General features: G+C 70.6%; 29 protein-coding genes and 4 pseudogenes (1 of these 33 running past the window's edge). 21 read left to right on the plus strand and 12 right to left on the minus strand.

Features of this window, described 5'->3' with window-relative positions; translation table 11 throughout:
• Nucleotides 1-164: 164 nt before the first annotated feature.
• Nucleotides 165-497 carry a hypothetical protein gene (locus E7V67_010125; protein ID WUR15434.1) on the minus strand — a complete coding sequence of 111 codons (333 nt, stop codon included), beginning with the start codon at nt 495-497 and terminating at the stop codon, nt 165-167.
• 49 nt (nt 498-546) lie between these two features.
• Between E7V67_010125 and E7V67_010130 the strand changes: the two genes are divergently transcribed.
• From E7V67_010130 to modA, 10 genes and pseudogenes are all read left to right on the plus strand, one after another.
• Entirely contained in the window at nt 547-1,968 is a 1,422-nt protein-coding gene (locus E7V67_010130; protein WUR15435.1) for an MFS transporter, read from the plus strand.
• A gap of 76 nt (nt 1,969-2,044) precedes the next feature.
• A pseudogene (locus E7V67_010135) lies at nt 2,045-12,202 on the plus strand (amino acid adenylation domain-containing protein).
• A 40-nt stretch (nt 12,203-12,242) separates the two neighbouring features.
• Nucleotides 12,243-18,014 carry an amino acid adenylation domain-containing protein gene (locus E7V67_010140; GenBank protein ID WUR15436.1) on the plus strand — a complete coding sequence of 1,924 codons (5,772 nt, stop codon included), beginning with the start codon at nt 12,243-12,245 and terminating at the stop codon, nt 18,012-18,014.
• Complete coding sequence (locus E7V67_010145) at nt 18,011-21,493, plus strand: amino acid adenylation domain-containing protein (GenBank protein ID WUR15437.1); 3,483 nt, start codon at nt 18,011-18,013, stop codon at nt 21,491-21,493. Before E7V67_010140 ends, E7V67_010145 begins: the two co-directional genes overlap by 4 nt.
• A complete protein-coding gene (locus E7V67_010150) occupies nt 21,490-29,745 on the plus strand; it encodes an amino acid adenylation domain-containing protein (GenBank protein WUR15438.1) in 8,256 nt (2,751 codons plus the stop codon). Before E7V67_010145 ends, E7V67_010150 begins: the two co-directional genes overlap by 4 nt.
• A 26-nt stretch (nt 29,746-29,771) precedes the next feature.
• A complete protein-coding gene (locus E7V67_010155; protein ID WUR15439.1) occupies nt 29,772-30,725 on the plus strand; it encodes a TauD/TfdA family dioxygenase in 954 nt (317 codons plus the stop codon).
• Between the two features lie 41 nt (nt 30,726-30,766).
• On the plus strand, nt 30,767-31,684 hold the full coding sequence (locus E7V67_010160) for a TauD/TfdA family dioxygenase (GenBank protein ID WUR15440.1): 918 nt from the start codon (nt 30,767-30,769) through the stop codon (nt 31,682-31,684).
• A gap of 47 nt (nt 31,685-31,731) precedes the next feature.
• Nucleotides 31,732-32,913 carry a hypothetical protein gene (locus E7V67_010165; protein WUR15441.1) on the plus strand — a complete coding sequence of 394 codons (1,182 nt, stop codon included), beginning with the start codon at nt 31,732-31,734 and terminating at the stop codon, nt 32,911-32,913.
• A 9-nt stretch (nt 32,914-32,922) separates the two neighbouring features.
• Complete coding sequence (locus E7V67_010170) at nt 32,923-34,317, plus strand: hypothetical protein (GenBank protein ID WUR15442.1); 1,395 nt, start codon at nt 32,923-32,925, stop codon at nt 34,315-34,317.
• A gap of 102 nt (nt 34,318-34,419) precedes the next feature.
• A complete protein-coding gene (gene modA, locus E7V67_010175; GenBank protein WUR15443.1) occupies nt 34,420-35,151 on the plus strand; it encodes a molybdate ABC transporter substrate-binding protein in 732 nt (243 codons plus the stop codon).
• Here modA and E7V67_010180 read toward each other — a convergent pair.
• Nucleotides 35,084-35,746, minus strand: coding sequence for a CDP-alcohol phosphatidyltransferase family protein (locus E7V67_010180; protein WUR15444.1), 663 nt, complete (start codon nt 35,744-35,746; stop codon nt 35,084-35,086). The two genes, modA and E7V67_010180, sit on opposite strands and share 68 nt — an antisense overlap.
• A gap of 175 nt (nt 35,747-35,921) precedes the next feature.
• Between E7V67_010180 and E7V67_010185 the strand changes: the two genes are divergently transcribed.
• Nucleotides 35,922-36,425 (plus strand): hypothetical protein, encoded by a 504-nt coding sequence (locus E7V67_010185; protein ID WUR15445.1) that lies wholly within the window; start codon nt 35,922-35,924, stop codon nt 36,423-36,425.
• 99 nt (nt 36,426-36,524) lie between these two features.
• Nucleotides 36,525-38,339 (plus strand): AI-2E family transporter, encoded by a 1,815-nt coding sequence (locus tag E7V67_010190; protein WUR15446.1) that lies wholly within the window; start codon nt 36,525-36,527, stop codon nt 38,337-38,339.
• Here the strand turns inward: E7V67_010190 and E7V67_010195 are convergent.
• On the minus strand, nt 38,336-39,526 hold the full coding sequence (locus E7V67_010195) for a hypothetical protein (protein WUR15447.1): 1,191 nt from the start codon (nt 39,524-39,526) through the stop codon (nt 38,336-38,338). The genes E7V67_010190 and E7V67_010195 overlap by 4 nt on opposite strands.
• Before the next feature lie 58 nt (nt 39,527-39,584).
• Nucleotides 39,585-39,881 carry a hypothetical protein gene (locus E7V67_010200; protein WUR15448.1) on the minus strand — a complete coding sequence of 99 codons (297 nt, stop codon included), beginning with the start codon at nt 39,879-39,881 and terminating at the stop codon, nt 39,585-39,587.
• Nucleotides 39,882-40,138: 257 nt separating this feature from the next.
• Here E7V67_010200 and E7V67_010205 point away from each other — a divergent pair, with 257 nt between their 5' ends.
• From E7V67_010205 to E7V67_010220, 4 genes are all read left to right on the plus strand, one after another.
• The gene (locus E7V67_010205) at nt 40,139-40,516 is read left to right on the plus strand and encodes a cupin domain-containing protein (GenBank protein ID WUR15449.1); all 378 of its coding nucleotides are present in this window, start codon (nt 40,139-40,141) and stop codon (nt 40,514-40,516) included.
• A 168-nt stretch (nt 40,517-40,684) separates the two neighbouring features.
• Nucleotides 40,685-41,692: an alpha/beta fold hydrolase gene (locus E7V67_010210; protein WUR15450.1), complete on the plus strand. Its 1,008-nt coding sequence runs from the start codon at nt 40,685-40,687 to the stop codon at nt 41,690-41,692.
• 33 nt (nt 41,693-41,725) lie between these two features.
• Nucleotides 41,726-42,262, plus strand: a complete 537-nt coding sequence (locus E7V67_010215; GenBank protein ID WUR15451.1) for a hypothetical protein — start codon at nt 41,726-41,728, stop codon at nt 42,260-42,262.
• 59 nt (nt 42,263-42,321) lie between these two features.
• The gene (locus E7V67_010220; protein WUR15452.1) at nt 42,322-42,936 is read left to right on the plus strand and encodes a hypothetical protein; all 615 of its coding nucleotides are present in this window, start codon (nt 42,322-42,324) and stop codon (nt 42,934-42,936) included.
• Nucleotides 42,937-43,091: 155 nt separating this feature from the next.
• Here E7V67_010220 and E7V67_010225 read toward each other — a convergent pair whose 3' ends face one another.
• The 3 genes and pseudogenes from E7V67_010225 to E7V67_010235 all read right to left on the minus strand — a co-directional run bounded on the left by E7V67_010225 (nt 43,092) and on the right by E7V67_010235 (nt 45,863).
• Nucleotides 43,092-43,340 (minus strand): DUF3297 family protein, encoded by a 249-nt coding sequence (locus E7V67_010225; GenBank protein WUR15453.1) that lies wholly within the window; start codon nt 43,338-43,340, stop codon nt 43,092-43,094.
• A gap of 58 nt (nt 43,341-43,398) precedes the next feature.
• Nucleotides 43,399-43,521 (minus strand): annotated as a pseudogene (locus tag E7V67_010230) (DUF5710 domain-containing protein).
• 233 nt (nt 43,522-43,754) lie between these two features.
• On the minus strand, nt 43,755-45,863 hold the full coding sequence (locus E7V67_010235; protein ID WUR15454.1) for an ATP-binding protein: 2,109 nt from the start codon (nt 45,861-45,863) through the stop codon (nt 43,755-43,757).
• A gap of 224 nt (nt 45,864-46,087) precedes the next feature.
• Here E7V67_010235 and E7V67_010240 point away from each other — a divergent pair, with 224 nt between their 5' ends.
• Genes E7V67_010240 through E7V67_010250 form a run of 3 tightly spaced genes read left to right on the plus strand, consistent with a single transcriptional unit; the run spans nt 46,088 to nt 48,726 of the window.
• Entirely contained in the window at nt 46,088-46,696 is a 609-nt protein-coding gene (locus E7V67_010240; protein ID WUR15455.1) for an SGNH/GDSL hydrolase family protein, read from the plus strand.
• A 6-nt stretch (nt 46,697-46,702) separates the two neighbouring features.
• Entirely contained in the window at nt 46,703-47,674 is a 972-nt protein-coding gene (locus tag E7V67_010245) for an MBL fold metallo-hydrolase (GenBank protein ID WUR15456.1), read from the plus strand.
• Nucleotides 47,675-47,712: 38 nt separating this feature from the next.
• Nucleotides 47,713-48,726, plus strand: coding sequence for an AI-2E family transporter (locus E7V67_010250; protein ID WUR15457.1), 1,014 nt, complete (start codon nt 47,713-47,715; stop codon nt 48,724-48,726).
• Nucleotides 48,727-48,829: 103 nt separating this feature from the next.
• Here the strand turns inward: E7V67_010250 and E7V67_010255 are convergent, their stop codons facing one another.
• The 5 genes and pseudogenes from E7V67_010255 to E7V67_010275 all read right to left on the minus strand — a co-directional run bounded on the left by E7V67_010255 (nt 48,830) and on the right by E7V67_010275 (nt 55,051).
• The gene (locus tag E7V67_010255) at nt 48,830-50,323 is read right to left on the minus strand and encodes a DUF6250 domain-containing protein (GenBank protein ID WUR15458.1); all 1,494 of its coding nucleotides are present in this window, start codon (nt 50,321-50,323) and stop codon (nt 48,830-48,832) included.
• A 76-nt stretch (nt 50,324-50,399) separates the two neighbouring features.
• Nucleotides 50,400-50,831 (minus strand): annotated as a pseudogene (locus tag E7V67_010260) (hypothetical protein).
• Nucleotides 50,740-52,149, minus strand: a pseudogene (locus E7V67_010265) (Tat pathway signal sequence domain protein). Before E7V67_010265 ends, E7V67_010260 begins: the two co-directional pseudogenes overlap by 92 nt.
• An 8-nt stretch (nt 52,150-52,157) precedes the next feature.
• Nucleotides 52,158-54,434: a TonB-dependent receptor plug domain-containing protein gene (locus tag E7V67_010270; protein WUR15459.1), complete on the minus strand. Its 2,277-nt coding sequence runs from the start codon at nt 54,432-54,434 to the stop codon at nt 52,158-52,160.
• Between the two features lie 113 nt (nt 54,435-54,547).
• Nucleotides 54,548-55,051 (minus strand): sigma-70 family RNA polymerase sigma factor, encoded by a 504-nt coding sequence (locus E7V67_010275; GenBank protein WUR15460.1) that lies wholly within the window; start codon nt 55,049-55,051, stop codon nt 54,548-54,550.
• A gap of 353 nt (nt 55,052-55,404) precedes the next feature.
• On the opposite strand from E7V67_010275, the gene E7V67_010280 reads away from it, so the two are divergent.
• A complete protein-coding gene (locus tag E7V67_010280; protein WUR15461.1) occupies nt 55,405-57,411 on the plus strand; it encodes a TonB-dependent receptor in 2,007 nt (668 codons plus the stop codon).
• A gap of 2 nt (nt 57,412-57,413) precedes the next feature.
• Nucleotides 57,414-57,671, plus strand: the 5' portion of a protein-coding gene (locus E7V67_010285) for a YfiR family protein (protein WUR15462.1). 249 nt of this gene lie beyond the right edge of the window; the window shows 258 of its 507 coding nt (coding positions 1-258); it begins with the start codon at nt 57,414-57,416; its stop codon lies off the right edge, out of view.

The raw sequence follows: 57,671 nt of genomic DNA on the forward strand, positions 1-57,671 counted from the left end.
CGGATCGCCGCGGATATTGATCAAAGGAACTTTACTTCCGCGAAGCGCAGCATATGGTTCGGCCAGCCAACAGCGATGTAGCGGGGGTACTGCCCCGTCCTGCTGGGGAAAGAGGATCGCCGCACGGCAAGCCCGGTCTGCTCGGGAGAAACCTGACAAAGATATCAGGTTGAAATCCATTTCACGGCATATTCGATCTTGAAACGATGACATGTCACAGTAGCGTAATGTCCATTGCTTAGGATCGGCGCATCTTCACAGCCAGCGCCATAATCGGACGCCTGGGGAAAAAGAGAGTTACTGAAAATAATTGCGCCTGTTCCTGAAAGAACATTGCGTCTCCTATCTTTATATTTCTCTGCGCCACATAATCGCCATCCTTCATTTGCAAATGCGGTTTTAATGGTTGCGAAGACTTTAAAGTTTGTACTATGCTTCACGCCGAAAACTGAAAGACTTTCACCATTGCAGCTGAACGCCGCAATGGTTGTTTCCACGCGATAAAGGAATTGGCACCCTTATCGCCATCTGAAAAAGCGATTTTCAATGAGCGGATCGGTCAATGAATTGCGTGAAATCAGCCCGGCGTCCCGTGCCATCGGGGCGGACGGGCAGGGCGATGCCGCGCTGCCAACCGTGCCGGCCGCCGACAAGCCACGCGACCCGGTCCGCCTGACCTTCGGCCTGCTCTGGCTCAGCGAAGCCGCCTTCGATTTCGGCTCCACCTTGATCAGTTTCGCCATCGGCGTGTGGATCTACGGCCAGACCGGCTCGGTCCAGGACTATTCGTTGTCGGTGCTCGCCGCCGCCGTGGCCTCGATGCTCGTCATGCCGTTCGCGGGCACGTTCGCGGATCGCTACGACCGCCGCGCGGTGGTCGCAGGGTGCGACCTGGCCGCGGTGGCGGCCACCGCCGCCATCGTGCTGTTCTTCTTCGTCAGCCGCCTGGGTGTCGAGGTGCTGTACCTGTACACCGCACTGTCCGCCGCCATCGCATCGTTGCGGCGCTGCGCGATCCGCGTCGTCGTCAGCACCATCGTGCCCAAGGAGCGCTTCACCCAGGTCAGCGGGTTCTCCGGGATGTCGCGCGCTGTCGTGCAGGTCGTTGCCCCCAGCGCGGCCGGCCTCCTGATGGCGCGAGCAGGATTGCCCGGGGCGATGACGCTGCACCTGGGATTGCTGGTCGGCGGTGCCTTGCTGGCGTTCGCCGCCCTGGCGCGGGCGCGCGCCGCGCTGCGCGGCTGCCATGCGTCCGGACGCTCCTTCGCGCACAGCGCACGCGCCAGCTTCCTCGGCGCGCTGGGCTACCTGAAGGACAGCCCCCTGATGCGCAGCCTGCTGCTGTACGGCGCGCTGGTGCAGTGCCTGTTGGTGCTGGCGACCGTGATGCTGACGCCGATGGTGCTGGCGACGCATTCCTCCAGGGTGCTGGGCCTGGTGATGTCGATCGGCGCCGCCGGCGCTCTGGCCGGCTCGCTGCTGGCCGCCACGGCGATCATCAGGCGCCACCTGATGCTGTGGGTGCTGGTGTGCGACGCCATCCAGTCCGCCGCCATCCTGGTGGCCGGACTGACGACGACACCGCTGGTGTGGTGCGTCGCCGCGTTTGCCTGCCTGTTCTGCGGCAGCGCTTCCGTCGCCTGCTCCGGCGCGCTGTGGATGCGCAAGGCTCCGCTGGCGCATCAGGGCAGCGTGTTCGCGCTGCTGTCGGCGTCGAACCTCCTGGTGATGAGCCTTGTGCTGCTGGTCGGCGGCTACCTGGCCGACGCGGTGCTGGAGCCTGCGCTGGCCGACGGCGGCGCGTGGCGCCACACGGTCGGCGACTGGTTCGGCACCGGCAAGGGGCGCGGCATCGGCTTGCTGTTCTTCGGTGCCGGTGCCTGCGGTCTGCTGGTGAGTGGCCTGGCCCTGGCCAGTCGCGATTTGCGCCGGCTGGAGCAACTCGTGCCGGAGCGTCCGGACGATTGATCGCGCAGTGGGCGCAGCCAGCCATCCGCCCCCTGCGTCTGTTTTCAATGAACCATCGATAAGGAAGTCTCAGCCCATGAGAAGCGAAGTTCTGTATCAGTTGAGTTCACCCCAGCACGCCGTCTGGCTGGATCAGTCGCTGGCCCCGTCTTTGCCGTGCTGCAATATCGGCGTCGTTGTCCAGGTGGATGGCGTGCTCGATCTGGCGCGCTTCGAGGCGGCCATCGCCCACGTGGCGCAGACCAACGATGCCTTGCGCATCGTGCTGGAGCAGGGCGCGGACGACTGCCGCCAGCGCTTCAGCGGCGCTGCCGGTCAGTGGCTGCAGCGCTTCGACTTCAGCCAGCTGGACGATGCCCAGGGCCAGGCCTGGGCGCACGTCAAGCAGGTCTTCGGCACGCCGTTCGACGTGTACGGCCCCCGCCTGTGGTGCATGCACTGGATCGACGTCGCGCCCGGGCAGGCGTTCTGGCTGTTCTGCTTCCATCACCTGGTCGCGGACGGCATGTCGATTTCCCTGATCGGCAACGCGGTGGTGGATGCCTACAACCGCCTGATGCGCGGCGAGGCGCTCGCCACGCAGGACGGGGATGCCTCGTACCGCAATTTCGTCACGCGCGATGGCGAGTATTTCGCTTCGCCGCGCCACGACAAGGATCGCGACTTCTGGGCCGAACGCTTTGCGCGCCTGCCTGAGCCGCTGTTCCAAGCCAGCGCCAGGAAGGCCCGCTCCGACCGGCCCTGCGGGCAGGTGGTGTGGCAGCTCGACCGGCAGGCCTATGCGCGTCTAAGCGAGGTCGCAGCTGCGGAAGGGGGCTCCAGCACCAACTTCCTGATGGCCGTGCTGGCCGCCTATTTCGCGCGCGTATTCCAGCGCAGCGACGAGGTGGTGATCGGCATGCCGGTGCACAACCGCACCGGCGCGGCGCAGCGCCGCACGATCGGCATGTTCTCGTCGGCCATCCCGGTCGGCATCGCGGTGGACCCGGAACAGCCGTTCACCCGCATCCTGCAGGACGTGGCGGCGGAACTGAAACGCTGCTACCGGCACCAGCGCTACCCGCTGGCGGAGATCCACCGCCGCCTCCTGGCGGGCGCCAGCGACCGGCGTGGCCTGTTCGACGTGGCCCTGTCGGTGGAGGGCTTCATCGGCGACCTGCGTTTCGACGGCGACGTGCGCACGACCGTCCACCCCCTGCACAATGGCTATGAGCGGCAGCCGCTCGGCATCTATGTGCGCGACTACGAGCAGGAAAAGCCTGTCTATATCGAGTTCAACTACGATCCGGACGTGCTGGCGCCGGACGAGGTGCGCAACCACGTCCGGCGCATCGAGTGCCTGACGCTGGCCGCCATCGCGGCACCGCGGACCCGGGTGCGCGACCTGCCCGCGATGGACGACGCCGAACGTACGCTGGTGACGGCAGGCTTCAACGACACCGCCCGCGACTACGGCGCCGACGCGCTGGTGCAGCAGCTGTTCGAACGACAGGTCGCGGCCAGTCCCGACGCCGTCGCGCTGGAATGCGACGGGCAGCGCCTGCGCTACGCGGAGCTGAACGCGCGCGCCAACCGGCTGGCGCTGCACCTGCGCGAACTGGGCGTGCAGCCGGATGACCGGGTGGCCGTGTGCCTGGAACGCGGCCTCGACCTGGTGGTCGCCATCGTCGCCGCGCTCAAGGCCGGCGCCGCTTACGTGCCGCTGGACCCGGTGCTGCCGGACGAGCGCCTGGCCCACATGCTGCGCGACAGCGCGCCGGTGGCGCTGCTGACGCAATCGCAGCTGCGCTCGCGCCTCGCGCTGCCGGAAGGCGTGACCTGCGCCGAACTGGATGCGCCGGCGCCATGGTCGGACTATCCGGCCGACGACCTGCCGGCCGGCGCGCAAACGCCGGCCCACCTGGCCTACGTGATCTACACGTCCGGCTCGACCGGCCAGCCGAAGGGCGTGTGCATGCCGCACCGCGCGCTGGTCAACCTGCTGCGCTGGCAGCGCGACGACCTGCCGCTGCCGGCGCGCACCCTGCAGTTCGCCGCGCTCGGCTTCGACGTGGCGTTCCAGGAGATCTTCTCGACGCTGACCAGCGGCGGCACGCTGGTGCTGGTGAGCGAGGCGGTGCGCCAGGACCTGCCGGCATTGGCCGACTGGATGCGCGGCCAGGACCTGCAGCGCGTCTACCTGCCGTACATCGCGCTGAACGGCCTGGCCGAGCTGTGGTCGCAGCAGGAGCGCCCGCTGCCGGCGCTGCAGGACCTGATCACGGCGGGCGAGCAGCTGCGCATCACGCCCGCGATCCGCCACCTGTTCCGCCAGGCGCCGCAGGCGCGCCTGCACAATCACTACGGCCCGACCGAGAGCCACGTCGTCACGGCGCACGTGCTGGCCAGCCCCGCCGACGATTGGGAAGACCTGCCGCCGATCGGTGCGCCGATCGCCAACAGCCGCATCTACCTGCTGGACGGGCACGGCCAGCCGGTGCCGCTGGGCGTGACGGGCGAGATCCACATCGGCGGCGTGCAGGTGGCGCGCGCCTACCTGGGCCGGCCGGACCTGAGCGCGGAGCGCTTCCTGGCCGATCCGTTCGTCGAGGGCGGGCGCCTGTACACGACGGGCGACCTGGGGCGCTGGCGCGCCGACGGCAGCGTCGAATACCTGGGCCGCAATGACTTCCAGGTCAAGATCCGCGGCTACCGCATCGAGCTGGGCGAGATCGAGACGCAGCTGGCGCGCATCGCCGGCGTGCGCGAGGCGGCCGTGCTGGCGCGCGAGGACGTGCCGGGCGAGAAGCGCCTGGTGGCTTACGTCGTCATGGAAGAGGGCATGCAACCCGATCCGGCGGCCTGGCGCGATCGGCTGGGCCAGGCGCTGCCGGAATACATGCTGCCGGCCGCCTTCGTGGCGCTGGAGGCGTTGCCGCAGACCCCGAACGGCAAGCTCGATCGCAAGGCGCTGCCGGCGCCCGATGGGGGCGCGTTCGTCCAGCGCGCCTACGTGGCGCCAGCCGACGACATCGAACGCGCGCTGGCGCGGATCTGGTCCGAGCTGCTGGGCGTGGAGCGGGTGGGCCGGCACGACGACTTCTTCGAGCTGGGCGGCCACTCGCTGCTGGCGATCCGCCTGATCGAGCAGATGCGCCGGCGCGACTGGTTCATCGACATCCGCTCGCTGTTCGCGCAGCCGCAACTGGCGAGCCTGGCGCAAGCCATCCGCCAGGGCCGCGAGGCGGGAATCGCCGAGGTGGCCGTACCGGCCAACGCGATCCCCGCCGGCTGCACGGCCATCACGCCGGACATGCTGCCGCTGGTGCGCCTGGACGTGGCACAGATCGCCGCGATCACCCGCGCGACACCAGGCGGCGCGGCGAACATCCAGGACATCTATCCGCTGGCGCCGCTGCAGGAGGGCATCCTGTTCCATCACCTGATGCAGCGGGGCCGCGACACCTACGTGCTGCCGACATTGCTGCGCTTCGACAGCCAGCAGCGCCTCGACGCCTTCCTGGCCGCGCTGGACGAGGTCATCGCACGCCATGACATCTTGCGCACCGCGGTGCAATGGGAAGGTCTGGACGAGCCGGTGCAGGTGGTGTGGCGCCAGGCCCGGCTGAACGTGGAAGTGCTGGCCTTCGATACCGCCGCCGGCGCCATGCCGGCGCCGCTGCAGGCCCACGTCGAGCGCCTGCATGCCCGCATCGACGTGCGCCAGGCGCCCATGCTGCGCGGCTTCGCGGCGCCCGATCCGGCGGGGCCGGGCTGGTGGCTGCAACTGTTGTACCACCACCTCGCGCTGGACCATACGGCGCTGGAACTGGTCGTGGCCGAAGTGGCCCTGCTGTTGCAGAGGCGTGGCGGCGAGCTGCCGGCGCCGGTACCGTTCCGCAATTTCGTCGCCCAGGCCCGCCTCGGCCTGGACGCGGCCGCGCACGAGGACTTTTTCCGCGCCATGCTGGCCGACGTCGACGAACCGACGGCACCCTTCGGCCTGCTGGACGTGCAGGGCGACGGCTCGCGGCTGGCACAGGCCCGGCTCGCGCTGGCGCCGGAGCTGGCCCAGCGCCTGCGCCGCGCGGCCAAGGGCTGCGGCGTCAGCGCGGCCAGCGTGTTCCACCTGGCCATGGCGCAGGTGCTGGCCGCCAGCACGGGCCGTACCGACGTGGTGTTCGGCACCGTGCTGTTCGGCCGCATGCAGGGTGGCGCCGGCGCCGACCGGGCGATGGGCCTGTTCATCAATACGCTGCCGCTGCGCGTGCGGATCGGCACGGAGGCCGTGGCAGAGAAGCTGCGCCAAACCCATGACGCGCTGGTCGGCCTGCTGCGCCACGAGCACGCGCCGCTGGCCCTCGCGCAGCGCTGCAGTGCGCTGCCGCCGGGTACGCCGCTGTTCTCGGCACTGCTCAATTACCGCCACAGCCAGATTCGCGGCCACGATGTGGAGCTGCTGGAAGGCGTGCGTTTCGTCGGCGACCGCGACCGAACCAACTATCCCCTCAGCCTGTATGTGGACGATTTCGGCGAAGACTTCGGCCTGACGGTGCAGGTGCACGACAGCGTTTCGGCGCAGCGCGTGGCGGCCTTCCTGCTGCGCGCCCTGGAAGGGCTGGTGCAGGCACTGGAACAACAGCCGGCCCTGCCGCTGGCCGCGCTGGACGTGCTGCCGCCGGACGAGCGCCGGCAGGTGCTGCACGACTTCAACGCCACCGCCACCGGGTATCCGGCGGCGCTGCTGCACGAATTGGTCGAACGGCAGGCGGCACGCACGCCGGCCGCCACGGCCGTGCGCTTCGAGGGCATCGAGCTCGCTTACGCGGAACTGAACGCCCGCGCCAACCAGCTGGCACGCCACCTGCGCGGCCTGGGCGTGGGTCCCGACCGCACGGTCGGCGTGCTGCTCGAGCGCAGCGAGCACCTGGTGATCGCGCTGCTGGCGGTGGTCAAGGCGGGCGGCGCCTACGTGCCGCTGGACCCGTCCTATCCGGACGAGCGCCTGGCGCACATGCTGCGCGACAGCGCGCCGCTGGTGCTGCTGACCCAGGCAACCCTGGCGGACCGGCTGGCGGCCCCGCGGCTCGTGCTCGATACGGCGGCGACGCAGGCCCTGCTGGCCGCTCGCGAGGACACCAACCTGGACCCGGCCGGCCTGGCAGCGGACCACCTGGCGTACGTGATCTACACGTCCGGCTCGACCGGCCAGCCGAAGGGCGTGATGAACACCCACCGCGGCATCGTCAACCGCCTGCAATGGATGCAGCAGGCCTATGCGCTGTGGCCACGGGACGTGGTGCTGCAGAAGACGCCGTTCGGCTTCGACGTCTCGGTCTGGGAGTTCTTCTGGCCCCTGATGACGGGTGCGCAACTGGTGCTGGCACGGCCGGAAGGGCACAAGGACCCGCACTACCTGGGCGCGGTGATCGAGGCGGCGGGCGTGACGACCTTGCACTTCGTGCCGTCGATGCTGCAGGTGTTCCTGAGCCAGCCGGACGCCGTGGCACGCTGCGCCAGCGTGCGGCAAGTCATGTGCAGCGGCGAGGCGCTGCCGGCCGCGCTGGCGCACGCCGCGCGCGCGCAGCTGCCGCAGGCGCAACTGCACAACCTGTACGGGCCGACCGAGGCGGCGGTGGACGTCACCGCCTGGACCTGCACGGGCGAGGAAGGCACGGCGGTGCCGATCGGCCGGCCGATCGCCAACACGCGTATGTACGTGCTGGACACGCACGGCCGTCCGGCGCCGCTGGGCGTGGCAGGCGAGCTGTATATCGGCGGCGTGCAGGTCGCGCGCGGTTACCTGAACCTGCCGCGACTGACCGAGGAACGCTTCCTGGCCGACCCGTTCGTCGCGGGTGGCCGCATGTACCGCACCGGCGACCTGGGACGCTGGCGCCCCGATGGCGCCATCGACTACCTGGGCCGCAACGACTTCCAGGTCAAGCTGCGCGGCCTGCGCATCGAGCTGGGCGAGATCGAGGCGCAACTGCTGCGCCAGCCTGGCGTGCGCGAGGCGGTGGTGCTGGCGCGGCCGGACGGCGCCGGCCTGGTGGCCTACCTGGTCGCCGCCCCGGCACCGGAACCGGCCGACCTGCGCGCGCAACTGGGCCGGCACCTGCCGGACTACATGATCCCGGCCGCCTACGTGACGCTGGACGCGCTGCCGCTGGGGCCGAACGGCAAGCTCGATCGCAAGGCCTTGCCGGCGCTGGACGGCGCCGCGTTCGGCCGCCAGGCGTTCGTGGCGCCGCTGGGCGAGGTGGAACAGGCGCTGGCGGCGATCTGGAGCGAGCTGCTGGGCATCGAACGGATCGGCCGGCACGACCACTTCTTCGAGCTGGGCGGCCACTCGCTGCTGGCGATCCGCCTGCTCGAGCAGTTGCGCCGGCGCGACTGGTCGCTCGACATCCGCGCCCTGTTCGCCCATCCGGCGCTGGCCGACATGGCCGCGGCCATCGGCGCCAGCCACGACGTGGCGCAGATTCAGGTGCCACCGAACGCCATCCCGGCAACGTGCGAGGCGATCACGCCAGCCATGCTGACGCTGGTCGAACTGACGCAGGCGCAGATCGACACGATAGTGCGCGCCACCCCGGGCGGCAGCGCCAACATCCAGGACATCTATCCACTGGCGCCACTGCAGAAGGGCATCCTGTTCCACCACCTGCTGCAGGCCGAAGGCAACGCCTACGTGCTGCCCACGCTGCTGGCGTTCGATAGCCAGGAACGGTTCGAGGGCTTCGTCGCCGCGCTGCACGCGGTCATCGCCCGCCACGACATCCTCCGCACGGCCGTGCACTGGGAAGGACTGGCCGAGCCGGTGCAGGTCGTGTGGCGCCAGGCGCAGCTGCAGGTGGAACTGCTGGAGTTCGATCCGGCCACCGAAACGGTCGAGGCGCAACTGTTGCGGCACGCCGATCCGCAGCGCTATCGGCTGGACGTGAGCCGCGCGCCGATGCTGCATGGCTGCGCCGCCTTCGACGCGGCCGGCGAGCGCTGGCTGCTGCAACTGCTGTACCACCACCTGGTAATGGACCACACCACCCTGGAGGTGCTGACGCAGGAAATCGCCCTGATCCAGCAGCGGCGCGAGCTCGAATTGCCGATGCCCGTGCCATACCGCGACTTCGTCGCGCACGCCCGGCTGGGCACGAGCGAGGCGCGGCACGAGGCATTCTTCCGCGCCATGCTGGGCGACGTGGACGAGCCGACGGCGCCGTTCGGCATCCTGGACGTGCAGGGCGACGGCTCGCAGGTGGAGCAGGCCAGGCTGACCTTGCCCGCCGAACTGTCGGCCCGGTTGCGCCGCCAGGTGCGCGTACGCGGCACCAGCGCCGCCAGCCTGTTCCACCTGGCGTGGGCGCAGGTGCTGGGCCAATGCACGGGCCGGGACGACGTGGTGTTCGGCACCGTACTGTTCGGCCGCATGCAGGGCGGCGCCGGCGCCGACCGCGCCGTCGGCATGTTCATCAATACCCTGCCGCTGCGGGTCGCGCTGGGTGACGTCGGCGTCGAAGCGGGCCTGCGCCAGGTGGGCGCGGCCCTGGCCGACCTGCTGCGGCACGAGCATGCGGCGCTGGCGCTGGCGCAACGCTGCAGCGGCCTGGCGGCCGGCACGCCGCTGTTCTCGGCCTTGCTGAACTACCGCCACAGCCAGACGGCGCAGACGCACGACGTCGAGGTGCTGGAGGGCGTGCGCTTCCTCGGCGTGCGCGATCGCACCAACTATCCGTTCGGCCTGTACGTGGACGACCTGGGCCAGGACTTCGCCTTGACGGCCGAGATCCATCGTTCGGTGTCGGCGCAGCGCATCGTGGGCTTCGTGGCGCAGGTGCTGGAAGGGTTGGTGCGCGCGCTGGAGCAGGCTCCGGATACACCGCTGTACGCCGTGGGCGCGATGCCGGCCAATGAGCGCGACCTGGTCCTGCGCGGCCTCAACGCCACGCAGGTCACCGAAGATGTGCCCGCGCTGGTGCATGAATTGGTCGAGCGGCAGGCCGCCGCGGGCCCGGCTCGCGTCGCCCTCGAGTTCGGCGACGAGGTGCTGACGTACCGCGCGCTGAACGAGCAGGCCAACCGGCTGGCCCGGCACCTGCGCGACCTGGGTGTACGTCCCGATGAGCGGGTGGCCATCTGCGCCGAGCGCAGCCCGGCGATGGTGGTCGCCATCCTCGCCACGCTGAAGGCGGGCGGCGCCTACGTGCCGCTCGATCCGACCTATCCGGACGAGCGCCTGGCGCGCATGCTGGCGGACAGCCGGCCGGTCGCACTGCTGACCCAGCGCACACTGCGCGACCGGCTCGATGCGGGCGCGGCCACGGTCGTGTTGCTGGACGAGCCGGCGCCCTGCTGGTCCGGCGCGGCGGGCGCCGACCTGCCCGCGGACGGCCTGCGGCCGGAGCACCTGGCGTACGTGATCTATACCTCCGGCTCGACCGGCGTGCCGAAAGGCGTGGCGATGCCGCACCGGGGCCTGGTCAACCTGCTGGCCTGGCAGCAGGAGCAGTTGCCGGAGCCGGCGCGCACGCTGCAATTCGCCGCGCTGGGCTTCGACGTGGCCTTCCAGGAGATCTTCTCGACGCTGGCCGGCGGCGGCACGCTGGTACTGTTGCGCGAGGCGCTGCGGCAGGACCTGCCGGCGCTGGCCGACTGGCTGGGCGGCCAGTCGATCGAGCGCATGTTCCTGCCATATATCGCGCTGGACAGCCTGAGCGAGCTGTGGTCGCAACGGACCGCGCCGCTGCCGTCGCTACGCGACCTGGTCACGGCGGGCGAGCAGCTGCGCATCACGCCGGCCATCCGGCGCATGTTCGGCAAACACGTCGAAGCCCGCCTGCACAATCACTATGGCCCGACCGAAAGCCACGTCGTCACCGCGCACGTGCTGGCGGGAGCGGCGGACGGTTGGGAAGACCTGCCGCCGATCGGCCGGCCGATCGCCAACAGCCGCATCTACCTGCTCGACAAGCACGGTCAGCCGGTGCCGTTGGGCGTGCCCGGCGAAATCCACATCGCCGGCGTGCAGGTGGCGCGCGGCTATCTGGAACAGCCGGCGCTGAGCGCGGAACGCTTCGTCGCCGATCCGTTCGTCGCGGGCGGGCGCATGTACAAGACCGGCGACCTGGGGCGCTGGCGCGACGATGGCTCGCTCGACTACCTGGGCCGCAACGACTTCCAGGTCAAGCTGCGCGGCTACCGCATCGAGCTGGGCGAGATCGAAGCGCAGCTGGCGCGGCTGCCTGGGGTGCGGGCGGCGGCCGTGCTGGCGTACGGCGACCGGCCGGGCGACAAGCGGCTGGTGGCCTATGTGGTGGCGGAACCGGACGCGCCGCGGCCGGACCCTGCCCAGTTACGCGCGCAACTGAGCGCGCGCCTGCCGGACTACATGGTGCCGGCGGCATACATGACCTTGGACGCGCTGCCGTTGACCCCGAACGGCAAGCTCGATCGCAAGGCGCTGCCGATGCCGCACGACGATGCGCGTATCCAGCAGGCATACGAGGCGCCACTGGGCCCGGTGGAGCAGGCGCTGGCGCACACCTGGTCGGCCCTGCTGGGTGTCGGGCAGGTGGGCCGGCGCGACAGCTTCTTCGAGCTGGGCGGCCACTCGCTGCTGGCCGTGCGGCTGGTGTCGCAGCTGCGTCAGCAGCAGGGCATCGAACTGCCGCTGGCGACGCTGTTCGCGCACCCGCGCCTGGCCGACCTGGCCGCAGAGCTGGCCGGCGCGGCGCGCAGCACGCTGGGCGCCATCGTCGCGCTGGACCGCACGGCGCCATTGCCGCTGTCGTATGCGCAGCAGCGCCTGTGGTTCATCGACCGGATGGACCGCGCGGCCAGTGCGGCCTATCACATCCACGCCGCCTTGCGCCTGCGCGGCCCGTTCGACGCGGCCGCGTTGCAAGCGGCGCTCGATGGCGTCATCGCCCGCCACGAAGCGCTGCGCACCCGCTTCGTCAGCATCGACGGCCAGCCATGGCAGGCGATCGATCCGCCGCGCGCCTGCGCGCTCACGCTCGAAGACGCCGCGCCGGACACCCTTGAGCAACGCTGTGCCACGCTGGCGGCCTTGCCCTTCGACCTGGCCGAAGGGCCGCCGATCCGCGCCCACCTGCTGCGCCTGGCCGGCGACGAGCACGTGCTGGTGCTGGCGCTGCACCATATCGTCGCGGACGGCTGGTCGCTCGGCGTGCTGATGCGCGAGATCGCGGCCGGCTACCGGGCCGCGCGCCAAGGCACGTCGGCCACGCTGCCGGCGTTGCCCATCCAGTACGCCGATTACGCGGCCTGGCAGCGTGCATGGTTGCGAGAACCGCTGGCGCAAGCCAGAGCTGCGCGACTGCGCGGCGCAGTTGCAGGGCGCGCCCGAGCTGCTGTCGTTGCCGACCGACCGGCCGCGCCCGGCCGTGCAGGATTATCGCGGCGGCAGCATCGACATCGAACTGGACGCGGACCTGACCCGCGCGCTGCGCGAACTGGGCCGGCGGCAGGGCACGACCTTGTACATGACCGTGCTGACCGCGTGGGCTGCCGTGCTGGCGCGGCTGGCCGGCCAGCCGCAGGTAGTGGTCGGCACGTCGCACGCCGGTCGCACCCGCGCCGAGGTCGAGGCGCTGATTGGCTTCTTCGTCAACACGCAGGCGCTGAAGATCGACCTGGAGGGCGCGCCCACGGTCGCCGACTTGCTGGCGCAAACGAAGCAGGCCGCACTGCGCGCGCAGGACTGGCACGACGTGCCGTTCGAGCAGCTGGTCGAGGCCCTCAATCCGACGCGCTCGATGGCCTACCACCCCGTATTCCAGGTGATGCTGACGTGGCATAACACACCGGCCGTGGCGCTGGACCTGGCCGACCTGTCGGTCGAGCGGCTGCGCGGTGCGCAGACCAGCGCCACCTTCGACCTGGCGCTCGATTTCGAAGAGGTCGGCGAGCGCATCGTCGGCCAGCTCAACTACGCCACGGCGCTGTTCGACGCCGCCACCGTGCGGCGCCATTGGGGCTACCTGCACGCCATGCTGCGCGCAATGGTGGCAGACGAGCGCCAGCGCGTGCACGACATCGCGCTGCTGGACGAGACAGAGCGCACGCTGCTGCTGGAAGGCTTCAATGCCACCCGGCGCGAGCGTGGGCCGGCCGAACCGGTACACCGGCTGTTCGAACGGCAGGCGGCCGCGCGACCGGATGCGCTGGCGCTGGTACACGATACCCACCAGCTGAGCTACGGCGCCCTCAACGAACGCGCCAACCGGCTGGCCCATCACCTGCGCGCGCTGGGAATCGGGCCGGACGCGCGGGTGGCCTTGTACATGGAGCGCGGCATCGACGTCATCGTCGCGATGCTGGCGACGCTGAAGGCGGGCGCCGGCTACGTGCCGCTGGATCCGTCCCAGCCCGCCGAGCGGTCGGCGCACCTGCTGGCGGACTGCGCCCCCATGGCGGTGCTGACCCACGCCGCCTTGCGCACCAGCCTGCAGGCGCCGGCGGGCTGCCACGTCGTCGCCGTCGGCGGCGAGGACTGGGCCGGCCTGCCCGGCCACGATCCGGACCCCGCCACGGTCGGCGTGGAGGCGTCGCACCTGGCCTACGTGATCTACACCTCCGGCTCGACCGGCACGCCGAAGGGCGTGCAGGTCGAGCACCGCCAGCTGTGGCACCAGTTGGCGGCGCTGCACGAGCTGTACGACGTGACGCCGGCCGATCGGGTACTGCAGTTCTGCGCGCTGACCTTCGACGTGTCGGTCGAGGAGATCTTCGGCACCCTGCTGCATGGCGCCACGCTGGTGCTGCGCACCGAGGCATGGGTCACGGATCCGGCCAGCTGGTGCCGGCTGTGCGCGCGGCACGGGCTGACGATCGCCAACCTGCCGACCTTGTTCTGGCAGCAGCTGGCACTGGAGCCGGACGCGCGGATTCCCGCGCACCTGCGCCAGATCGTCATCGGCGGCGACGCGGTCGCGGCGAGCGCGCTGGAAGCGTGGTGGCGCCGGCCGGGGCATCGCCCGGCGCTGGCCAATGCCTACGGGCCCACGGAAACGACGATCAATGCCACCGTCGCCCGTTGCGCGCCGACGGACGCGCCGGGCAGCATCGGCCGGCCCGTGCCGGAAGGCCGCATCTACGTGCTGGACGGCGCGCACCAGCCGGTGCCGCTGGGCGTGGCCGGCGAGATCCATGTGGGCGGCGCGCACGTCGCGCGCGGTTACCTGAACCGCCCCGAGCTCGATGCCGAGCGCTTCCTGCCCGATCCGTTCGTGCCGGGCGGCCGCATGTACCGCACCGGCGACCTGGGGCGCTGGCATGCCGACGGCACCGTCGAGTTCCTCGGCCGGAACGATTTCCAGGTCAAGCTGCGCGGTTACCGCATCGAGCTGGGCGAGATCGAGGCGCACCTGGCGCGGCTCGACGGCGTGCGCGCGGCGGCCGTGCTGGCGCGCGAGGACCGTCCCGGCGAAAAGCGCCTGGTGGCCTACGTGGTCGGCACGAGCGACGCGGCACGCCTGCGCGCGCAGCTGGCCGAGCAGTTGCCGGACTACATGGTACCGGCGGCCTACGTGACGCTGGACGCGCTGCCGTCTACGGCCAACGGCAAGCTGGATCGCCGCGCGCTGCCGGTGCCGGACGAGGGGGCGCTGGTGCAGCGTGTGCACGAGGCCCCGCAGGGCGAGATCGAAACGGTCCTGGCCCGGATCTGGGCGGAGCTGCTGGGCATCGCGCAGGTGGGACGCCAGGACAGCTTCTTCGAGCTGGGCGGCCACTCGCTGCTGGCCGTACGGCTGGTGTCGCAACTGCGCCAGCAGCTGGGCGTGGAGCTGCCGCTGGCCGCGTTGTTCGAATCGCCGCGGCTGGCCGAGCTGGCGCGCGAGGTGGCCATGGCCGCGCGCACCACGCTGGCGGCGATCACGCCGGCCGACCGTACGACGCCGCTGCCGCTGTCGTATTCCCAGCAGCGGCTGTGGTATGTGACGCAGATCGATGCGCAAGCCCACACGGCCTACCATATCCCGGGCGCGCTGCGCCTGCGCGGTGCCCTCGACCAAGCGGCATTGCAGGCGGCCGTGGCCCGCGTCGTCGAGCGCCACGAGATCCTGCGCACCCGTTTCGTCACCCTGGCCGGCCAACCACGCCAGGTCGTCGACGCGGCGCAAGGCTTCACGCTGCAGTACAGCGACGTGGCCGGCGTGCCGGCCGAGACGCTGCGCCAGCTCTGTCATGACGAGGCCACCGCACCGTTCGACCTGGCACACGGCCCGCTGCTGCGCGGCCGCCTGCTGCGCCTGGCCGACGACGACCACCTGCTGCTGGTGACGCTGCATCACATCATCGCCGACGGCTGGTCGCTGAGCGTGCTGGCGCGCGAGGTGTCGGCGCTGTACGAGGCGTACCTGCGCGGCGCGCCCGACCCGCTGGCGCCATTGCCGATCCAGTATGGCGACTACGCGGCCTGGCAGCGCGAGTGGCTGCAAGGACCGGTGCTGCAACAGCAGCTGGCGTATTGGGTGGGGCAGTTGCAGGGCGCGCCGGCACTGCTGGCGCTGCCGACCGACCGGCCCCGACCCGACACGCAGGATTACCGCGGCGCCACGCTGCCGGTTGCGCTGGATGAAGGGCTGGGGCGCGCGCTGGCCGTGCTGGGCCAGCGCCACGGCACGACGCTGTACATGACGGTATTGGCCGCGTGGGCCGCCGTGCTGGCGCGCCTGTCCGGCCAGGCCCAGGTGGTGATCGGCAGCTCCGAGGCGGGGCGCAACCGCGCCGAACTGGAGCCGCTGATCGGCTTCTTCGTCAACGCCCAGGCGATCCGCTTCGACCTGGAGGGCGACGTCAGCGTCGCGGCGCTGCTGGCGCAAGCGCGGCAGCTCGCCCTGCAGGCGCAGGCCCATCGCGACGTGCCCTTCGAGCAGGTTGTCGAGGCCGTGAATCCGCTGCGCTCGATGGCCTACAACCCGATCTACCAGGTGCGGCTGGCCTGGCAGAACACGCCCGAGGTGCGCCTGGACCTGGCAGGGCTCGGCCTGGACAGCGTGGGCAACCAGGCCGGCAGCGCGCAGTTCGATCTGTCGCTGGACCTGGAGCAGGCCGGTGACCGGATCGTCGGCCAGTTGAACTACGCCACGGCGCTGTTCGACGAGGACACGATCCGGCGTCACTGGGGTTACCTGGAGGCGATGCTGCGGGCGATGGTGGCGGACGACGGCCAGCAGGTCGATCGGATCGCGTTGCCGGACCAGGCGGAACGGCAGCTGCTGCTGCATGGCTTTAACCAAACACGCCGCGACTACCCGGCCGAAACGCTGATCCACGCGCTGTTCGAAGCGCAGGCGGCCCGCCAGCCGGAGGTGCTGGCGGTGGCCTGCGAAGGCACTGAACTGAGCTATGGTGCCCTCAACGAGCGCGCCAACCAGCTGGCGCACCACCTGCGCAGGCTGGGCGTGCGGCCGGACGAGCGGGTCGCCGTGTTCGTGGAACGCAGCGTGGACATGGCGGTGGCGCTGCTGGCCACGCTGAAGGCGGGCGGCGCCTGCGTGCCGCTCGATCCGGTCCACCCGGACGAGCGCCTCGCGCACATGCTGGCGGACAGCGCGCCGGTGGTGGTGCTGACCCAGGCCGGCCTGCAAGGGCGCCTGCCCGCGGCGCGGGGTGCCGTCGTGCTGGACGCCCAGCCATGGCAGCACTCGGCCTGGGCGGCCGAGCCGGCGAGCGATCCGGCGCCGGCCACGGTCGGCCTGCATGCGGCGCACCTGGCCTATGTCATCTACACGTCCGGCTCCACCGGTACGCCGAAGGGCGTGATGGTCGAGCACCGCAACGTGCTGACGTTCCTGCGCGGTCTGGAAGAACGCATCCACGGCGTGGCGCCCGACTGCCGCCGCATCGCCTGGAACTCGTCGTTCGGCTTCGACATGGCCGTCAAGGCCTGGGGCCAGCTGGCGCTGGGCCGCAGCGTCCATATCGTACCGGAGCGCACCCGCCTGGACGCCGACGCGCTGCTGGCCTTCATCGAGCGGCACGCCATCGAGGCGATGGAATGCACGCCGTCGCACCTGCGCATGCTGCAGGGCGCCGGCTTCCCGCAGCAGCGCGGCCGCACACTGCGCAAGCTGCTGCTGGGCGGCGAGGCGATCGACGCGGCGACGTGGCGCGCGCTGGCGGCCCACGACGGCATCGGCTTCTTCAATATGTATGGGCCGACCGAGTGCAGCGTGGACGCGGCCTGCGGTCCCGTGGCCGGAGACGTGCCGCACATCGGCCAGGTGATGCCGAACGCGCGCATCTACCTGCTGGATGCGCACGGCGAGCCGGTACCGCTGGGCGCCGCCGGCGAGATCTGCATCGGCGGTGCCGGCGTGGCGCGCGGCTACCTGCACCGTCCCGAACTGACGGCGGAGCGCTTCGTGCCCGATCCGTACGCCGGCATCGACGGTGCGCGCATGTACCGCACCGGCGACCTGGGGCGCTGGCGCGCGGACGGCACCATCGAATACCTGGGCCGCAACGATTTCCAGGTCAAGGTGCGCGGCTTCCGCATCGAGCTGGGCGAGATCGAAGCGCGCCTGGCGCGCCTGCCCGGCGTACGCCAGGCGGTCGTGCTGGCGCGCGAGGACAGTCCCGGCGACCAGCGCCTGGTCGCCTATGTCGTGGCGGACCCGCAGGTGCCGGCGCCCGACCCCGCCGCGCTGCGTGCCCAGCTGGCCGCGCAGCTGCCGGAGTACATGCTGCCCTCGTCCTATGTGGCGCTGGAGCGGTTGCCGGTGACGCCGAACGGCAAGCTCGATCGCAAGGCCTTGCCGGCGCCGGAAGGCCAGGGGCTGGTGCAACGTCCGTACGAGGCGCCGGCCGGCATGGTGGAGCAGGCGCTGGCGGCCATCTGGGCCGAACTGCTGGGGGCCGAGCGGGTGGGCCGCCACGACAACTTCTTCGAACTGGGCGGTCATTCCGCCCTGGCGATCCAGGTGATTTACCAGATGAGCGCAAGGCAGTTGCAGGCCGACGTGCAGATGGTCTTCAACGCGCCGAGCCTGGCGCACCTGGCCGCCGCAACCATTCAACTTGAGGAGGTCGAGCTGTGAGTGCACTGGAATTGCTGGACAAGCTCGATGCCCGTGGCATCGCGGTGCGGGTGAAGGGCGACAAGCTGGCGCTGATCGGCGACCAGCGCCAACTGGCCGACGATGGCCTGATGGCATCGCTGCGTTCGCACAAGGAGGACCTGATCGCGCTGCTGAAGCGGCGCGCCGGCAGCGACGCGCAGGGCGGCATCCCGGCCGGGACGCAGCACATCGTGCCCGACATGCTGCCGCTGGTGGCGCTGGCGCCGGCGCAGATCGAGCGGCTGGTGCAGGCAACGCCGGGCGGTGCGGCCAATATCCAGGACATCTATCCGCTGGTGCCGCTGCAGGAGGGCATCCTGTTCCATCACCGCGTGCAGAGCGCGGCCGACACCTACGTGCTGCCCACCTTGCTGCGCTTCGACAGCCGCCAACGGCTGGACGGCTTCATGGCGGCACTGAACGAGGTGATCGCCCGCCACGACATCTTGCGCACCGCCGTGCACTGGGAAGGCCTGGCCGAACCGGTGCAGGTGGTGTGGCGCCAGGCGCGTGTGGAGGTACGCACGCTGGAGCGGGCGCCGCAAGGTAGCGACGCGGTGACGCAGCTGCAGGCGCATGCCGATCCGCGCCGCGAGCGGCTCGACGTGCGCCAGGCGCCGATGCTGCGCGCCTACGCGATGTTCGATGCCGCCACCGGCACCTGGCTGATGCAATTGCTGCACCACCACCTGGTGCTGGATCACACTGCCTCCGAGCTGTTGATCGGCGAGATCGCGCTGCTGCTCCAGGGCCGGCGCACCGAGCTGGAACCGCCGGTCCCGTTCGGCCGCTTCGTGGCCCAGGTACGGCAAGGCATGGGCGCGGCGGACCATGAGGCGTACTTCCGGCGCGAGCTGGGCGACGTGGCCGAACCCACGGCGCCGTTCGGCCTGATGGACGTGCAGGGCGACGGCTCGGCCGTGCTGCGCTATGGCGCGCGCATGGAACCGGCGCTGGCGGCACGGCTGCGGCGGCAGGTCAAGTCGCGCGGCGTCGGCGCCGCCAGCCTGTTCCACCTGGCGTGGGCCCGCGTGCTGGCGTGCTGCGTTGGCCGCGACGACGTGGTGTTCGGCACCGTGCTGTTCGGCCGCATGCAGGGCGCGGCCGACACGGCGCGGGCGCTGGGCATGTTCCTCAACACGCTGCCGCTGCGCGTGCGCATGGCCGACACCGTCGAGCAGGGCCTGAAGCGCACCCAGGCCGCGTTGGCCGAACTGCTGCGGCACGAGCATGCGCCCTTGACGCTGGCACAGCGCTGCAGCGCGCTGCCGGCCAACGTGCCGCTGTTTTCCAGCCTGCTGAACTACCGCTACAGCCATGAGGGCGAAGGCGAAGGTAAGGTACTGGAAGGCATCGAGCACCTGGGCGGACATGACCGTACCAATTATCCGTTCGTGCTGCACGTGGACGACCTGGGGACAGGCTTCGAGCTGACCGCGGAGGTCGATCACAGCGTGGCCGCGCCACGCGTGGTGGCATTCATGCTGACGGCGCTGGAAGGGCTGGTGCGGGCACTGGAACACGACCCGGCCCTGCCGCTGGCCGCGCTGGACGTACTGCCGCCGGACGAGCGCCGGCAGGTGCTGCACGACTTCAACGCCACCGCCACCGGGTATCCAGCTGCGCTGCTGCACGAACTGGTCGAACGGCAGGCGGCACGCACGCCGGCCGCCACGGCCGTGCGCTTCGAAGGCACGGAACTCGGTTATGGAGAACTCAATGCCCGCGCCAACCAGCTGGCGCGCCACCTGCGCGGCCTGGGCGTGGGTCCCGACCGGACGGTCGGCGTGCTGCTCGAGCGCAGCGAGCACCTGGTGATCGCGCTGCTGGCGGTGGTCAAGGCGGGCGGCGCCTACGTGCCGCTGGACCCGTCGTATCCGGACGAGCGCCTGGCCCACATGCTGCGCGACAGCGCGCCGCTGGTGCTGCTGACCCAGGAAGCCCTGGCGGACCGGCTGGCGGCCCCACAGCTCGTACTCGATACGGCGGCGACGCAGGCCCTGCTGGCCGCTCGCGAAGACACCAACCTGGACCCGGCCGGCCTGGCAGCGGACCACCTGGCCTACGTGATCTACACGTCCGGCTCGACCGGCCAGCCGAAGGGCGTGATGAACAGCCACCGCGGCATCGTCAACCGCCTGCAATGGATGCAGCAGGCCTATGCGCTGGGGCCACGGGACGTGGTGCTGCAGAAGACGCCGTTCGGCTTCGACGTCTCGGTCTGGGAGTTCTTCTGGCCCCTGATGACGGGTGCGCAACTGGTGCTGGCGCGGCCGGAAGGACACAAGGACCCGCACTACCTGGGCGCGGTGATCGAGGCGGCCGGCGTGACGACCTTGCACTTCGTGCCGTCGATGCTGCAGGTGTTCCTGAGCCAGCCGGACGCCGTGGCACGCAGCGCCAGCGTGCGGCAAGTCATGTGCAGCGGCGAGGCGCTGCCGGCCGCGCTGGCGCACGCCGCGCGCGCGCAGCTGCCGCAGGCGCAGCTGCACAACCTGTACGGACCGACCGAGGCGGCGGTGGACGTCACCGCCTGGACCTGCACGGGCGAGGAAGGCACGGCGGTGCCGATCGGCCGGCCGATCGCCAACACGCGCATGTACGTGCTGGACACGCATGGCCGTCCGGCGCCGCTGGGCGTGGCGGGCGAGCTGTATATCGGCGGCGTGCAGGTCGCGCGCGGCTACCTGAACCTGCCGCGACTGACCGAGGAACGCTTCCTGGCCGACCCGTTCGTCGTGGGTGGACGCATGTACCGCACCGGCGACCTGGGGCGCTGGCGCCCCGATGGCGCCATCGACTACCTGGGCCGCAACGACTTCCAGGTCAAGCTGCGCGGCTTTCGCATCGAGCTGGGGGAGATCGAGGCGCAACTGCTGCGCCAGCCGGGCGTGCGCGAGGCGGTGGTGCTGGCGCGGCCGGACGGCGCCGGCCTGGTGGCCTACCTGGTCGCCGCCCCGGCACCGGAACCGGCCGACCTGCGCGCGCAACTGGGCCGGCACCTGCCGGACTACATGATCCCGGCCGCCTACGTCACGCTGGACGCGCTGCCGCTGGGGCCGAACGGCAAGCTCGATCGCAAGGCCTTGCCGGCGCTGGACGGCGCCGCGTTCGGCCGCCAGGCGTTCGAGGCACCGCTGGGCGAGGTGGAACAGGCGCTGGCGGCGATCTGGAGCGAGCTGCTGGGCATCGAACGGATCGGCCGGCAAGACCACTTCTTCGAGCTGGGCGGCCACTCGCTGCTGGCGATCCGCCTGCTCGAGCAGCTGCGCCAGCGCGGCTGGTCGCTGGACATCCGCGCCCTGTTCGCCCATCCAAGCCTGGCCGGGATGGCCGCGGCCATCGAACTGGCCCGCGGCGCCGAGACCCCTGCCATGGACGTGCCGCCCAATGCGATACCGGAGAGCTTCGCGGCATCAAACGAACCACACGACGACATCGAGGAATTCAGACTATGAATATGGACGTAGCAAGCAAGAGCGCAGACGCACAGGCGTTGATCGAGCTGTTCGACGCAAACAAGGTCGAGGTGCGGGTCGAGCAGGGGGAACTCGTCGTCAAGGCGCCCCGTGGCGTGATGACGCCGGCCGTGGTCACCTCGCTCAAGCTGCACAAGCGCGAGCTGCTGGCCTGGGCCGCCGGCCTGCCGGCGCAGGGCCAGCGCCCGGCCGCGGCGGCGCCACGCATCACACCGGACATGCTGCCGCTGGTGCGCCTGGAGCAGGCGCAGATCGACCGGATCGTCCAGGCCACGCCTGGCGGGGCGGCAAACATCCAGGACATCTACCCGCTGGCGCCGCTGCAGGAGGGCATCCTGTTCCACCACCTGCTGCAGCAGGAGGGCGACGCCTACCTGAACCGCCTGCTGATGAGCTTTGACGACCGTGCCTTGCTGGACCGCTTCGCCGACGCGATGAACCAGGCGGTCGCGCGCCACGACGTGCTGCGCACCGCGCTGCAATGGGACGGCCTGGAAGACCCGGTGCAGGTGGTGTGGCGCAAGGCGCGCCTGGAAGTGCAGACGCTGACCTTCGACGGCGAGGACGTGCAGGCGCAGCTGCAGGCCCACGTCGATCCGCGCCGCTTCCGCATGGACGTACGGCAGGCCCCGTTGATCCAGTGCTTCGCCGCGTTCGATGGGGCGGGCGGGCGCTGGCTGCTGCAGCTGATGTACCACCACCTGGTCATGGACCACATCACCCTGGAACTGCTGGTGGGCGAGGTGGTGCGTATCCTGCAGGGACGCGCGGCGGAGCTGCCGCCGCCTGTGCCGTTCCGCAATTTCGTCGCGCAGGCCCGCCTGCACAACAATAATGTCGAACACGAGCAGTTCTTCCGCCGCATGCTCGGCGGCGTGGACACGCCGACCGCGCCATTCGACCTGCTGGACGTGCAGGGCAACGGCGCCAACACGGTGCAGGCGCGCCAGCAGGTCGATGCCGCGCTGGCCGAGCGGCTGCGGCGCGTCGCGGGCCAGCGCGGCGTCAGTGCCGCCAGCATCTTCCACCTGGCGTGGGCCCAGGTTCTGGCGGCGTGCACGGGGCGCGACGACGTGGTGTTCGGCACCGTGCTGTTCGGCCGCATGCAGGGCGGGCCGGGTGCCGACCGTGCGATGGGCATGTTCATCAACACGCTGCCGCTGCGGGTGCGGCTGGGTGCGCACGGCGCCCAGCACAGCCTGGAGGAAGTGAACCGCACGCTGGTCGAGCTGCTGCGTCACGAGCACGCCCCGCTGACGCTGGCCCAGCGCTGCAGCGCGCTGCCGGCCAGCACGCCGCTGTTCTCCGCCTTGCTGAACTACCGCTACAGCCGTCCGGAAGAGCTGGACGAGAGCGAAGTCATCGCCGGTATCCGCCACATCGAGAGCCGCGACCAGACCAACTACCCGTTCGTGCTGCACGTCGACGACCTGGGGCAGGGCTTTCGCCTGACCGCCGAAATCGTCGATACGCTGTCCGCCGAGCGCATCCTCGGCTTCGCGCAGCAGGCACTGGCCGGCCTGGTGGCCGCGCTGGAAAGCGCGCCAGACACGGCGCTGCAGGCGCTGCCGGTGTTGCCCGCGCGTGAACGCGAGCAGGTGCTGAACACCTTCAATGCCACCGGCCGGGAGGACGCGGACGACCCCACGGTGCACCAGCTGTTCGAGCGGCAGGCGGCGCAGACGCCGGATGCCATCGCGCTGGAATTCGACGGGCAGCGCCTGCGCTACGCGGAGCTGAACGCGCGTGCCAACCGGCTGGCACATTACCTGCGCCAGCTCGGCGTGGGGCCGGACGACCGGGTGGCCGTGTGCCTGGAACGCGGCCTCGACCTGGTGGTCGCCATCGTCGCCGCGCTCAAGGCCGGCGCCGCCTACGTGCCGCTGGACCCGGTGCTGCCGGACGAGCGCCTGGCCCACATGCTGCGCGACAGCGCGCCGGTGGCGCTGCTGACGCAATCGCAGCTGCGCTCGCGCCTCGCGCTGCCGGAAGGCGTGACCTGCGCCGAACTGGATGCGCCGGCGCCATGGTCGGACCATCCGGCCGACGACCTGCCGGCCGGCGCGCAGACGCCGGCCCACCTGGCCTACGTGATCTACACGTCCGGCTCGACCGGCCAGCCGAAGGGCGTGTGCATGCCGCACCGCGCGCTGGCCAACCTGCTGCGCTGGCAGCGCGACGACCTGCCGCTGCCGGCACGCACCCTGCAGTTCGCGGCGCTGGGCTTCGACGTGGCGTTCCAGGAGATCTTCTCGACGCTGACCAGCGGCGGCACGCTGGTGCTGGTGAGCGAGGTGGTGCGCCAGGACCTGCCGGCGTTGGCCGACTGGATGCGCGGCCAGGACCTGCAGCGCGTCTACCTGCCGTACATCGCGCTGAACGGCCTGGCCGAGCTGTGGTCGCAACAGGAGCGCCCGCTGCCGGCGCTGCAGGACCTGATCACGGCGGGCGAGCAGCTGCGCATCACGCCGGCGATCCGCCACCTGTTCCGCCAGGCGCCGCAGGCGCGCCTGCACAATCACTACGGCCCGACCGAGAGCCACGTCGTCACGGCGCACGTGCTGGCCAGCCCCGCCGACGAGTGGGAAGACCTGCCGCCCATCGGCGCGCCGATCGCCAACAGCCGCATCTACCTGCTGGACGGGCACGGCCAGCCGGTGCCGCTGGGCGTGACGGGCGAGATCCACATCGGCGGCGTGCAGGTGGCGCGCGCCTACCTGGGCCGGCCGGACCTGAGCGCGGAGCGCTTCCTGGCCGATCCGTTCGTCGAGGGCGGGCGCCTGTACAGGACGGGCGACCTGGGGCGCTGGCGTGCCGACGGCACCATCGAATACCTGGGCCGCAATGACTTCCAGGTCAAGTTCCGCGGCTACCGCATCGAGCTGGGCGAGATCGAGACGCAGCTGGCGCGCATCGCCGGCGTGCGCGAGGCGGCCGTGCTGGCGCGCGAGGACGTGCCGGGCGAGAAGCGCCTGGTGGCCTACGTCGTCATGGAAGAGGGCACGCAGCCCGATCCGGCGGCCTGGCGCGATCGGCTGGGCCAGGCGCTGCCGGAATACATGCTGCCGGCCGCCTTCGTGCCGCTGCAGGCGCTGCCGCAGACCCCGAACGGCAAGCTCGATCGCAAGGCGCTGCCGGCGCCGAGCGGCCAGGCCTTCGTGCAGCGCGCCTACGAGGCGACCATCGGCGCCATCGAAACCACGCTGGCGCAGATCTGGTCCGAGCTGTTGGGCGTGGAGCGGGTGGGCCGGCACGACAACTTCTTCGAACTGGGTGGCCACTCGCTGCTGGCCGTGCGGCTGGTGTCGCAGTTGCGCGAACGGCTGGGCATCGAGCTGCCGCTGTCGGTGCTGTTCACCCATCCGCGCCTGGCTGACCTGGCGCTGGACGTGGCGCAAGCGGGCCAGCAGACCCTCAGCGCGATCGGCAGGGCCGACCGCTCGGCGCCGCTGCCGTTGTCGCTGGCGCAGCAGCGCCTGTGGTTCATTGCGCGGGTCGATGCGCGCGCCAGCAAGGCCTACCACGTGCCGGACGCCGTGCGCTTGCGCGGCCCGCTCGACAAGGCCGCGCTGAAGGGCGCCCTGGACCGCATCGTCGAGCGGCACGAGGTGCTGCGCACCCGCTTCGTCGGCATCGGCGGCCAGGTGCGTCAGGTGATCGACGAGCCGCGCGGCTTCGCCCTGGTGCAGCAGGACCTCGCCGGCGCGGGCATGGCGGAAGTCGAGCGGATCGGCAGGGAGGAGGCCAGCCTGCCGTTCGACCTGGCCCTGGGCCCGCTGATCCGCGGCCGCCTGCTGCGCCTGGCCGACGAGGACCACGTGCTGCTCGTCACCACGCACCACATCATCTCGGACGGCTGGTCCGCCGGCGTGCTGGCGCAGGAGTTCTCGACCTTGTACGAGGCCTTCCACGCCGGCCGTTCCGACCCGCTGCCGCCGCTGCCGATCCAGTACGCGGACTTTGGGGTGTGGCAGCGCCAGTGGCTGCAAGGACCGCTGCTGCAGCAGCAGTTGCAGCAGTGGGTCGAGCAGTTGCGCGGCGCGCCCGCGCTGCTGGCCGTGCCGACCGACCGGCCGCGGCCGCCCATGCAGGATTATCGCGGCGCCAACGTTGCCATCGAGCTCGATAGCGCGCTGACGGAAGGCCTGAAGGCGCTCAGCCAGCGGCACGGCACGACCATGTACATGACGCTGGTCGCGGCCTGGGCCGCGGTACTGAGCCGCCTGTCGGGCCAGGAGCAGGTCGTCATCGGCAGCTCGCACGCGGGCCGCAACCGGGTCGAGGTCGAGCCGCTGATCGGCTTCTTCATCAATACGCAGGCGCTGAAGATGGACCTGGCCGGGCGCCCGAGCGTGCACGCGCTGCTGGCCCAGGCCAAGCGGATGGCCGTGCAGGCGCAGAGCCTGCAGGACGTGCCGTTCGAGCGGCTGGTGGAGGCGCTCAATCCGCCCCGTTCGCTGTCGTACCACCCGGTATTCCAGGTGATGCTGTCCTGGCATAACACGCCCAAGGTGCAGCTGGGATTGCCGGGGCTGACGGCCGAAGCCATGGCCAATGCGCCGGACTTCGCCCAGTTCGACCTGTCGCTGGAATTGCACGAGGTGGACGACCGCATCGGTGGGCAGCTGAACTATGCGACGGCGCTGTTCGACGAAAGCACGATCCGGCGCCACTGGGGCTACGTGCACGCGATGCTGCGCGCCATGGTGGCGGACGACAGCCAGCAGGTCGACCGCATCGACCTGCTGGACACGGCCGAGCGCCGCCTGGTGCTGGAGACGTTCAACGAGACGCCCGCGACGCCGGCGCAGGGTGGCCTGATCCACGCGCTGTTCGAGCGCCACGCGGCCGCGCAGCCGGACACCACGGCAATCGCCTGCGCGGGACGCGCGCTGAGTTATCGCGAACTGAACGCCCGCGCCAACCAGTTGGCCCGGCACCTGCGTGGCCTGGGCGTGGGACCGGATGCGCGCGTGGCGATCTGCGCCGAGCGCAGCCTGGAGATGGTGGTGGCGCTGCTGGCCACCTTGAAGGCGGGCGGCGCCTGCGTGCCGCTCGATCCGGTCCACCCGGACGAACGGCTGGCCCACATGCTGCAGGACAGCGCCCCCGTCGCGGTGCTGGCCCAGGCGGCGCTGCGCGCGCGGCTGGCCGTGCCGCCGGCCAGCGCCTGCGTGCTGCTGGACGAGATGCCGTGGCAGCAGGCCGCCTGGGGCGCCGCACCGGTGGACGACCTGGACGCCGGCGCCGTCGGCGTGACCGATGCGCACCTGGCCTACGTCATCTACACATCCGGTTCCACCGGCACGCCGAAGGGCGTGATGGTCGAGCACCGCAACGTGCTGACCTTCCTGCACGGGCTGGAGGCGTGCATCCACGGCGTCGCGCCGGATTGCCGCCGGATCGCCTGGAACTCCTCGTTCGGCTTCGACATGGCGGTCAAGGCCTGGGGCCAGCTGGCGCTGGGCCGTACGGTCTTCCTGCTGCCCGAAGAGACGCGCCTGGACGGCGCCGCGCTGCTGGACTTTATCGAGCGGCACCGCATCGAGGCGATGGAATGCACGCCGTCGCACCTGCGCCTGCTGCAGGGCGCCGGTTTCCTCAAGGGCCGTGCGGCCACGCTGCGCAAGCTGCTGCTGGGCGGAGAGCCGATCGACGCGGCCACCTGGCGCGAATTGGCCGCGGTGGAAGACACGCTGTTCTTCAATATGTACGGCCCGACCGAATGCAGCGTGGACGCCACCTGCGGTCTGATCGACGGCCGCACGCCGCATATCGGCCACGTCATGCCGGGCGCGCGCGTCTACCTGCTCGACGAGGAGCGCCAGCCGGTGCCCATCGGCGTCGCCGGCGAGATCCACATCGGCGGCGCGGGCGTGGCGCGCGGCTACCTGGACCGCCCCGAACTGACCGCCGAGCGCTTCCTGCACGATCCGTTTGCCGGGGCTGCGCAGGGGCGCATGTACCGCACCGGCGACCTGGGGCGCTGGCGTGCGGGCGGCACCATCGAATACCTGGGCCGCAACGATTTCCAGGTCAAGCTGCGCGGCTTCCGCATCGAGCTGGGCGAGATCGAGGCCCAGCTGGCGCGCGAGGACGGCGTGCGCGAGGCCGTCGTGATCGCCCGCGAGGACACGCCGGGCGACAAGCGCCTGGTCGCCTACGTGGTGGCGCGGCAGGGCGCCGCGGCACCCGATCCGGCGCTGCTGCGCGCCCGTCTGGCCGGCAGGCTGCCCGACTACATGGTGCCGTCCGCGTTCGTGCCGCTGGAGGCACTGCCGCTGACCGCGAACGGCAAGCTCGATCGCAAGGCGCTGCCGGCGCCGGAGGGGCAGGGCCTGGCGCAACAGGCTTACGAGGCGCCGCAGGGCGAGGTGGAACAGATGATCGCCGCCTTGTGGGCCGAGCTGTTGGGTGTGGAGCGGGTCGGCCGGCACGACAACTTCTTCGACCTGGGCGGCTATTCGCTGATGGTGTTCCAGGTGATCGAGGGATTGAAGCAGAAGGGCTACAACGCGGCGCTTCAGGACGTGCTGCTGGCGCAGGAGCTGAGCGCGCTGGCCCAGCTGATCACCGCCAACAACGGCGGCGCGCCCGCATCGAGCCAGTGGGTGACGATCCGCCGCGGCGGCACCCGGCCGCCGCTGGTCTTCATCCATGAACCCAGCGGCGAAGTGCTGTCCTACGAGCGCCTGGCGCGCCATATCGACGACGAGGTGGGGCTGTACGGCATCCGCGCCGACCGTGCCGCCGTCACGGCCCAGACCACCTACGAGCAGCTGGCGGAGAGCTACGTGCGCATCCTGCGCGAGGCGCTGCCGCAAGGGCCTTACCGGCTGGCCGGCTGGTCGGCCGGCGGCGTGCTGGCCTACGAGGTGGCGCGCCAGCTGGTCGCACAGGGGCAGGAGGTGCAGTTCGTCGGACTGATCGACAGCTGGCTGCGCGGCACGGCCGGCGCCACCGCCGGCGCGATCGGCCTGGCCGACAAGCTGATGCTGCTGGCATCGTACATCGAATACCAGGGCTACCAGCTGGCCGACGCGGAGACGGCGCAGCTGATGGCCGCGGCCGACCTGCCGGCGGCGCTCGACCTGGCCCGGCGCCAGCGCTGGCTGGGCAAGGACATCGATGCCGCCGACTTCGAAGCCAGGATCGCGCTGGCGTACCACCTGCGCCAGGCCGCGCATGCCTACGTGGCGCAGCCGGTCGACGCACCCGTCCACCTGTTCACGGCCGACCCGCGCGAAGCGGCCGATCCCGCCAACGGCTGGGGCACCGTGCTGCGCGGGCGCTTGCAGGTGTACCCCATCGGCGGCGACCACTGGAGCTTGATGATGGAGCCGGCACGGGCCGGCCGGCTGGGCGGCGCGATGGCCGCCGTGCTGGCCGGGATCGACGGCACCGTGACGCTGGCCGAGCCGGCGCTGCATCCGGCGGCCGTCATCGTCCGCACCGGCAGCGCGCGCGGACGCAAGGTGTTCTGCATACCGGGCGCCGGCGCCAACGCCACTTCCTTCCTCGACCTGTGCGGCGGCTTCGATGCCGGCGTCACCGTGATCGGGCTGGAGGCGGAAGCCCTGCTGGGCCGCGACGGGCCGGTACCCACCGTGCCGGAGGCGGCCGCGCGCTACGTGGCGGCCATCCGCGCGGTGCAGCCCGCCGGGCCATACCACCTGGCCGGCCATTCCTTCGGCGGCTGGATCGCCCTGGAAGCGGCGCGCCAGCTGCTCCAGGCGGGTGCGGTGGTGGCACCGGTAGTACTGATCGATACCGAAGCGCCGCGCGCGCAGGGCCATGCCAGCCGCGCGCAGGCGCTGCGCCAGTACATCAGGCTGGTCGAGCAGGGCGGCGGCGCGTCGCTGCACATCGACGCGGCCGACCTGGCCCGGCGCGACGAGGCCGCGCAGGTGCTGCTGGTGTGCGAACGCATGAAGGAGGCCGGCCTGCTGCCCGCCAGGGCGCGCGCGGCGGACCTCGAACCCGTCATCGCGATGTTCTGCCGCCAGTGCACCATCGGCTACCGGCACGAGCAGCCCAGCGGTGCCGACGTGCTGTTGTTCGTGGCGCCCTCCGGCGGTGCCGGCGATGCCGTCGACGTGCCCGCCTGGCGCCAGCTGGAACCGGGACTGGCCGTCGTCAACGTCGCCGGCAGCGACCATCTGTCGATCCTGAAACCGCCCCACGTCGCCATCGTGGCCACTGAAATCCTCAAACACTGGTATCTCGGCTGATGATTACACTACTGGACGAACACACCATGGAGAGCCTCTGCGCGGACGCGCCTTTCGAGGTGACGGCCACGCCCGGCTTCCCCTACCTGATCGAGGCCGGCGCCGGCGCCACCCACTGCCAGCGCTGGTTCGGCGCCGCGGCGTCCGGGCTGGTCGGGCAACTGCGCCACACGGGGGCGCTGCTGCTGCGGGGCTTCCCGTTGCGCAGCGCCGCCGACTTCCGCGCCGCGGTCGGCGCGATGGCGCCGCAGCTGCGCGGCTATGCCGGCGGCACGTCGCCGCGCAGCCAGGTCGCCGAGGGCGTCTACACCTCGACGGAATACCCGAAGCAGCTGGAGATCCCGCTGCACAACGAGATGTCGTACAGCTGCCAGTGGCCGGAGTTGCTGTACTTCTTCTGCGCCGTGGCGCCAGCCACGGGCGGCGAGACGCCGCTCGCCGACTCGCGCGGCATCCTGGCGCGCATGCCGTGGGACATCGTGGAGGAGTTCGAACGGCGCCAGTTGATGTACGTGCGCAACCTGGCCTCGGCCCAGTCGCGCTACAACTCGTGGACCAAGGCCTTCGAGACGACCGACCAGGCCAGGGTCGAGGCCTACTGCCGCGACATGGACATCGGCTATGCATGGCAGCCCGACGGCGGCCTGCGCATCCAGGAAGTGCGGCCGGCGCTGCGCACGCATCCGGTCACCGGCGAGCGGGTCTGGTTCAACCAGGTCCACCTGTGGCATGCGTCGAACACGCCGATGGCCAGCAACGTCAGCGCGCAGATCGAGGCGGGCCTGCCGATGGCGGCCTACTACGGCGACGGCGGCCGCATCGACAACGACACCCTGGCAACCGTGCGCGCGGTCATGAACGCGGAAAAGCGGCTGTTCCGCTGGCAGCAGGGCGACCTGCTGATGGTGGACAACGTGCTGGCGGCGCATGGCCGCATGCCGTTCGACGGCCCGCGCCAGATCCTGGTGGCGATGTCGTGACACGCCACCCCTAATCCATCAACCATGAACGACGGGAATCCATGAACATCAAAGGTACGCAAGGCGAGTCCCTCGCCAACTGGATCAAGCACAATCGCGGCGACATCGACGCGGCGCTGTGGAGCGACGGCTACGTGCTGTTCCGCGGCTTCGACGTGGGCGGCCTCGCAGGCTTCGAGGAGTGCGCCGGGGCGGCGTGCAACACCCTGTACAAGCATTACGGCGATTTGCCGCTGGCCAGCGCCAGCGAGAACGTCTACTTCGCCACGCCCTATCCGAAACACCTGGAAATCCAGTTCCACAACGAGGCGTCGCACACTCACACCTGGCCGTCGCGCCAGCTGTTCTTCTGCCTGGAGCCGGCACCGCAGGGCGGCGAGTGGACGCTGTCGGACGGGCGCAAGGTGCTCGAGGCCATGCCGGCCGAAATGCTGGCGCGCTTTCGCGAGCAGGGCCTGGTGTACCGGCGCCGCTTCATCCGCGGGCTGGACGCCTCATGGCAGCAGTTCTTCAAGGTGAACGACCTGCAGGAGCTGCGCGAGAAGATGGCGCCCACCGGCCACGAGATCGACGCACCGTCGGAAAACGACGTCACGGTGTCGTTCCGCACCCATGCGGTGCTGCCGCTGCCGGAGCGCGGCACCGAGGCGTGGTTCAACCAGATTCTCTTGCACCATCCGGACGCGCTGCCGCAGGAGGTCGGCGACCTGCTGCGCAAGCACTTCCCGCGCGACAAGTTCCCGCGCACGGTGTTCTTCGGCGACGGCAGCGCGATCCCGGCGGAATGGGTCCGCAAGGTCGACGAGGTGCTGACCGAGTGCTCGATCCGCATCCCCACGCAGGCCAACGACGTCCTGCTGGTCAACAACCTGCTGATGGCGCACGGGCGCCTGCCGTATGCCGGCAACCGCCAGATCCGGGTCGCGCTGGGCGACATGCGCACGCACGGTACGGCCTGAGGCGGCCGGATGACCGATCACTTCAACCCATTTTCCCGGAGAGCGGCATGATTCAACGGCAGCACGTCGTCAACGATTTCTTTGCCGAGGCGGAAGCGATGCGCTCGGCCTACGACCTGAAGGTCAAGGACCCCTACCGCCAGACCGTCAGCTGGCAATACTTCTGCGCGCCGCAGATGTACACCTACCTGCGCACGGTGCCGCAGCAGGTGATCCCGGAGCCGCTGTTCGCGCGCTTCATGCAGCACATGAAGCAGTGGTGCATCGAGCACGTGGGCCTGCTGCCGATGGGCGTGCCCAACCTGCACCTGATGGTGAACGGCTGCACCCTGGGGTTGCACAGCGACTTCCAGAACGGCACCTTGGGCTACGTCTACTCGCTGACGCGCTGGCAGACCCGCAAGTTCGCCGGCGGCGAGACGCTGCTGCTGCGCGACGGCATCCCCAGCTACAAGAAGCACCACGTGCAGGGCGAGTCGCTGTACGAGCTGGTGCCGGCGCAGTTCAACCAGCTGCTGCTGTTCGACGACCGCATCGTGCACGGCACCCAGACCATCGAAGGCAGCATGGACCCGCGCGAAGGCCGCATCGCCTTTGTCGGCCACCTGCGGCCGACGTCGCCCGTCGTCAAGGGCGCGCTCGATGCGACCGCCGCGCGCAGGGTCATCCTCGACCTGCAGCGCGACCTGGCCGGGCAGCTGAAGGACCGCGAGGACTGCAAGGACGTGCAGGGCACCGTCACGTTCCGGCTGGAGGTCGGCGCATCGGGCCAGGTCGAATCGGTGACGGTCTTGATCGACCACCTGGTGACGCCCGCCGCCGGCTACGCCGCGTCGGCGCCGGTCGACGAGGTCCGGCGCATCGTCCAGCAAGGCATCGCCGCGCTCAAGTTCCCCGACGGCGCCGGCAAGTCGACCGTGACAGCGGCCGTGCTGGTGCCGCTGCCCGACCTGCGGCCCATCGAGATCGCCGTGCCGCATGCGGGTCGCGCCGCGATGCTGCGCGAGGTGCTGCGGGCCCAGCTGAAGGAACTGGAGGCGCAGGGCTTCCAGATCGAACAGGCGGGCGACGAGTTCCTGATGCGCGAACCGCTGGCGGGAACCATCCGCATCGAAGCAACGCGCATCGTGGCGGCGTTCGATCCGCCGATGTGGGTGCCGTCGCAGCGCGAGCACTTCCAGGCCAACCTGAGGGACAGCCTGGGTATGCTGGCGCGGGCCGGCGGTTGAGACCCGCGCATGGGCTGGCTCGATAGCGTGCTGCTGGGCGGTGCCGTCCTGTTCGCCCTGGCGGCGGCGCCGGGGCGGGCGGCGCGACCGGCTCCCGCCCTGGCGATGCTGGGGGTGTTGGCGGCAGGCTGCGTGCTGCAAGTCCTGGTGGAAGGCTGGTACTGGCAGTTCCTGCCGGCCTACGCGCTGATCCTGTTGGCGGCGGTGCGCATGGCAAGGGGCAGCACAGGCGGGCGTCGAAGAGAATGGGCACTGCGCGCCACCCAACTGGCCGGCGCCGGCACCCTGGCCGCCAGCTGGGTATTCCTGCCGGTGCCCGAGCTGCCGGCGCCGCGTGGACCGTATGCCGTCGGCACCCAGGTGTTTCGCTGGGTCGACCCGACGCGCCCGGAACCGGCCACCGACGCTCCTGGCGACCGGCGCAACCTTGTCGTGCAGGCCTGGTATCCGGCCGCGCACGGCGCCGTCGGCGCACGTGCGGCCTACATCGATGGCCTGGGGCACCTGCCGGACTTCGTCGCGGCGGTGCCGCGCCTGTTCCTGGCGCACTACGACCGCATCGACACGCACGCCATCGTGCGCGCCCCCGTACCGGGCGGGCGGCACAAGTGGCCCGTGGTGCTGTTCTCGCCAGGGTATGGCGCGTCGCGCGCGTTCTACACGACGCTGGTCGCCGACCTGGCCAGCCACGGCTTCGTGGTCCTTGCCGTCGACCACCCGTACGAAGCGGCGCTGACGCAGCTGGCCGACGGACGCCTCGCCACGCCGGTCGAGCGCTTCGTCGCCAACGATCCCGAGCGGCTGGCCTATATGGGCGAGCACCTGCGGACCCGCAGCGCGGACCTGCGCGCCGTGCTGGATCGCCTGGACCGGCCGGACGGCCTGGGCAACCTGTCCGGACGGCTCGACCTGGCGCGCATCGCGGCGGTGGGGCACTCGTTCGGTGGCGCCGCCTCGGTCGCCGTGATGGCCACGGACGCGCGCGTCGCGGCGGCGGCCAATATCGACGGCACGCTGTACGGCGGCCTGGCCGAGCGGCGTCTGGACCGGCCGTTCCTGCTGATCGAGAGCGATCATGGCGAGACGGGCCATTCGGCCAGGTACCTGCAGGGCAACCGGCGCCTGCTTGCCAATCTGCGCGCCGCCGGCTTCCGCTACCAGATCGGCCACGCGAACCACTACAGTTTCACGGACGTGCCGTTGTTGCTGTCGCCGCCGGCGCGCTGGCTGCTGGCGCGCTTCATGGGCGGTTCACGCGGTCCGGCCGAGAGCGTGCAGGCCACCGGCGACATCCTGGTGGCATTCCTGCGCCAGGCGGGGCAGGGCCAGCCGGCCCTCGTGCAGGCCGCAGTGCGGCGCCACCGCGATATCGAGGGCGGACGCACCGGTCCGGCCGGCGGGTGACGGGACGCCGCGGCGCGCTGGCTGGCCGGCCCGGCTGGCCGGTGGCGCAAGCGCTATATAGTCGTGTATATTGCGCTTTTGACTACTTGCGACGAGGCGACGATGCACAAGAATATCCTGGCTGCCGCGCTGCTGGCCGTGCCGCTGTGCGCGGGCGCCGCCGATCTGACGGTGTCCGCGGCGGCGAGCCTGAGCAATGCTTTCAAGGAGCTGGCGCAGGCCTTCGAAGCCGCCAATCCGGGTGACAAGGTGCTGCTGAACTTTGCCGCGTCCGATCCGCTGGTCCAGCAGATCGCCAAGGGTGCGCCGGTGGACGTGCTCGCGGCGGCCGACCAGGACGCGATGGACAAGGCCGAGCGCGCCAAACTGCTGGCGGCCGGAACGCGGCGCGACTTCGTCAGCAACACGGTGGTGCTGGTCGTGCCTGGCGGCAGCAGGATCGCGACCCTGGCGGACCTGAACGGCGCGGCGCGCCTGACCACGGGCAACCCCGCCAGCGTGCCGATCGGGCGCTACACACGGGAGGCGCTGGAGCAGGCCGGCCTGTGGCAGGCACTGGCGCCCAGGTTCGTGTTCGGCGCCTCGGTGCGCCAGAGCCTGGACTACGTGGCACGCGGCGAGGCGGATGCGGGCTTCGTCTACGCCACCGACGTGATGGCGCAGAAGGACAAGGTGAGGGCGGTGCTGACGCTGCCGACCGTCACGCCGGTGCGCTATCCGATCGCCGTCACCGCCAACGCCGCGCAACCGCGGCTGGCCCTGCGCTTCATCGACTTCGCCGCTGTCGGGCCGGGCCAGGCGATCCTGCTGCGGCACGGCTTCGGCAAGCCCTGAGACGCGCGGCGGGCCCGCTCGCTGCCCTGTCCAGCCTGCGCAGCTCGAGCGCGCGGCGCAGGCTGCGGACGTCATGCGTCCACGCGGGCAGCACCAGCGAAATCAGCATCCCTTCCAGCTCGGACACGACGCCGATCGCCAGCGCGAGCCACAGCCATGGCCCGGCATCGTCGAACATCACGATCGCGCTGACGGCGACCAGCAACGATACGCCGAACAGCTTGGCGCTCTGCGCATGGTAGCTGGCGCCGCGGCCGAAGCGCCACCAGTCGAGCGGATAGCGCGCCGCCTCCAGCGCGATCACCAGCGCGATTCCCCAGCAGTGTGCGAGCACGATGTCGCGATGGCTGAACCACAGGCTGACCACGATCGCCAGGGTATAGACGGTGTCGGCAATGCTGTCGGCCTGGCGCAGGCCGGGCGTGGCGGTGCCCCAGCGGCGCGCCAGCTTGCCGTCGAACCAGTCGGACAATGCCGCGGCCGCGAACTGGCACATCCACAGCCAGGCCGGCAGTCCCTGGACGGCAAGCCAGATCGCGACCGGGGCCAGCACGATACGGCTTAATACGAGCAACCATGGTATGAGTTTTTTCATCGGGCATTTCCGTTCACGAAAAGCCGCAGTGTAAACACCTGGGGCCGTATTCGGCGGCATGCCGGATTATTTCGAGGTCAAGCTCTAAATTAATAATAAATTATGTGTTTCAATTGGCCCGCCTGATCAGTCATCAGCATCGGAACAATATAAAGGAGGGGCCGGATGATATTGGATGATTTTCGTTGCGCGCTGCCGGCTGCGATGCCGATTGAGCCTGATCGTACTGGGGGGCCTTGCCAGGAACGGCGAAGCGGTCAGCATCGTGGGCGGCCGCGACCGGCCCTGCAGCATGATCACTGACGAGAGCGGCCAACCCTTGCTGTTTCTCGACGGTCCGGACGCGCGACAACTGGTCGGCGTGAGAAAAAACGATATCGTCACGGTGGACCTGGAAAAGGCAAGTTACTCGGTGATTTATTCGCACGACAACCTGAGCTGGTATCCGCGCCGTTATGGCACTTCGCTCTTCTTCAGCGATTCGGTCGGTTATTCTCCCCGTTCGGTCAATCGGCATCCGGTGCGCAGGTTATTCCACGATGACCTGGCCAGGAAACGGCTGCGTCGCCTGCTGGCGCCCTGGCAGGCCAGCGACATGCGCACACCGAGTCTGCTCGACGGCGGGCGACCGTCAGTACCTTCGCGGTGGCGTTCGCCGCGATTCCACGCCAAAGGCTGACGAAAGCCTGTTAGCCGGGCAATCGGCGCAGGTTCGTCACCGGCCGTTGCCGCACTGGTCCGTTTTTATGGTTAAATCCGGCTTTTGCCCGAGCCGCCCGTGAACGCCGCCGTCACCGCCACCTGCCTACTCGCATTGCTGCATTTCGGCCGCCCCGTGCTGCAGCCGATCGTCCTGGCGTTGATGCTGAGTCTCGCGGTGGCGCCGCTGATCCGGGCATTGGCCGGGACGGGCCTGTCGCGCCTGCATGCGACCTTCGCCACATTGGGACTGGTCTGCGCCGCGCTGGTGGCGGGCGGCATGCTGCTGGGCGCGCAACTGCTGACGCTGTCGGACGACCTGCCGCAATACCGCAGCGAGATCCTGGTCAAGCTGCGCGACGTGCAGCGCCTGGCCGAACGGCAGCCGCTGGCCCGTTTCCCGGTCGACCTGCTCGGCGACGAAGCCTTCGCGGCGCCGGAAGAGGGCGCCGAACCGCGCCTGCAGGCGGACGGCACGCGGCCGATTCCCGTCGAGATCCGCGAGCACACGTCGGCCAAGGACACGCTGACGAAGTTTGTCGCGGCGATCTCCGGCCCGCTGGGCGAGGCGGGCCTGGTGTTCGTGCTGCTGGTGTTCATCCTGCTCGACAGCGAGAACCTGCGCGAGCGCGTGCTGCGGCTGACGGGCCAGCGCACCGTCAGCCGCACGCTCAAAGGGCTGGAGGACGCGGCCCATGGGGTGTCGCGCTTCTTCTTTTCGCAGTTCGTCGTCAACCTGGTCTTCGGTGCCGTGCTGGCCGTGCTGCTGTGGGTGCTGGGCCTGCCCCACGCGGCCTTGCTGGGTGTCCTGTGCGCGCTGCTGCGCTTCGTGCCTTACATCGGCGCGCTGATCGCGGCCAGCGGCATCGCGCTGTTTGCCGCCGCCTGCGGGCCGGGCTGGGCCCTGGCGGTGTATGCCGTCGTCATCTTCGGCGTGCTGGAAGTGGTGCTGGCCAATGTCATCGAGCCGCGCGTGTATGGCCACAGCTCCGGCATGTCGCCGCTGGCCGTGATCGTGTCGGCGCTGTTCTGGAGCGCGCTGTGGGGGCCGGTCGGGCTGTTGCTGGCCACGCCGCTGACCTTGTGCATCGTCGTCGCCGGACGCTACATCAAGGCGCTGGAACCGGTCAGCATCCTGCTGGCCGAGGCGCCCAACGCCAGCGAGGCGCAGCGCTTCTACCACCGCCTGCTGGGCGGCGAGGCGGCCGCGATCGTGCAGGACGCGCGCGCGTTCCTGCGCAAGTACACCCTGGCGCGCTACTGCGACCAGGTGCTGCTGCCAGGCGTCGAGCTGGCGGTGGCCGACCTGCGCGACGACAGCGCCGAACCGGGCCAGCAGCAGCGCGTGCGCGCCACCATCGCGCTGGTCACGGAAACGCTGGGGCAGCGCGCGGCGCCGCTGCGCTCGCACCGCCGGCGCGTGTCGATGCTGAACGAAAGCATCGGCGCCCACCTGCGCCACGCGCGCGAGGAGCGGCTGGGCCGCTGGCAGGGCTCGCTGGAGGTGCCGGAGCGCTCCATCGTGTTGTGCGCCAGCCTGCCGACGGTGCGCGAGGAATTCCTGTGCGAGCTGCTGGTGGTCAGCCTGCGCGAGGCCGGTATCGACGCGCGCAGCCTGGTGCTGGGCGGCCTGGACGACGACAGCCGGCCCGACGCCGAGCACCTGGTGTCGAGCGTGCTGGTCGTGCATCCTGCCGACAGCGCGCCGGATGCCTGGCTGGAAGCCGTCGGCCGGCTGCGCGCCAACCTGCCGGACGCGCCGCTGGTGGCCATCGCGCCACGCGAGCCGGCCATGCCGCAGGCGCTCGGCCAGCATGTGGACCTGGTGCTGAAATCGTTCGAGGAGGCACTGGCGTTCGTCACGCCGGCCAAGGCGGGCGCCGCGGGCGGCTAGAGCGGGGAATGGGCGTCCGGCCGCGGCGAGCGGATCAGGTCTGCCGCATGGCGGCGGCCGGCTTCCGTCAGGTAAGGCCACAGCAGGTCATAAGGGATCGTGAAGGCGACGGCGCACAGGCGGTCGGCATCGCCGCGTGTTTCGGGGGCGACACCCAGGCCCTCCGCCTGCGCCCACATGTGGGCACCATCGAACTTGACTGTGACGGCGTCGCCGCATTCTTCCCTTTCCTCGCGGCCGCTGGTGTCGAGGAAGCGGCTCAACGCCGATCCGCGTGGTTCGACCGGCTGCTCCTCGTCCTGCTCCGGTGCTTCGACGACGGTGGCCCGTGGCTCGGCGGCAGGCCCGCCCTCGGGGTCCAGCTCACCGGTGGACGCCAGGGTCAGCCAGTCGGGAAGCAACCACTTGCTGACGTCCTCCCACTCCTGCGTGACGAGATTCCACGTCCGGACGCTATTGCCAACGCCGCCGTGGGCACCGCCGCAAGCGCCTTCATTGTGGTTGCTGATCGCTACCAACGCATCGCCATAGGCTATGACCTTGCTCTCGTCCTCGCGGTAGTTGTTGTGGTCGGGGCCTCGATCGATGAAGCCGAGGACGCGACACCACAGCGCCTCCTCGAGCTTGTCCGTGAAGTGTTTCAACAGCTTCTCGTTCAGCGCGGCAACCCCCGGCCCGTCGCCGAGAAAGCGCAGTCCTTGCAGGCCGCTTGCCCCCGGCACGGTGAATTCCTGCCAGGCACGGCGCTCGTCCAGCACGACCAGCCGCGTGATCCGCAGTTTCAGGCCGGCGAGCCGGGTGGCGCCGTAGGCGTCGCGCTCGATAGCGCCGGCTGCCAGTCGGTCACTGGCGCCGCCATGGGCCGCGGTGCGCACGCCCGCCAGCCGACCGTCCGCGCAGGTGAGCCTCAGTACACCGGTAGGATGCCCGCGCAAATCGCTTTCCTGCCATGCATCCGGATGTCCCGCCAGCGGCGTGAGGACCAGCTCGTCCAGGCTGCCGCCACGGTAGTAGCGGCCGGCCAGCGTATCGCCGCTGGCGAGCGCCTTGTCGATCTCCAGGCTGACGGCCTCCTTGCCCAGCGTGCCGCGCCAGACGCCTTCCCCGCAGGGTGCGGCCGCGGCCCGGGCGGAGAGGGCCAGCGCAACGCTGAGCACCAGTAAGTGATGACAATGGTGGCGGGGCATGGACGCTCCTGGTGGTAAAGATGCGCCAGTGTAGCGTGCACGACCGTGCCGCGCCGCCTCAGACCAGATTCACGCCCAGCACGAAGCGGATCTTGCCCACGTTCGCGCCTTCGCGCTCGACCTCGACCGAGCGCAGCACGGGCAGCACCAGCGATGTGCCGCTGCCGTATACCTCGCCATGCCGCTGCAGGTAGCGCAGCTCGGTTTCCGCGACCTGGAAGGGTTCCACCGAGTAGGGGGTGCCGGCCGCGTTGCAGCCGTGCTCGACCAGCTTCTTCATGATGCGCCGGCAGCCCTCGTCGACCGGGGCGTCGGCGACTGCGATATCCAATGTGATGTTGCCTGTTTTTCTCATGCATCGTCCTCCTGCGGCCTGTCCTGCACGGGCAGGCCGACACGGCCCGCTGGTAGCGATATCAGCCGTATTGGTTATTGCTGTGGAGATACCGCTAATATGACAGATTGATGACATTTCGTAAAGGTGGACAGCCGCGGCCGCACAGATCGGCGCTGGCGTTGCCGGCCGCCTGCACCGCCACGTACGCACTGGACGCCACGGTAGACGCGCGTGCCCGGCTGTGCCAGTATCGTCGGCACATCCGAGGAGACGCCATGACGCTCGATCCGCAATCCACCTACGTACACCTGGGCGAGGACGGCGCGGCCACGCCGTTGTCCGCCGCCGGCTTCTGGGACATGCCGGCAGCGGACGCCGCCCGCTTCGGCGGCGGCTGGACCATTACGGAATTCACCTTCAGCGACGATTGGTCCAACTGGGAGCGGCATCCGGCCGGGGACGAGTTCGTCTACCTGCTGGCCGGCGCCGCCGATCTGTGGCTGGAGCAGAACGGCGCCCTGCGGATCGTCGCGCTGCAGGGCAGTGGCGCCGTGCTGGTGCCGCGCGGCACCTGGCATACGGCCCGGATCAAGGCGCCCAGCCGGATGCTGTTCGTGACGCGGGGCGAGGGAACGGAGCACCGGCCGGATTGAGCGCGCCGCTGCGGCCGCTGGCTCGCACCCGGCGGTCGCAGGCGACTGGCGGTTTGCTACTGCATGAAATGACAGTCGCGCTCCCGACACGGCCGTTTTTGCGTTATCGTCACTTGCCTGATGCCGGGGCGCGCCGTGCGCGGCCCGACCTGCCTGGAGATATCGACCATGATCAGCATGAATCAGCTGGCCGCGCCCTTCGTTGCGCTGTCGGTACTGGCCGGCCTGGTGCCGGGCACCGCGGCCGCCGTGCCGCAGGAGGAAGCGATCGCATTGCGGACGCCCAGCGGCACCCTGAACGGCACCTTGCGGCTGCCGGCGGGCGGCAAGCCGGTGGGCGTGGTGCTGATCATCGCCGGTTCCGGTCCGACCGACCGTGACGGCAACAATGCGCTGGCCGGCCGCAACGACAGCCTGAAGCTGCTGGCGGAGGCGCTGGCCGGGGCTGGCTACGCATCGGTGCGCTACGACAAGCGCGGGATCGGCCAGAGCAGCGGCGCCGGCGTGGATGAGGCGGCGCTGCGCCTGGAAATGTACGTGGACGATGCCGCGGCCTGGGTGAGCAAGCTGAACGGCAGCGGCCGCTTTCCCGCGGTCGTGATCGCCGGGCACAGCGAGGGGTCGCTGATCGGCATGCTGGCGGCCCAGCGTGCCAACGTGGCGTCGTTCATTTCCCTGGCGGGCAGTGCCGACGGTCTCGGCACGTTGTTGCGCAAGCAGCTGGCCAGCCAGCTGCCGCCCGCCCTGGCGGCCGACAACGAACGTATCCTGCAGGCCATCGAACGTGGCGTCACCACCGACGCCGTGCCCGCGCCACTGCAGGCGTTGTACCGGCCCAGCGTCCAGCCCTACCTGATCTCGTCGGTGCGCTACGTGCCGGCGCGCGAGATCGGCAAGCTGAAGGTACCGGTATTGCTGGTGCAGGGGACAACGGACCTGCAGGTCGGGGTCGAGCAGGTGCGGGCGCTGCAGGCGGCCAAACCGGACGCTTGCCTCGCCCTGCTGCCGGGCATGAACCATGTGCTCAAGGAAGTGCCTGCGGACCTGGCGGCGCAGCAGCGCTCCTATGGCGATCCCGCCTTGCCATTGCACCAGGCGCTCCCGGCTGCGATTGAACGCTTCCTGCGCAAGCCCTGTGCCGTGCCGGCCGCGCCGGCTCCGGCCGAGGCCAGCTGACGGCGCGCTGCCGTTCGGAACAAGGAGAAAACAATGACGAAGGCCGAACTTCCGGTATCGCGGCGCCAGCTCGGCTGGCTGGCCGTCATGCTGCTGACACCGATCCTGCTCGTCAGCGTCGCCGTGACCCAGGTGCCCCCGAAGCCCGGCCATACGGCCATGGACGCCTTGCTGGGCTGGAGCGTGCTTGGCGCCGTGACGCTGGTGCTGCTGACCATGCTGGTCATGATGGCGCGGCGCCACGCGATCGACATCGACGACAACGTCCTCGTGGTACGTCACAGTCTCTACACGCTGCGCCTGCGCCGGGCCGACGTCGGCGCGCTGCACCTGCGCCGGGTCACGTCGCGCAACGAACTGGGACTGGGCCTGCGCACGAACGGTATCGCGGCCTGCGGCTATTATTCCGGCTGGTTCTCGGGCCAGCGCGGCGAGCGCGTCTTTTGTGCCGTGTCCACGTGGCCGGCCTACCTCGTTACCGTCGAGGGCAACGCGCGCTGCCGGCGCCTCGCGCTGAGCATGTCTGCCGAGGTGGCCCAGCGCGTTGCCCGCTGGGCGCCGCCAGCGTAGTCGCCAGCGCACGCAGTTGTCAATAAGGTATCATGCGCGGTTTTGACTGCCGCGACCCCATGATGCCTTGTCCCCGATTTCTGTTCCGCCTGTTCCTGATGTGGTGTGCCCTGTGCCTGTGCATGAGCGCCAGCGCCGCGCCGAAAGACCCGTACGACCCCGGCAGCCCGGCCGCCGCCGTGCTGCCCGTGCTGCAGGCGCTGGGCGCCGTGCCGGCCGACGCGGCCGATGCGGTGCAGCGTTACGACGCGATCCTGGCACCCCAGGTCAATATGCACATGTTCCTCGATGCAGTGCTGCTGCGCGCGCCGCAGGGCATGCGCGCGCTGGACGAGGCAAGCCAGGAGCGCCTGGGCACCCTGGTGCGCCGGCATCTGATCGCCAGCCACCTCGACCTGCTGCGCCAGCTGGGCCGCGCCATCGTGCCGCGCAAGGTCGGCGACATGGTGGACGTGTCGATGGGCTCGGTGGTGTTCGACGCGCGGCGCGGCAAGGCCAAGCCGGTGCGCCTGCAGGTGCTGACGGTGCGCGGCTGGAGCGACTGGAAGATCGGCGACCTGGCGCTGGGCGACACGCTGCTGTCGGACCGTTGCCGTGCCGCATACGCCAAGGAGATCCAGGCCGGCGGCGCGCCCGCGCTGCTGGCGCGGCTGGAGGCCGAGGCCGCGCGCTGAACCCGCAATGGACAAGGCGCCGTGCCCCGGTCCTGATGAACTTTCCGATTTCAGAAGGAAACTTCATTGGGACGAGGGCACAGCGCCATGGAGAACGCCCGCCAGCATGCAAAGCACACTGGCGGGCGTGGAGAAGACCGGCCAGTCGGCCGGGCTTACAGGTAAAACGCTTCGACCTTGCCTTTCAGCTTGATCAGCATCGGCTGGCCCTTGCGGTCCAGCGCCTTGCCGGCCGGGACCTTGATCCAGCCTTCGCTGATGCAGTATTCGGAGACGTCCTGGCGTTCCTTGTCGTTGAAGCGGATGCCGACGTCGTGTTCGAACACGGCGGCCACGTGATGCGGGCTGCGCGGGTCCGTCGACAGACGGTCCGGCAGGGGAGGGAGTTGTTTGGTATCGTTCATGGGCGCCAATTATCCGTCAACTGGGCGTTTGCCACAACCCGCGCACGCCGCGTCAGTCCTGCATCCAGCGGGCGAACGGCGCCGCGTCCACGCCGGCCGGCACGTACCACTTCTTGATCGCCGCGTCCCAGCGCGCGCCCAGGGCCTTGGCCTCGTCCTTTTCCGCGAACGGCACCTTCAGCACCGCGACGGCCTGCGCCGACTTCGCGCGCGCCGGGGCGGACGGGCGGGCGACGGGCGCCGCGGCGCCCGCGGCGGGCCACACGGGGGCGGTCGTCTCGACCTGCGAGCCGTCTGCCCGCACCTCGACCCAGCGGGTGTCGTCGAGCTTCAGTTTGTAGGGCGGCGCAAAGGGCAGGTCGGGCGTCATGACGATACTGGATGAGGAAACCGGGCCGGCATTATAACAAGGGCTCAGCCGGCCGGCGCGAGGGCGCGGCGCAGGTCGTCCGCGCTGGCCGGCTTGGTCAGGTGCACGTCGAAACCGGCCGCGCGGGCCCGCTCCACGTCCGCCTTCTGGCCGTAGCCGGTCAGTGCCACCAGCCGCAGCGGCGCGGCGCCCGCTTCCTCGCGCAGCGCGGCGGCCAGCGCATAGCCGTCCATGTCCGGCAGGCCGATGTCGAGGATCGCCACCGCCGGCGGATGGCGCCGGCCCAGCGCCAGCGCCTCGGCCGCGCTGTGCGCCACGTGCACGTCGTGGCCGATCTGGCGCAGCAGCGCCGCGCTGGTGACGGCAGCGTCCTCGTTGTCGTCCACCAGCAGCACGCGCTGGGCGGGCATCGGCGCGTGCGGCGCGCTGTCGGCCGGGCTGGCGGACGATTGCGTCAGCGGCAGCTCCACCTCGAAGCGGCTGCCCTGGCCGGGCCCGGCGCTGTGCGCGCTCACGCGGCCGCCGTGCAGCTCGACGATGCGGCGCACGATGGCCAGGCCCAGGCCCAGCCCGCCGGTGCGCCGGGCCAGCTGCTGCGGCGCCTGGAAGAACGGATCGAACACGTGTTCCAGCAACGCCGCGCTCATGCCGACGCCCGTGTCGCTGACGGTCAGGCAGGCATGGCCCGGCGTCGTCGTCAGCGTCACCTGCGCGCTGGCGCCGCCGAAGCGGGCCGCGTTCGACAGCAGGTTGTTCAGCACTTGGGTCAGGCGGCTGTCGTCGCCCCGCACCCAGACGTCGATTGGCGCGGCCAGCGCGATCTGCTGGCCCGGGAACGCGGCCACCGCCTGGCGCACGATGTCGGCCAGGTTGACGGGGCGCAGCTCCAGCTGCAGCTTGCCGGAGGTGATGCGCGACACGTCCAGCAGGTCGTCCACCAGCCGGCGCAGGTGGTTGACCTGGCGCCGCAGCACGGCGCGTTCGCGCTTGGTCGTCGCCTCGTCGCGCAGGTCCATCAGGTCGAGCGAGGCGACGATGGGGCTGAGCGGATTGCGCAGCTCATGCCCCAGCACGGCCAGGAACTCGTCCTTGGCGCGGCCCGCCTCGCGTGCCCGGGCCAGCGCCTGTTCCTGCTGGTCGAGCGCCTCGCGCAGCGACGCCAGCAGGCGCGAACGTTCCTCCTCGTGCGCCGTGTGCTGGCGCGCGGCCGCCGTCAGCGCCTCGCCGATCGTGCGGAGCTCGCGAATGCGCGAGGGAGGCACGCTGACGGCGGCGCCGGCGCCCAGCGCGGACGCGGCCGATTGCAACTGGCGCGTGGCGCGCACCATGCGCGCGGCCAGCAGCGAGGCCAGCGCGATACAGGCCGCCAGCGAGCCGGCGATGCCCATGCCGTACATGGCAAAGCTGTGCAGGAAGGCCGAGCGCAGCAGGGCCGTCGGCGTGCCCACGGCCACGGTCCAGCCGTAGCGTGACAGCCGCGTATAGGCCGCCGTCACGTCCATCCCTTCCAGGGTGGTGCTGGCACCCACCCCTTCCGGCAACGGGTGGTGCAGCAGGCGCGTCAGGCTGGGGCTGGGCGGGCCGCCCACGCGCGCCCGGTGATCGGCGGAGCGCGCCACGATCAGGCCCGAGCTGTCCAGCACCGAAATGACGGCGCCGGGCGGCACCACCTGGCGCTGAATCACGCGCAGCAGCCGGTCGGGGCGGATCACGGCCGTCAGCACGTACAGGCGCCCCGCCGCGTCGCTCACCGGCACCCGCACGGGCAGCGCGACGCGGCCGCCGGCACCGCGTGCGACGTGGCCGACCACCGCATGACGCACGGCCAGCGCCTGGCGCAGGCTGGCCGGGTCGGCGATCGGCACGGCCGGCGCGCCATAGGGGGCGGTAGTGCGGAACAGCATGTTGCCGTTGCCATCGGTCAGGATCACGGACAGCCACTCGGGCTGCGTTGCGGCCTGCAACCGGGCCACGGCGTAGAAGGCGGCGACGTCGCCTGCCGCCAGCGCGGGCGTGCGCGCCATGCCGGTCAGCGTGGCGACGACGCCGTCGAGTTCCGCGTCGGCGGCGCTCGACAGTGCCCGTGCCAGGTCCAGCATCGAGCGTTCCTGCTCGCGTTGCTGGTACTCGCTGGCGGCATGGATGCTCCACACGCCCAGCAATGCCAGCGGCAGCAGGCCGAGTCCCGTCAGGAGGATCAGCAGCGTGCGCAGTGCAATGGCTGTCTCTTATGAACGGCCGGCGAGGGCGCATGGGTGTCCTGTCGAAAAACCCATTATACGGGCTCGGCGTGCCCATGGATGGGACAGCGGCCAGGCGAGCGCCGCCGCGGCCGCCGCTGTGGCAAAAACGTAATTCGACCGTGACGGAGGCACCGATGCATATCGCCTTGCTGGGGGATTCGGTATTCGACAATGCCGCCTACGTGGCGCCGGGAATGGACGTGGCGGCGGCGCTGCGACGGCGGGCGCCTGGCTGGCGCGTGACCCTGCTGGCGCGCGACGGTGCCGTGCTGGCTGGCGTGCCGGCCCAGCTGGAGCGCCTGCGCGCGCTCGAGACGGTGCCCGACGAGCTGGTCGTCAGTTGCGGCGGCAACGACATCCTCGGCCTGCAGGCCTTGCTGCACGGCCCGGCCGGCACGCTGCTGGCGGCACTGGAGCAGCTGGCCGCCTGGCGCGACGATTTCCGGGTCCGCTACGCCGGCATGCTGGAGGCGCTGCTGGCCACCCGCCTGCCCGCCACGGTCTGCACGATCTACGACGCGGTGCCGGGCCTGAACCCGGCGCTGCGCTGCGCCGTCGGCATCTTCGACGACGTCATCGCTTTCGAGGCCGGACGGCGCGGCGTGCGCGTGCTGGAGTTGCGGGCCGTCTGTACCGGGCCCGCCCACTACTCGGCCCGCTCGCCGATCGAGCCCTCGGCCGAGGGCGGCGACCGGATCGCCGCCGCCATCGCCGGCCTGGTGGGCATGCCACGGATACAATAAGCGCCCATGGAACTACAATTTCTCGGCACTTCTTCCGGCACCCCCAGCAAGACGCGCAACGTGGCCGGCCTCGCGCTGCGCCTGGACGGCGGTGGCTGGGTCCTGGTCGACTGCGGCGAAGGCACGCAGCACCGCATCCTGCACACCACGCTGTCGCTGCACGCGTTGCAGGCGATCTGCATCACCCACCTGCATGGCGACCACTGCTACGGCCTGCCCGGCCTGCTGGCCAGCGCCGGCATGGGCAACCGTGTCGAGCCGCTGCTGTTGATCGGCCCGGCCGGGCTGCGCGACTACGTGGCCGGGGTGATGGCGACGACGGAGCTGCGCCTGCCGTTCGAGCTGCGCTTTGTCGACGTGACCGCGCTGGCGGCGATGGCGCCGCTGCCGGCCCTGGAGATCGCCGCGGTGCCGCTGTCGCACCGGCTACCGTCATGGGCCTACCGTTTCGCCGAGCGCGGGGTCGAGCGGCGGCTGGACGGCGCCAGGCTGGCCGCGGCCGGCGTGCCGCCCGGCCCAAGCTGGGGCCAGCTGCAACAGGGGCGCACGGTCACGCTGGCGGACGGCCGCGTGCTGCACGGCGCCGATTACCTGCTGCCGGCGCGGCGACCGCGCGTGGTCGTGGTGGCGGGCGACAACGACTGCCCGGAGCTGCTGCGCGACGCGGTGCGCGACGCCCACGTGCTGGTGCACGAGGCCACCTACACGCAGGCCGTGCTGGACAAGGTAGGGCCAGGGCCGCAGCACAGCTGCGCGCGCATGGTGGCGCGATTCGCCGCGGCGGCCGGCCTGCCGCAACTGGTGCTGACGCACTTCAGCCCGCGCTACCTGGACGTGCCCCGCCCGGGCCTGCCGGCGATCGCGGACCTGGAGGCGGAAGCGCGCGCCAGCTACGGCGGCGCGCTGTTCATGGCGGCCGACCTGGCCCGTTACCGGCTGGACCGGCAGGGCACGCTGGCGCCGGTCCATCAGGCATAATGCGCGGGCGTGCCCGTGCCGTGCAACCAGTGAAAGCCATGTCCAACGACAGAAAAGAAGAACTCAGCAACATAGCTTCCTACATCCTGATCGCGCTGTTTCTGTTCATCGCGCTGCTGAAAGGCCTGCTGGGCGCCCTGTTCGCCGGCCTGCTGATGTACTCCCTGATCCACGTGATCGCGCCCACCCTGGGCCGCCGCATCAGCGACGCGCGCGCCCGCACGATCGCGGCCGCGGCCATCGGCACGATCCTGATCGTGCTGGTCGGCCTGGCGATCTGGGGCCTGGTAACGCTGTTCAAGATCGACGCCAACAGCCTGACCAACGCCTTCCGCAAGCTGGCCGACGTGATCGACGCCTCGCGCGACCAGATTCCGCCGTGGCTGAGCGCGCGCCTGCCGGTCGGGGCGGAGGGATTGCGCGAGACGGTGACGACATGGCTGCGCGAGCATGCCGCCGTGGCCCAGGCGTTCGGCGCCGAGGCGGGCAAGGCCCTGACGCGCATCCTGATCGGCATGATCATCGGCCTGATGGCATCGCTGCGCGACACGGTGCCGCCGGGACCGCGCCGGCCGCTCGCCGCGGCGATGGTGCAGCGCCTGACCTTGCTAGCCGACTCGTTCCGCAACATCGTGTTCGCGCAGGTGTGGATCTCCGGGATCAACACCGTGATCACCGGCATCTTCGTGTTCGTCGTGCTGCCGCTGGCCGGCGTGACCTTGCCGCTGTCGAAGACCGTGGTGGCCGTGACGTTCATCGCCGGCCTGCTGCCGGTCATCGGCAACCTGATCTCGAACACGGTCATGGTGGTGGTGGGGCTGTCGTATTCGCTCAACGTGGCGGTGGCGGGGCTGGCGTTCCTGGTCGTCGTGCACAAGCTGGAGTACTTCCTCAACGCCCGCATCATCGGCTCGCACATCAACGCGCGCGCCTGGGAGCTGCTGACGGCGATGCTGGTGGGCGAGACCTTGTTCGGCATCGCCGGGGTGATCGCCGCGCCGGTGTTCTATGCGTATGCGAAGAAGGAGCTGGCGGCGCGGGAGTTGATTTGAGGCTGGGGTCTGTCCCTTCAGGGACTGACCCCGAAGTTGTTCGAATCCGTCGAAACGCTGCCTGAGTTCGGGGTCGGTCCCCTGCGGGGACGGATCCCAACCGCTACAGCCGGTAAATCACGAAATCCGTGACCCGCTGGCGCGACTTGGTGGTGCGCAGCGCGAACCAGCCCGATTCGGCCACCGCGCCGGCGGCGCCGAAGAACTGCACGCCGTCCACGTACACCCGCGTCCCCGCGCCATCGACGACGATGCGGATGCGGTACGGCCGGTTCGGCCGCAGCAGGTACGGTGCGGCCGTGTATTCCTGCAGCAGTTGGCGCGTGCCGCTGCCGTCCAGGCGCCGGAAGCGCGTGGTCGTGTTGCCGTTGCCGCCGATGCCGGCGTAGTACATCGGCACGCGGTCGTAATCGGCCAGCCTGCCGGACAGCGCCCGGCCACCGGTCTGCGCCTGCCAGAACATGTTCAGGTCCGACACGCGGTCGTGCGGCCCGCCGTCCTCCAGCACCGTGCGCGTAAACGCGATCTCGTAGTGCCCGTGCAGCGGCTGCGCCAGCCACACCGTCAGCCCCGCCGTGGCGGCCAGCTCCAGCGCCCCGTCCCGTACCACCGCCGCGGCCTGCGGCGGGTCGCTTTCCGCCTCGACGCGCCAGCGGCGCGGGTCCAGGCGGGCAAAGTCGTCGCGCAGCAGCACCGGCCCGGGCGGCCGCGCCAGCGGCTCGAGCGCCAGCAGGCCCATTGCCCCCAGGCCCCACTGGGCGGCGGCGTTGGTGGAGATGCCGGGCGCTTCGTCCACGTCCGCCAGCACGGCGGGCGCGCGCACGCGCCGCACCGCGAAGTCGCTGTCGACGAGGCCCGCCTTGCCGGCATCGAACTGGCGCCAGGCCTGCGCCATCAGGGCGGGATCGCGCGCCAGCGCGGCCGCGTAGCCCAGCAGGCGCGCATGGCCCTGGCTCAGATTGAGCTTGCCGAGGTCCTGGCCCAGTGCCGCGCGTTGCTGCCCGGGCGTGGCGTTGTACAGGCGGCAGTAGTCCAGCCAGGCGGCGCGAAATGCCGGCTCGGGCAGATTGCGCAGCAGCTCGGCGCAGATTTCCGTCAGGCCGAACACGGCCGACAGGTGCGACACCGACAGCCGGCCAGCCGTCTCGCGCAGGAAGGCGCCGGTGTCCAGGTTCATCACGGCGCCGCCGGTAAAGAAGCCGTGCGGCTGGGCCGCGATCGAGGCCATGCCGGCCAGCAGCCGGTCGCGCAGCGCCGGCTCGCCGTGGCGTTCCCAGGCGATGAACCAGGCCGAGGCGATGGCACCCCAGTCGGTGCCGAACGACACGCTGGCATGGCCAGCTTGCGTGGCCGCGACCTGGCCGACCTTGCGGCCCGGGACCACGTCGCGCAGGCGGCGCACGGCCTCGACCTGCTCGTCCAGCAGGTCGCCGATGCGCTCGTCCGCCGCCAGGTAATACAGGAAGCGCCGGTTCAGCGCCGTCGAGATGCGCAGCTGCTTGGCGCTGTCGCCCCAGTGCTGCACGCCGTGGCGCGTGCCGAGCGGGGCGAAACGGCCGATGTGGTACACGTCCACCTCGCCGGTGTGGCGCGTCATCGCCTCGGCCAGGCGGGAAGGCGTCGGCGCGGCCGGAGTGCAGGAAGTAATGCCACAGCCAGATGTCGGTGCTCAGTTCCGAATTGTCCCAGGCGTAGCCGCCCACGTCGTAGCGCCACATGTGGCGCGGCGCATCGTAGGTGTGCATCACGTCGCCGTAGTCCCAGAAGCCGTACCAGCGGCGCTGCTCGACCTGGTCGCGGTAGAACTCGAACAGGCCCGCCAGGCGCGCCTGCAACCGGCTGGTGCGGGCGTCGCCAGCGGCGGCCGCTGGCGCCCAATACGGACCGAACGCCTCGGCCGCATGCAGCCGTGCCGGCGGCGGCACCAGCCGGGGTGGCGCCTCGATGCGGGCGGCGATGTGTATAAGCGGCCAGCTGTACATCGTCCGGTGTGGCCGGCAGCAGCTGCAGTTCCAGTTCGCTGGTGCGGGCAATGCCGTGCGGCGTGCCGAAGCCCGGTTCGTAGTCCTCGTACGTGATGTCGAGCCCGGCGCGCTGGCTGGCATGGTTGTCCTGGCCCAGGCCGTCGTGGTAGAAGCGCAGGTCCAACGGCGGCGCCTGCGGCGCCCACAGCCACAGCGTGACGCTGGCCGCATCGGTGGCGGCACCGGCGATGTCGATCTGGCCCGGGTAGCTTTGCCAGAAGTGCCGGATGCCGAACGCGACGCCGCCGGAGCGGCCGCCCAGGTAGCCGGTGCCAGCGGCGCGGGTGCCGCTGGCGGCGTGCACCCAGCCGTGTCCGGGCGCCGTGCGCTTGTCGATCGAGAAGCCGTCCGCACTGGACTGCAGCAGGCGGTAGTCGCCGAATGCCGGGACATAGCGCAGGCCGGTGGACAGCGGCGCCGGCAGGTCGGCGGCGGGCGGCAGCGGCTGGCCGGCGCGCTGCGCGGAGGTCAGCGCGGCGCCCGGGTCGCGCCGCAGGCCCGTCACGCCGCGCACGCTCTCGGCAAACACGCCGCCGTTGGCCCCGACGAAGCGCACGTAGCGTTCGTGCGGCGCGCCGTCCAGGGCCGCACCGAAGCGCAGGCCGACGCCGCGCACGAACTGGTGCGCCGGTTCGATGTCCACGACCAGCGTATGCAGGATGCGCACGCTGTCCGCGCCGCGATGGAAGTACAGGCGCACGATGAACGGCAGCAGCGTGGCACCGTCGGCATGGCGATGGGTGCCGGTGGCTTTCAGCACGGCGCGCACCGGACCGTCCTGCTCGACCTCGACGCGCTCGATCTCGCCGCGGTAGCGCCGCCGCGTGGGCGTGCCGCTCTCGTCGTCGCTGGCATCGTCGGCCAGTACCACCAGTTCGCCGTCGCGCAGGACGGGGCGCTGCGCCAGCGCCAGGCTGGCGAACAGGCGGCCGCCCTGGCGTGGCAGGCGGCATTGCAGCGCGCCCGTATCCACCACGATGTCGTCCGCCTCTTGCGTCGTCATGCCGGGTGCCGCCGGCGCGGCAGGTCCGGACACGGGTTCCAGCGCATAAGCCGGCTGCAGGGCGGCGCCGGGGCCCAGCGCGTGCGCGCTCCACTTGACGGAGCCGTCCGGCCAGTGCGCCAGCGGCCACGATTGCAGCGCCGGCGCGCCGCTGCCGGCCAGCCGGAAACCGCTACCCCGCGGCACGTGGCCCTGCGGCCACGGTACGCCCCAGGCAGTGCCGGCGAAACTGGCCGGCGGCGTGCCGTCCAGCCAGCGCAGCGGCGTTTCCAGTGCGGCCGGAGCGCCGCCGCGCGGGGCCGCGCGCGCGTGGGCCGGCAGCACCGGCGCCGCGGCCAGCAAGCCGGCCAGTTTCAGGATGCTGCGTCGCCGCGCGTTCGTCGTCTTCAATGCCACGTCTCCCGTCAGTAGTTGTAGGCGAGGGTCGCACCCACCGTGCGCGGCTCGCCGCGCCAGCCGGCCACGGAGCCGTAGTCGCCATTGACCAGCCGGCGCCAGTAGGCCCGGTCGAAGGCATTGTTGACCCACACGGTGGCGCTCCAATCGCCGTGCGCCAGCCGGCCACCGGTGCCCGCCGTGAACGACGCCAGGCCGTAGCCGGGCAGGCGCGTGAACGCGGAGTTGTCGACGGTGCCGTAGGTCCAGCTGCGGTACGCATAACGGGCACTGACGAATGAACGCAGGCCGCCGGCAGCGGTCCAGCTGTAGCGCGCGCTGGCATTGTAAGTCAGCCGGGGAGCGTTAAATACTCGTTCTCCTGAGAGATTGCAGGAGGGCGGCGGCTTCGGTGCCAGCGTCACCTCGGGCGCGCAGCGCGCGTGCGCGTAATCGGTGTAGTAGGCGTCGTTGTAGACCGCGCCGGCGTCGATCTCCCAGGCGCGCGTGGGCGCCAGCCGGATGCTGGCCTCGACGCCGCGCGCGCGAAACGAACCCGCGTTCATCAGGTAGACCTGCTGGTCCTCGGGGTCGTAGCCCTGGGTCTGGAAGTCGCCGACCGCTGTCAGGAACACGTCGCCCTGCAGTGCCACGTGCCCGCCGGCCAGCGTCGCGCTGGCGCCGATCTCGCCCGAGCGGGTGCGCTCCGGCTTGACGAACAGCGAATCGATGCCGGCCTGGCGGGCGGCGCCGGCCGAGATGTTCAGGCCACCGGACTTCTCGCCGTACGAGACCGCCGCGTACGTGCGCCATTGCGCCGAGGGGCGCCATGTCGCGACCAGCGTGCCGGAAGGCAGCGTGTGATTCTCGGTCAGGTGGCCCGTATTGAACGGCACCCGGTTGTAGCGCACGAAGCTGCCGCTCTTTTCCTGCACATTGGCGCGCGCGCCGGCCATGATGTCCAGCCGTGGCGTGACGTGCCAGGTACCCTGGGCGAACGGCGACAGCATGCGGTCGCGCAGCGTGCCCAGGCGGATCACGTCCAGCCCGCGGTAGCTGGCGCTGTCCAGGAACAGGCCGGGCAGGGCGGTGGCCGCATAGCGGGTGTGCGCCACCGTTTCCATGTGCTGCCCCAGGTATGTCAGGCCGAGCGCGTAAGCGACAATACCGCCGGCCGGCGAGTCGAGCCGCAGCTCCTGCGACCAGCTGCGGTCGCGGACGGCGGTGCCGGTGTCGGCGTAGATGCGTACCGACAGGCCGTCAGCCATCGACGGCTGCGAGCGGTAATAGCGGTACGACGTGACGGAACGCAGCTTGTAGCCGCCGCCGACCAGCCAGTCGGCCTGCGCCGACAGGCCGCCTTGCACGATATGGATGCGATTCTCGTCGTCCAGGTCAACGTCCGGGCCGAACACGACATTGCCGCCGACCGCCGCCACGTGGGCCAGGTAGTTGTCCTTGCCGTCGAACGCATGGGTGGCCACCAGCACCGGTGTCGGCGTGTTGTTGCTGTTGTTGTAGTCGGCCGACAGGCGCAACGCGAAGTCATCACGCTGCTTGAACAGCAACTGGCCCCGGCCGCCCGTCGCCGTGCCGCCATTCAGGCGGTGCCCGGTGCGCAGGTTGGTGACAGCGCCGTCGTTGCCGCTGCGGACCAGGTTCAGTCGCCCGGCCACGCTGGCGCCGAGCGGGCCGGACAGCATCGCGTTGACGCGCTGGTAGCCACGCTGGCCGGCCGCCCAGGTGACGCTGGCCTCCGGCGTGAACGAGGGCGGGCGGGTATGGATGTCCAGCACGCCGCCGGTGGCGTTGGCGCCGAACATCGTGCCCTGGGCGCCGGACAGCACCTCGATCCAGTCGACGTCGCCCAGGCCGTTGGCCAGCATGCCGGGGCGCGCCAGGTAGACGTTGTCGAGGTAGACGGCGACGGAGCTGGGCATGCCGATATTGGCGTCGCCGCTGGCCTGCCCGCCGCCATCGCCCACACCGCGGATGCTGATCTGCATGTCCGACGGGTCGGTGCTCTGGATGTGGATGCCGGGCACCAGCTGCTGCAGTTCCTCCAGCGTGCCCACGTTGTTGCGTTGCAGCTCGTTACCGTCGACGCGGTAGGCCGACGTGGGCGTGCGTTGCGGGTCGGTCGGCTCGGCGGCGCGCCCCTGGCGCACACCGTTGACGGTGACGGTGGCGATCGCCACCTGCGACGCCTGCGCGGCGGCGAGGTCCTGCGCCGGCGCGCTGGCCGCCGCGGTCAGGGAGAGGAAGGGCAGGGCGGCCCGTACGGCCAGGGATGTCGTCGTATGCAATCGTAGCCTCGTGTCGTGATGTCGATACAGGCCATGTGCAACGAGAATGGCCGAGCGTCAGCGCCGGCTTCGGATTTTTTTGTTGCCTGAAAAATGGGGTCTGTCCCCATTTTTCAGGCAACAAGGCAGGCGGTCCGTGCCTGCGCCACGTACTTGCGCACCATGCTGGCGGAGACGCCCAGCCGTGCGGCGATGTCGGCGTAGGCCAGTTCGTCGTACTGGCTCAGGAGGAACGCGGTGCGCACACGCGGGCCGAGCCGGTTCAGCGCGGCGTCGATGCGGGCGACCTCCTCGACGCCCAGGCAGACGTCCTGTGCCGATGGCGCGTGGCATTCGGGGCGTTGCGCCAGCTCGGCCAGGTGGGCGCGTTCCAGGTCGCGCCGGCGCCACAGCTCGAACGTGAGGCGGCGCGCGATGGTCGTCAACAGCGCGCGCGGCTGGCGCACCTGGCTGACGTCGTCCAGCGCGACCAGCTCCGTAAAGGCCGATGCGGCCAGGTCCTCGGCGTCGTGGCGCGAGCCGGTCAGGCGGTGCATGCTGGCGGTCAGCCAGCCGTAGCTGTGGCGGAATTCATGATGCAGGAATTGCTGGCGAAGTAGCGTTGGGGCGAGAGTCATCGTGCGTGCTGGTCATGCGGCTGGGTGCGCCCCACGCGACAGGAGAGAACACGCGGGGCGCTGCGGCCCGGCTGGCCGTATGGTCAATATAGACAGCACGGCCGCGGAAGAAAACAAAGCATTTCGACTATGCTTCGTCGGATTTCTCAGCCTGGGCCAATTGTGAAATCGCAGACAACGTTGCACGGTGCCGTGCCCGGCAAATCCGCTGCCGGGGCGGCTCGCACGGCCATCGTTGTTAAATAACACTGGATGTTGCCGTACGGAATTGTTATACTGGCCCCCCACTTTCGCATCGGGAGGCGCGCACCGGCCTGCCGTTCGATGCCAACGCCAACCCCGGATGTCCTGCCATGATGCGCGGTCGTAGCCCTGTTGCCTTTGCTGTCCTCTGCCTGACCGCGCCGCTCGCGCCGCATGCCGGGGGCGCCACCCCCGACGACCTGACGGCGCTGCCGCTGGAGCAGCTGCTGCAGGTGCCGATGGTGACGTCCGCCTCGCGCTTCGAGCAGCCCGTCAGCGATGCACCATCCGCTGTCGTCGTGCTGACCGCGCGCGACATCCGCGAGCACGGCTGGCGCACCCTGGCCGATGCGCTGGCGTCGGTACCGGGGCTGTACGTGACGCAGGACCGCAACTACAGCTACCTGGGCGCGCGCGGTTTCCTGCGCCCGGGCGACTACGACAGCCGCTTCCTGCTGCTGATCGACGGCGTGCGCCTGAACGACGCCGTCTACGACCAGGCCCTGATCGGCAACGAGGGCCTGCTGGACATGGACCTGGTGGCACGCATCGAGTACGTGCCGGGTCCCGGCGCCGCGGTGTACGGCTCCAACGCGCTGTTCGGCGTCATCAACGTCATCACGAAGGCGGGCAGCGCGCTCGCCGGCGCCCAGGCCAGCGCCACGCTGGCGGGTGCAGGCGAGCGGCGCGTGCGCGCCAGCTATGGCTGGCATGCGCAGAACGGCGATGACCTGCTGCTGTCGGCCAGCGCCTATCGCCGCCGCGGCGACGACCTGTATTTCGCCGAGTTCGATACGCCGGAGCAGAACGGCGGGCTGGCGCTCGGCCTGGACGGCGAGCGCGCGCACAGCGTGTTCGCCAAGGCGGCGGGGCGCGGTTTCACGTTCTCCGCCGGCTACGTGGCGCGCACCAAGGACATCCCCACGGCCTCGTTCGGCGCCGTGTTCAACCTGCCCAACTACACCCACGACACCCAGGCGTTCGCCAACCTGGGCTACACTCGCCAGGCCGGGGCCGGCGTGCTGCTGGCCGCGAACGCCTTCTGGGGCCGGGCCGACTACGAAGGCGCCGGCTGGTATCCGGACGAGGAGGCCGCCGCCCGCCGCAACGTGGACGGCGCCCACGCGGCCTGGTATGGCGCCAACCTGCACGCGACGGTGACGGCGTTCGCCGGCCACAAGCTGGTGGCCGGCATCGAGGCCCGGCGCAATGCCCGGCGCGAACAGTACAACTACAACGAGGCGCCGTACGAGCTCCTGCTGGACGAGCGCCGTGCCGACAGCCGCTGGGGCGTGTACCTGGACGACGAGATCGTGCTGCGCCCCGGGCTGCTGCTCAATGCCGGCCTGCGCTACGACCGCGACAGCGTGATCGGCAGCCGCGTCAGCCCGCGCGCGGCGCTGATCGCGCAAGCCGGTCCGCGCGATACCGTCAAGCTGATCGCCGGCAACGCCTACCGCTCGCCCAATGCCTACGAGCTGTATTACGGCATCGCTGCCGCGGACGGCATGCTGGCCAATCCCGGCCTGCGGGCCGAGGTGATCCGCACCAAGGAGCTGGTGTGGGAACGCCGCCAGAATGCCTACGGCAAGATGACGGCGTCACTGTTCCACTATCGGATGGACGAACTGATCACGCAGCAGCTCGATGCCGATACGGGCATGCTGGTGTTCCGCAATACCGACCGCGCCTCGGCGCGCGGCGTGGAGCTGGCCGGGGAACGTGCCTTCCGCTCGGGCGCGCGCGTGCGCGCCAGCTATACCTGGCAGCTGGCGCGCGACGGCGCGGGAGCCTGGCTGGTCAGTTCGCCGCGCCACCTGGCCAAGCTGGCGGCCGCCGTGCCGCTGGCCGGGCTGCCGGCGCGACTGGCCAACGAAATGCAGTGCAGTTCCGCGCGCCGCACGGAACACGCGCTGGCCGCCGGCTACTGCGTGGCGAACCTGACGCTGACCACGCTGCCCGGAGCATTCGGCCGCGGCATCGGCGTGGCCGTCAGCGCCTACAACCTGTTCGACCGCCGCCATGGCGATCCGGCCGGCCCGGCCTTCGTGCAGGAAGCCGTGCCGCGCGCCGGTCGCACGCTGGCGCTGCGGCTGGACTACGAATTCGGACGCTGACCGTGACCGCTCCGTTGTCACGCATATTGTCACGGGCGATGCTGCCGGCCGTGCTGCTGTACGCAACCGCCTGCGACGCGCAGAACGACGACAGCCGCCTGAAGGCGGCGTTCATCTTCAACATCGCCCAGTTCACGACATGGCCGCCGGCCGCCGCTGCGCGCCCGCTGGCCATCTGCGCCAGTCCGGCCCACAGCCTGTGGGCCGGACTGCGCGAGCTGGATGGCAAGATGCTGGCCGGGCGTGCGCTGAGCGTCATC

The organism is [Empedobacter] haloabium, from assembly GCA_008011715.2.
GTDB lineage: Bacteria > Pseudomonadota > Gammaproteobacteria > Burkholderiales > Burkholderiaceae_D > Rugamonas > Rugamonas haloabia.

Excerpts from the sequence above, each read along its gene's own strand:
- E7V67_010130 (WUR15435.1), top strand. The coding sequence starts at position 547 with ATGAGCGGATCGGTCAATGAATTGCGTGAAATCAGCCCGGCGTCCCGT.
- E7V67_010150 (WUR15438.1), top strand. The coding sequence starts at position 21,490 with ATGAATATGGACGTAGCAAGCAAGAGCGCAGACGCACAGGCGTTGATC.
- E7V67_010155 (WUR15439.1), top strand. The coding sequence starts at position 29,772 with ATGGAGAGCCTCTGCGCGGACGCGCCTTTCGAGGTGACGGCCACGCCC.
- E7V67_010160 (WUR15440.1), top strand. The coding sequence starts at position 30,767 with ATGAACATCAAAGGTACGCAAGGCGAGTCCCTCGCCAACTGGATCAAG.
- E7V67_010165 (WUR15441.1), top strand. The coding sequence starts at position 31,732 with ATGATTCAACGGCAGCACGTCGTCAACGATTTCTTTGCCGAGGCGGAA.
- E7V67_010170 (WUR15442.1), top strand. The coding sequence starts at position 32,923 with ATGGGCTGGCTCGATAGCGTGCTGCTGGGCGGTGCCGTCCTGTTCGCC.
- modA (WUR15443.1), top strand. The coding sequence starts at position 34,420 with ATGCACAAGAATATCCTGGCTGCCGCGCTGCTGGCCGTGCCGCTGTGC.
- E7V67_010180 (WUR15444.1), bottom strand. The coding sequence starts at position 35,746 with ATGAAAAAACTCATACCATGGTTGCTCGTATTAAGCCGTATCGTGCTG.
- E7V67_010185 (WUR15445.1), top strand. The coding sequence starts at position 35,922 with ATGATTTTCGTTGCGCGCTGCCGGCTGCGATGCCGATTGAGCCTGATC.
- E7V67_010195 (WUR15447.1), bottom strand. The coding sequence starts at position 39,526 with ATGCCCCGCCACCATTGTCATCACTTACTGGTGCTCAGCGTTGCGCTG.
- E7V67_010200 (WUR15448.1), bottom strand. The coding sequence starts at position 39,881 with ATGAGAAAAACAGGCAACATCACATTGGATATCGCAGTCGCCGACGCC.
- E7V67_010205 (WUR15449.1), top strand. The coding sequence starts at position 40,139 with ATGACGCTCGATCCGCAATCCACCTACGTACACCTGGGCGAGGACGGC.
- E7V67_010210 (WUR15450.1), top strand. The coding sequence starts at position 40,685 with ATGATCAGCATGAATCAGCTGGCCGCGCCCTTCGTTGCGCTGTCGGTA.
- E7V67_010215 (WUR15451.1), top strand. The coding sequence starts at position 41,726 with ATGACGAAGGCCGAACTTCCGGTATCGCGGCGCCAGCTCGGCTGGCTG.
- E7V67_010220 (WUR15452.1), top strand. The coding sequence starts at position 42,322 with ATGATGCCTTGTCCCCGATTTCTGTTCCGCCTGTTCCTGATGTGGTGT.
- E7V67_010225 (WUR15453.1), bottom strand. The coding sequence starts at position 43,340 with ATGAACGATACCAAACAACTCCCTCCCCTGCCGGACCGTCTGTCGACG.
- E7V67_010240 (WUR15455.1), top strand. The coding sequence starts at position 46,088 with ATGCATATCGCCTTGCTGGGGGATTCGGTATTCGACAATGCCGCCTAC.
- E7V67_010245 (WUR15456.1), top strand. The coding sequence starts at position 46,703 with ATGGAACTACAATTTCTCGGCACTTCTTCCGGCACCCCCAGCAAGACG.
- E7V67_010250 (WUR15457.1), top strand. The coding sequence starts at position 47,713 with ATGTCCAACGACAGAAAAGAAGAACTCAGCAACATAGCTTCCTACATC.
- E7V67_010255 (WUR15458.1), bottom strand. The coding sequence starts at position 50,323 with ATGACGCGCCACACCGGCGAGGTGGACGTGTACCACATCGGCCGTTTC.
- E7V67_010275 (WUR15460.1), bottom strand. The coding sequence starts at position 55,051 with ATGACTCTCGCCCCAACGCTACTTCGCCAGCAATTCCTGCATCATGAA.
- E7V67_010280 (WUR15461.1), top strand. The coding sequence starts at position 55,405 with ATGATGCGCGGTCGTAGCCCTGTTGCCTTTGCTGTCCTCTGCCTGACC.